The organism is Pelomonas sp. CA6, from assembly GCF_022549225.1.
Taxonomy (GTDB): Bacteria; Pseudomonadota; Gammaproteobacteria; order Burkholderiales; family Burkholderiaceae_C; genus Roseateles.
Window position 1 is genome coordinate 54,153 of sequence record NZ_JAKZFD010000008.1, and the last position, 55,850, is coordinate 110,002.

Consider the following 55,850-nt stretch of genomic DNA (forward strand, 5'->3'; position numbering starts at 1 on the left):
GAACAGCAGGAAGGTGGTGTCCGTCAGCGTGGCCCAGCCCTCGACCTTGGTCCGGCCCGACATCCAGAACACGCCGGCGATGCTGAAGCGGCAGGCCAGCGCGATCAGATCGTGCGAGATCCATCGTTCAAGACGCGCCCGCAGCGCGGGCAGCCTAGGGGCCACGGCGCGGTGCGCGCGCGGGAGAGGCAGGTTCATGACGGAAGCTCCATGATCGCGGCGAAGGCGCCGTGTTGCACAAGGCGGGCCAGGCCGGCCCCCGGGTCGACGCCGGGGGCGCGGGCCAGGGCCGCGTGAAGGGCGGCGTCCAGCGGCTCGCCCGAGGCGCAGGCGTCCAGCAAGGCGCAGTCGGCGGCGCTGATCTCCAGCGCCGTCACGGCCCCCGCTGGCCGCGTCAGCAACGCCCCCTGACCCCGCCAGTGCGGCGGATTGGGGTCGGCGGCCTGGCTGCGGGCCGCCTGCCACAGGCTGAAGGCCGGCCAGTCGGGACTCCAGCGCCAGCAGGCGGCCGGATGCGGCCGCAGCCGGCAGGCGCCGAGCCGTTCGGCATCCAGCCGCGCGAACGCCGCCAGGCCCAGCACCGGCGCGTCGGCGGCGACATGGCTGTCGTTCCACAACCGGTCCAGGCGGGCCACCTCGCCCAGCCAACGCAGTTCGCCGCCGGCCAGCGCCTCGTCCAGGAACGCCGCGAAGCCGGCGCCGTAGTGCTGCAGCGCCCCGCTGGTCGGCGGATGGCCACGCGCGAAGTCGAGGGCCGCCGCCTGCATCCAGGCGTCGCCGGTGAGCCGATGCACGGCGGGGTACAAGGACAGCAGCGCATCGACGCAGCCCTTCAGCACGGTGTTCCGGTAGACCGAGAACCCGGCCTGTGTCGCCACGCCAAAGCCCTGCCCCGTGTCGCCCGGCTCGGCCCAGAGGGCACGCCAGAACCCGGCCTGGAACTCGGCCAGCGTCATGGCAGGGCCTCCTGCGGCCGCCGGACCGGCGCATCGAGCAGCGCCTGCGCCCGCGCGCGCTCGCCGGCCAGCACCTGGAACGGCGGAATCTGGCCGTCGCGCTCGATCAGCGTCGGACGGGCGCCGATGCGGGCCGTGAGGGCCTGCAGCAGCGCCCACACCGGCTCCGCGACCGGCGCGTCATGGCTGTCGATCAGCAGACCGGTGACGTCGCCCGCGTCGGCGCGATGGCCGGCGACATGGATTTCCATCACGGCCGCGCCATTGATCGCGTCGATCCAGGCCGCGGCGTCGATGCCGACGTTGTGGGCCGACACGAAGACATTGTTGAGGTCGATCAGCAGCCCGCAGCCGCTGCGGCGGACCAGCTCGTGGAGAAAATCGGTCTCGCCCCAGTCATGCGCCAGATGCACGTAGTGCGAGGGGTTCTCGATCGCCACGCGGCGCCGCAGCGCGTCCTGCATCCGCGCGATGTTGGCGGCCACGCGCTGCAGCGCCTCGGTGGTGCGTGGCACCGGCAGCAGGTCCGGCCCATAGGCGCCGCCCAAGCGGCTCCAGGCCAGATGCTCCGAAACCAGGGCCGGCTGCAAGCGATCGACCAGGAGGGACAGGCGGCGCAGGTGGTCCGGGTCCGGCGGCTCGGCGCCGGCCAGCGACGCCGAGACCCCATGCAGCGACAGCGGATGGCTGGCGCGCAGGGCTTCCAGCAGCGCCAGGCGCGGCCCGCCCGCGACGAGATAGTTCTCGGGATGGACCTCGAACCACAGCCCGGTTTCACGCGCGGCCAGCGCCGCGTCCGCGAACTCCGGTTTGAAGCCCAGGCCCGCGCCCAGCCCGTCCGTCATGGCGCGCGCCGATCAGGACTTGATCGGGGTGAGCGACCCCATGCCCTTGGGCGTCTTGATCGCGGTGCAGGTGCCCGCGGGGACGTACTTCCAGGCATTGCCCTGGTAGTCCATCTTCGAGGTGCCGGCACAGGTGGTGCCCGGCCCGGCGGCGCAGTCGTTCTTGCCCGCCATGGCCACGCCATAGCAGCGCTCCTTTTCGGCGGCAGCGGGCTTGCCGTCTTGCGCCATGGCGGCCGAGGACAGGGCGGTCAGCGTGACCAGGGCCAGAGTCAGATGGGACGATTTCATGAGGTGCTCCTTGTGGATGGAAACATGGCTTGCAGGGTGGACGCGGCGCGATGGCCTGGGCGTTCCGGCAGCTAGTTCGTCCCCGTCGCGCCCCGGGTTACAGCGCCGCTGGCGAAAGTTCTGGAATTTTTTTTCGCCCCCCCTGTAACCTTGCGGCCTCATGGCGCGAATAGATCCCGTGATCGCGACGGAACAAGAGCTTCATGACCTCTTCCTGGCGGGACTGGATGGGGATGCGGTGGCCTACCACCGCTTCCTCCAGCGCCTGAGCGCGCTGCTGCGCGGCTACTTCCGGCGGCGCCTGCTGCAGCTGCCGGACGAGATCGAGGATCTGGTGCAGGAGACGCTGCTGGCGGTGCATGCCAAGCGCCAGAGCTACCGCCGCGGCGAGCCGCTGACGGCCTGGGTGCATGCGCTGGCGCGCTACAAGCTGGTCGACCTCTGGCGCCAGCGCGGACGGCGCGAGGCGCTGCACGACCCGCTGGACGAAGACCTCGCCGTGTTCGCCACGGCCGACCACGAGGCCGGCGAGGTCCGGCGCGATCTGGGTCGGCTGCTGGAGCGGCTGCCCGCGAACCAGCGCCTGCCCATCCTGCACACCAAGCTTGAAGGGCTGTCGGTGGAGGAAGCCGCGCGGCTGACAGGCATGAGCGAATCCGCGGTCAAGGTCGGCGTGCACCGCGGGCTGAAGGCGCTGGCGCGCCTGTGGAAGGAGATGACATGAAGACCGAGAACCTGATCGGACTGCTGGCCCAGGCTCCCGGCCGCGTGCCCGCGCATGCCGGCGAGCGCCGCATCGCCCTCGCGCTGGCGGCCGGCCTCGCGCTGGCCCTGCTCTGGGTGCACAGCGCCTTCGGCCTGCGCGCGGACCTGCCCGAGGTCGTGGGAAGCGCCGCGTTCTGGCAAAAGCTGGCCATGCCCCTGGCGGTGACGGCCAGCGGGTTGGTCGTGGTGTTCCGGCTCGGCCATCCGGCCGCGCGGATCGGGGGCTGGTGGCTGGGCCTGGCGCTGCCCGTGCTGCTGCTCTGGGTCTGGGCGGCCGCGGTGCTGGGCTCGGCCGAGCCGGCCGCCCGCCTGCCGCTGGTGCTGGGCACGACCTGGCGCAGCTGCGTGTTCAATGTGACCGCGACGGCGCTGCCCACGGGTCTGGGCCTGCTGTGGGCCTTGCAGGGGCTCGCGCCGACGCGGCCCCTGCTGGCGGGCGCCACCGCCGGCTGGCTGGCCGGCGCGGTGGGCGCCAGCGTCTATGCGTTGCATTGCCCCGAGATGGGCGCTCCCTTCGTCGCGCTCTGGTATGTGCTCGGGATGGGTCTGTCGGCGGCGCTGGGCGCGCTCGCGGGGCGCCACTGGCTGAAGTGGTAGGGCCGCCCGCGGGCTTGGGTGCCGGGGACCGCGCGGGGCGCGGCCCCGGGGCCGCTCAGTAGCGGACCTTGTAGCCGCGCCGCAGCAGCGCCAGCGCGAGTCCGGCGATCAGCACGAAGCTGCTGCCCACCACCGCCAGGCTGGTCCACGGCGAGACGTCGCTGACGCCGAAGAAGCCGTGGCGGAAGCCGTCGATCATGTAGAAGAAGGGGTTCAGGTGGCTGATGCCCTGCCAGAACGGTGGCAGCGAGTGCACCGAATAGAAGACGCCCGACAGAAAGGTCATGGGCATGATGATGAAGTTCTGGAAGGCCGCCATCTGGTCGAACTTCTCGGCCCACAGCCCGGCGATCACGCCCAGCGAACCGAGCATGCCCGCGCCCAGCAGCGCGAACGCCAGGATCCACAGCGGCTGCGCCAGCCCCGGCGGCGCGAACCAGCAGGTAACCGCGAACACGCCCAGCCCCACCACCAGGCCGCGCACCATGGAGGCGCCCACATAGGCCAGGAACCAGGCCCAGTGCGACAGCGGCGAGACCAGCAGGAAGACCAGGTTGCCGGTGATCTTGCTCTGGATCAGCGACGAGGAGCTGTTGGCGAAGGCGTTCTGCAGCACGCTCATCATCACCAGCCCCGGGATCAGGAAGCTGGTGTAGCCCACCGTGCCATAGACCTTCACATGGTCCTCCAGCACGTGGCCGAAGATCAGCAGGTACAGCACGGCCGTGAGCACGGGCGCTCCCACGGTCTGGAAGCTGACCTTCCAGAAACGCAGCACCTCCTTGTAGAACAGGGTGCGAGCCCCTTCGATGCGGATCGCTCCCATCACTGCCCCTCCCGTCCCGCGGACTGCATGATTTCAATGAACACGTCTTCCAGGTCGGCACGCCCGATCTCGAGGTCTTCGATGGGCACGCCGGCGCCGCGCAGGCGGCCCAGCAGGGTCTCGACCTCGGCGGCGTCGTGGGCCTTGAGCTGCACGATGCGACCGGTGATGCGCGCCTGTGCCGCCAGCTCCGGCGGCAGCACGGCGTCGGTCTTGAAACGCAGCATGGTGGACGCGGTGTCGGCCAGCAGCTCGCTGGTGCGCTTGAGCGCGACGATGCGGCCGGCCTTGAGCATCGCGATGCGATGGCACAGGGCCTCGGCCTCTTCCAGATAGTGGGTGGTGAGCAGCACCGTGTGGCCCTCGCGGTTGAGCCGGGCGATGAACTGCCACAGGGTCTGGCGCAGCTCCACGTCCACGCCCGCGGTGGGCTCGTCCAGCACGATGACCGGCGGCCGGTGCACCAGGGCCTGCGCCACCAGCACGCGGCGCTTCATGCCGCCCGAGAGCTGGCGCATGTTGGCCTTGGCCTTGTCGGCCAGGCCCAGGTTCTCCAGCAGCTCGGTGATCCAGGCGCCGTTGTTGCGGACGCCGAAATAGCCGCTCTGGATCTCCAGCGTCTCGCGCACGTTGAAGAAGGGATCGAAGACCAGCTCCTGCGGCACGATGCCCAGCAGCTTGCGCGCCTGCGCATAGTCCTTCACCACGTCGTGGCCCAGCACCGAGACCGCACCGCCGCTGGCACGCGACAGGCCGGCGAGGATGCTGATCAGGCTGGTCTTGCCGGCCCCATTGGGGCCCAGCAGGCCGAAGAATTCACCCTGATGGATGTCGAACGACACCCCGTCCAGGGCCTTGAACTGGCCGCCGCGGTAGGTCTTGCTGACCTGATCGAAACGTATCGCGGGCGGGGCTTCCGGTCTGGTGCCGGTCTGCGGTGGGGGGCTGGCGAGCATGGGCAGGGATTGTAGGGAGCGGGGATTGGATCCGCCGCCCTAGGGAAATGAGCGAGCTTGATGCCAGAATGGGTCAGTCCCACATCCGCGACCCCATGGCCACCAAGAAGCCGCGCCGGACCGCCGAGCGCATCCTCGAAGTCACGCTGGACCTGTTCAACCGCTTCGGCGAGCCCAATGTCTCGACCACGCTGATCTCGGCCGAACTGGGCATTTCCCCGGGCAATCTGTACTACCACTACCCGGCCAAGGACGAGCTGATCAATGCGCTGTTCGGCCAGTACGAGCGCCAACTGGGCGAACTGCTGGGCGCGGCCGACAACGTGCGCCACGTGGAGGACGCCTGGCTGTTCTTGCACATGCTGTTCGAGCTGGTCTGGCAGTACCGTTTCCTCTACCGCGACCTGAACGACCTGCTGTCCAAGAATCGCACGCTGGAAACGCACTTCCAGACCGTGCTGGAACGCAAGAACCTGGCCATGACCCAGGTGCTGGCCGGCCTGCAGATCGGCGGCGCGCTACGCATGCAGCCGCGCGAAGCCCCGCCGACCGCCAACGCGATGGTGGTCTTGCTGAGCTACTGGCTGAGCTATGAATACGTGCGCGATCCGCGCCACGCGCTGGAGCCCGGCGCCGCCGGCAGCGCGATGATGCGCGGCGCCTTCCATGTGCTGGGCCTGCTGCTGCCCTATCTGGAACCGGGTTCGCGCGACCACCTGTTCGCCATCGCCGACCGCTACCAGAACCCCTGAGGACGCGAACCGACAAGCCCCACCCGAGGAGACAACGCACCATGGCCAAGTGGACCGCCTTCCCCTACGACAACAGCGCCTTCCAGTACGACGCCGCCCAGCTCAAGAAGCACTGGGCGCGGCTGCACCAGGGCGACGCCGAACCCTGGCCCAAGGAGGCCGCGGTGCAGCAGGCCTGGGCGCTGTTCCATGCGGGTGAATTCCAGCAGGCCCACGAGGCCGGTCTGGCCGCGGGCTCCAGCGCCGGCATCACGGTGGCCAACAAGGCCCAGGCGATCTACGCCAACTACCTGGAGAAGAAGGAAAAGACCAAGCTGGAGATGTTCCTCGCCGTCGCCCAGCGCGCCGAGGCACTGCAGGCGGAGGAACCCAAGAACGCCGCCGCCTGGTACTGGCAGGCCTATGCGCTGGGCCGCTACAGCCAGGGCATCAGCGTGGCCAAGGCGCTGGCCCAGGGTCTGGGCGGCAAGGTGAAGAACGCGCTGGAGACCGCGATCACGCTGGCACCCAAGCACGCCGACGCCCACATTGCGCTGGGCGCCTTCCATGCCGAGGTGATCGACAAGGTCGGCAAGCTGCTGGGCCGCACTCAGGGCGCCGATGCCGCCACCGGACTCAAGCTCTACCAGCAGGCGCTCAAGCTCAACCCGGGCAGCGCGATCGCGATGATCGAGTACGCCAACGGCCTGGTCATGCTGGAGGGCGAGAAGAAGCTGAAGGACGCCGAGGCCCTCTACGCCAATGCCGCCGCCTGCGAACCCATGGATGCGATGGAGTGCCTGGACGTGGAGTTGGCGCGCGCGGAGCTGGACGACGAGTGAAGACCGCCGCCCACTTGGCGCTGCTGCTGGCCGCGCTGTCGCTCGCGGCCGCAGCGCGGGCGGCCGCGCCGGAACCAGCGCCAGCCGCCGAAACGCCGGCCTGCATGGACCTGCTCGAACGCCTGGACAGCCACCCGGCCGACACGCCGCAGACGCTGGGCGAACTGCTGCCGGGCCGCTGGCACAGCCTGTCGGTGATGGCCAGCCAGCCGCCGCTGGTGAACTGCATCGCGCCAGGCTGCGTGCCGCTGCGCCTGGAGGCCGTGGTGCTGCATCGCGATGACGGGCGGCCGGCGCGCTTCTGCGCCGCTGGCGCGCAACCGATCTGGGTCCAAGGCGGGCTGGGCGGACTGCTGCCGCAGACGCGTTATGAGTGGCGGGCCGCCAGCCGGCTGCTCGTGCTGCAGTCCGGGTCCGATGCCGCTAGCAGCACGACGGGCGACATCCCTCGGAACAAACCCTGAACACCCCTCGCCCGGACACCCGCAAATGCGGTTGGTGCGGCGACACGCCAGCCTTTAACCTAGGGACTGTCGAGCTGCGGCCTCGCCGTCGGCTCGGTTCCCCTGTCCTTTGCGGAGACCTCTTCCCCATGAAGCGAACCCTTTCCCTCGCCGCCCTGCTGGCTCTGGCCGCGCCGCTGGCCCAGGCCGCCAATGAAAACGCCACCGCCCGGGCGCTGCGTGCCGAATGCGCCAGCCAGCACCCCGTCGCGATGGAAGGGGCGCCCGCCGCCCACGAGTACCGTTTCGTCTACAACAAGGGCGAGTACCGCGGCGAACAGCAGGCCGGCCGCGCCCTGCCCTGCAGCGAGGGACAGTACGCCCAGTACCTAGCCAGCGCGGACCCCGCTCGCGTGATGGCGGCCTACCCCACCGCCGCGGGCCGCCCCAAGGCCGCGGCCAAGTAAGCCGGCGCCAGCCCCCGCCCATAACGCCGCCCTCGGGCGGCGTTGTCGTTCGTGGTCCGACGAATCCCCTGTCACAAAGTTGAAGCCAGGGAATACCCTGAGTAAGCTTGAAGGTCGGCAGCGGGCGCTGCCGATGCGGTGATCCCTCCCCATCGCCGCGATTCCGTCCTGCCGAAAGGAGGTCATCATGGCGATGACCCGCATTCTGCTTCTGTCCGCCCTGGCGCTGGGCTGCGCCCCTCTCCAGGCTCAGACCGACGAAAAGATGCCGACGGCCGCCCCGACCGCCGGCAAGGCCTATGGCAACGACAGCCGCTCGAACGGCTACAGCAGCGAGGAGGCCGCGGGCCGGGCCGACTGCGCGCTGGCGAAGCGGGAGCAACGCGGGCAGTCGGGCACCACGACGCCCGCCGACCCATCGGCCCCGCCGCCGGTGACCACCCCGTCGACCACGCCCTACCCACCCCCCGAACCCGGCCAGGACATGGGCATGCCCTGCACCGACGAGGAATACGCGCTGTACAAGACCGCGCTGGATCCTGGGCGACTGCTGGCCGACTACCCGACGGCCGCGGGCTATCGCCGCGCGTCACCCAGCCGCGTGCAGGTGCTCACCGAACTGGAGCGCGCACGCTCGGCCGGCGAGCTGGATTGGGCGTCCTATGAGCTGGGACTGCCCATGCAAAGCAAGCGCGACGCGATGCGACGCTGAAGGCGAGCGCCAAGGCCGGGCCGGCGCGCGCGTCCTCGTGGCGGCGGCCGGGCCCGCGCCCGGCGCCGATCAGACGCGCTCCTCCCAGGGCAGCATCAGCGACAGCATCAGCAGCTTGCGGAACTCCGGTTCGAATCGATCAACCACGGCCTGCGGATCCGGGCACAGGCCGGCGTCGGTGATCAGCCCGAACTCCACCTGCCCGGCATAGGTCAGGATGCTGACGCCGACGCCGATGTCGCCCGACTGCGGCACCCAGAACATCACCCGCTCCACGGTGGAGCCGCAGAACTTGAGCGGCTCGGCCGGCCCCGGCACATTGGTCATCACCGCGGTGGCCTTGCGCGCGAAGATGTTCAGCATCGCATGCTGCACCGGCTTGATGAGCAGACCCGCCGCCGACAGCAGCCCGAAGGCCAGCACCGGCTGCAGGCTGCCCTTGAGTTCTTGCATGCGCGCATGCACCGCGTACAGCCGCTTCACCGGGTTGTCGATGCCGATGGGCAGCAGCAGCGGCACCAGCCCGAAGCGGTTGCCCAGCTGGTAGACCCGTTCCATCGGGCGCAGGTTGACCGGCACCATCGCGCGGATCTCCTTGCCGTCGACCTCGTCGCCCTGTGCCCGCAGGTAGCCGCCCAGCGCGCCGGCCACGCAGCTCAGCAGCACGTCGTTGACCGAAACCCCCATGGCCTTGCCCACCGCCTTCACCGCGTCCAGCGGCAGGCGGTGCCCCCAGGCCACCCGCTTGCCCGGGCCCGGCTTGCCCTTGAGGCGGGTCGGCGAGTCGTCGCCCATCAACGCCAGCGCGGCGACGTCGCTGACCATCTGGTATCCCAGCTTGGCCGCCTGCACCGAGACGTCCAGCGGCTGCTCGGGGTGCAGCATCAAATCCACGGACTTCGCCACGCCGGAGCCCGCCATGCCGATCGCCTTCACCGTCAGCCCGGTGATGGGCTTGAGCAGCGCATCGCTGAGCCAGTCGGGCTCGGACAGCTGGGCCTCGCGCTGGCGCCGTGCCGGCGGCGGCTTGCCGCCGTCGGTGATGGAGAGCATCACCGCGATCAGCGCAATGCCGTCGGCGATGCAGTGGTGCAGGCGCGCGATCAGCGCGCTGGCGCCGTCCAGGTCCTGCACCAGATGCATCTGCCACAGCGGCCGCGCCGGATCCAGCGGGGTGCTGGCCAGCTCGGCGACGCGCTGCTGCAAGGCCTTCTCGGTCCATGCGCCGGCGCGCCCGCGCCGCGGGCGGGCGGGCTCCAGTTGCACATGGTGGGCGATGTCGAAGGCCTCGTCCTCCACCCACTGCGCGCCCAGCGTGTCCTCCACCACCTTCTGGCGGAAGCGCGGGTACTGCAGCAGGCGCTGGGCCACGCGTTCGCGCAGCGCCTCCAGCGTGATGCCGGGCCGGATGAACCAGATGCCGTGGATCATCATCAGATTGGCGTCGGTGTCCATGCGCAGCCAGGCGGTATCCACCTTGGACATGCGGTGAGCAGCAGGGGCCACGCGGGTCTCCTCGTTCTAGAGTTCTTTCACCAGACCTTGCTGGTTAACATGCCAGCCGTCCATCCCGATTGTCACCAGGGATGTCGTCCAACCCAGGAGAGATCATGAGCCTCAAAGAGCAATTCGACGCCGCCGTCGCCGCCTCCAAGCAACTGCCCGAGCGCCCCGACAACATGACGCTGTTGAAGATTTACGCGCTGTACAAGCAGGCCAGCGAAGGCGACGTGCAGGGCTCCCGTCCCGGCTTTACCGACATGGTGGGCCGCGCCAAGTACGACGCCTGGGCCGGCCTGCAGGGCACGAGCAGCGACGAGGCGATGCAGCAGTACATCGACCTCATCGAATCCTTGAAGTAAGCCCCTCGGCCAGGGCTGCCCCTGGCCGGTCCCCCGGCGGTGGCGATGCTCGCGAGAGTGCCCCCGCTCGCACATCGCCAGGTGGGCCGGCTTGTGGCGGCCTGGCGCCCGGCCCCGAATACCCCCAAGCCCGGAGGAACAGCCGGGCGGCCCCAAAAGGGGCGGCAAGGCTCGCGGCCAGAGACCGCCAGCATCGGCTGGCGCGAGCCCTCGCATGAGGCCCGATGTGGAGTCGAGCCGTACCCGGCGAGCGACTTGAAGCCTGAGCGGTGGAGGTGCACCGGTGGTGGTCGGGCCATCGCTCCGTGTTCAGCGCGGTCCTCGGTCAAATCGTATTCAGGCCCTCTTCTTTGGTGACTTTCTTCTGGGCCCCAGAAGAAAGTTACCCGGCTGCCGGGCCGGAACCCGGCGGGCTCTGCGCAGCGCGCAAGGGCAGCAAGGACAATCAGAAAGCCACCCCGCCCCCGCGGCAAGCACTACACCTTGCCCTTCCGCCCCCCGGCCCCCTTCCCACGGCCCTCCGCCGCCAGCAGCTGATCCAGCGCCCGCTCGATCTCGCCTTCGATGCTGGCCTTGAAGGCCCCCAGCAGCAGGCCCAGCCGGGCGCTGAGGTCGAAATGCGCGCCAGTCACGATGAGACGCCCCTTCACCCCCGAACGGGTGAACTCCACCGTGTCGCTGGTCTCGCCCTCCAGCACCGTGCATTCCATGTCGTAGCGCCGCTCGACCTCCTCGGCCCAGGCAAAGGCGATTTCGCGGGCACGCGCGAATCCGAGTTGGTGGTCGCGATGGATCTGGATGTCGGCCATGGACGGTCCTCAGGGTGATGGGGCTGGCGCCGCCGCAGCACTGGCAGCGCCCTGGCGCAACTCTACGCGACGGGCGGCCGCGGGCAGCGCGGCCAGCCGCCGCACCTCGGCATGGAAGCGCGGCCAGTCGCGGCCGCAGCGATCGAACAGGCGCTCGAACTCGGGCAGCAGGTCCAGATAGCTGCCCTGGATGGCCAGGCTGGCGTTGTTCAGCGCGGCGGTCGCGGCGTCGTAGCGCGCATCGCCGCCCCAGCGCGCCTTGAGCGCGGCGTAGTCCTCGTGCAGCGCGCGCAGGGCCCGCGCCTTGGCGGCCTGCTTGTCGGCGTCGCTGTCCGGCCCGGCGTAGACCTCCGCCAACCGGGCCCGCGTGCGACGCGTCAGCGCCAGCCACTCCTGGTGGCGGCGCCTCAGGGTCAGGTCTTGCGCGGCCGCGTCGGGCCGGTTCGCCAGCCACTGCGCCGCGCCCAGGGTCTCCACCGCGGTGGCGTAGTTTTCGTTGAACGCGGTGTCGTCGTCCGCGTAGACGCGCTGGTGCGCCAGCTCGTGGAAGATCATGCGCGCCAGCGCCCCTTCGGGCAGGCGGATGAAGGTGTTCAGCAGCGGGTCGCCGCCCAGCCAGTTGCTCAGCCCCAGGCTGGAATACGCCGGCACGCCGTAGACATGCACCTCCAGCCCCTGCGCCGCCAACTCCGCGGCGAAGGCCTGCGCCGCCTCGCGGCGGAAGAAGCCGCGGTAGCCGGCGCAGCCCAGCACCGGATAGCACCAGGTCTTGAGCGTCAGGCTCAGCGGCGGCGCCGCGACCACGTTCCATACCGCCGCGTCGCGGCCCAGGTCGGCATAGCGGGTGTAGCTGGCGTTGTCGGGCAGCGCGAGCCGCTCGACGGCGTAGCGGCGCAAGGCCTGCGCCAGCGCCAGCTGGCGGCGCAGGACCGGGTCCGGCGCGACGCAGTCCGGCCCGGCCTGCGGCTGCCCGCAGGCCAGCCAGTCCTCCACCGGCCGGGCCTGCCCCAGCATCGCCAGATGGCCGCGCAAGGCCTGCCCGTAATAACCCAGCGAACCGCAGCCGGACAGGAACAGCAGCGCGGCCAGGGCCAGGCCATGCCCCAGCGTCCGCATGCCGGCGTGAACCGATGCTCCGGCGGCCAGGCGGCCGGCCGGACTCAGCCCGCCTGGACGTCCACCAGGCAGTCGTAGAAGCACGGCGCCTGCCCCAGGTCGGTGAGCCGCTGGTGGGTCAGCTCGTTGACGTTGCGGCCGTCCAGGCCCAGCTTGCGCCACCACACGCCCAGGCCGTTGACGACGCCGGGGCGCGCGCGCGCGCTCACCGCGAGCCGGCAGCGGTAGCTGCCGCGGTCGTTGAACACCCGCACCACCTGCCCGTCGGCGAGGCCGCGCGCGGCGGCGTCCTGCGCGTGCATCTCCAGCAGTTGCTCGCCCTCGATGTCGCGCAGGCTCTTGACGTTGACGAAGCTGCTGTTGAGGAAGTTGCGCGCCGGCGGCGAGATCATCGCCAGCGGGTAGCGCGACGCGAGCTCGGGGCTGCTGGCGGCGCTTTCATAGTTGGGCACATAGGTCGCGCCGCGCGCATCCGCCTTTCCCGACGGGGTCAGGTATTGCCCCTGCGCGAAGGGCGCCTCCGGCAGCGGTAGCTTGAACCAGCCCTGCTCCTGCAACTGCGCGAAGTCCACCGTGTCGGCCAGGGCCTGGCGCGCCAGTTCGGCGTCGCTGTCGGCGAAGCAGGGGTCGGTGTAGCCCATGGCCGCGGCCAGCGCGCGGAAGATGTCGGTGTTGGAGCGCGCCTCGCCCAGCGGCGCCACCGCCGGCTGGTTCAGCAGCACGTCGGTATGGCCGTAGCTGGTGTGCACGTCCAGATGCTCCAGCTGGGTGGTCGCGGGCAGCACATAGTCCGCCAGGTCGGCGGTGTCGGTCATGAAGTGCTCCAGCACGACGGTGAACAGATCCTCGCGCTGGAAACCCCGCACCACCTTCGCCGACTCGGGCGCCACCGCGACCGGGTTGCTGTTGTAGACGATGAGGGCGCGCACGGCCGGGCCGAACTCGGCCGAGCCCGGGTGCAGCAGCGCGTCGCCGATCGTGCTCATGTTGATCAGGCGCGACGGCCGGTCGCCGCGCAATTCGGGTCGTTCCAGGTCCGCCTTCTTGTAGGGCGCGAACCAGCCGGAGGACGACAGCAGCAGCCCGCCGGCGCGGTCGCGCCAGGCCCCCGTCAGGCAGGGCAGCAACGCGATCAGGCGCACCGCGTTGCCGCCACCGCGCACGCGCTGCATGCCGTAGTTCAGCCGGATCGCGGCCGGTCGCGCCTGCGCGTAGTCGCGCGCCAGCTGGCGCAGCTCGTCGACACCGATCCCGCATTCCGCCGCGCTGCGTTCCGGCGTCCAGGCCAAGGCCTGCTCGCGCAGCGCCTCCCAGCCTTCGACGTGGCGGGCGATGTAGTCGTGGTCCAGCCAGTCGTTCACGATCAGCTCGTGCATCAGCCCCAGCGCCAGCGCGCCGTCGGTGCCGGGCAGCAGCGCGAGGTGCTGGTGGCATTTTTCGGCGGTCTCGGTGCGGCGCGGGTCAATGCAGATCAGCTTCGCGCCCTGACGCTTGGCCTGGTTGGCATAGGTCCAGAAATGCAGGTTGGAGGCGATGGAGTTGCTGCCCCAGATCAGGATCAGCTTGGCCTCCGCGAAGAAGGGCAGGTGCATGCCCACCTTGCCGCCATAGGTGGCGGCCAGCCCCGCGCCGCCGGCCGAGGCGCAGATGGTGCGGTCCAGCCGCGACGCGCCCAGCCGGTTGAAGAAGCGGCCCGCCATGGCCTCGCCCTGCACCAGGCCCATGGTGCCGGCATAGCTGTAGGGCAGGATGGCTTGCGGGTCCTGGGCGGCAATCGCCCGCAGCCGCAGGGCGATATCGGCCAGGGCCTCGGACCAGCTCACCGGCTCGAAGCGCGGCGCCTCGTGCTTGGCGCTGACGCGCTTGAGCGGCCGCAGCACACGCTCGGGGTGGTAGGTGCGCTCGGGGTAGCGCGACACCTTGGTGCACAGCGCCCCATGGGTGCTGGGGTGCTCGGCCCGTCCCTGCACCTTGACCACCCGTTCGCCCTGGACGGTGATGCGCAGCGCGCAGGTGTCGGGGCAGTCATGCGGGCAGGCCCCGTGGACGACGCGGGTGGGGAGATCCGTGGCGGACTCGGCAGTGGCGGCGGCGTGAACGTTCATCCGCAAACTATTGCACAAGCCCGTTGTCCTTGCTTTTGCTTACGTCCCCTGCCCACCGAGGGCGCAAGACCCTGACATGGCCGGCGGCAATAATCCACGCCTGGCGGGCCTGCTGCCGCCCGATGAAAACAGTGAACAGAGGGGAATTGAACGTGGATCGCCGTCATTGCCTCACCGGCCTGTCTGCCCTGTTGTTGAGCCGCTGGTCCCAGGCTCAGGAGCGCCGTCGCATCGTGCTGGGCCAGTCCGCGCCGCTCAGCGGCCCCGCCGCCCAGCTGGGCCTGCAGATGCAGACCGGGGCCAAGCTCTATTTCGACCATGTCAACGCCAATGGCGGGATCAACGGCATGGGCATCGAGTTGCGCAGCCTGGACGATGGCTACGAGCCCGACCGCTGCCGGGCCAACACCGAGAAATTCATCAACGACGAGGTGTTCGCGCTGTTCGGCTATGTCGGCACGCCGACCTCGCTGGCGGCGTTGCCGCTGGTGAACCAGAACCGCATCCCCTTCATCGCGCCGCTGACGGGCGCCGAGGCGCTGCGCGACCCGGTCAGCCCCTGGGTCTTCCATGTGCGCGCCTCCTACTTCGACGAGACCGCGCTGATCGTCAAGCAGCTGCAGCAGCTGGGCTTGTCCAAGATCTCGGTGTTCCATCAGAACGACAGCTATGGCAAGGCCGGGCTGGACGGCGTGCTGCGCGCGATGACCAGCCATTCGCTGAAGCCGCTGAGCGTGTCCACCGTGGAACGCAACAGCGCGGATGTCGCCAAGGCGGTGCGCGAGCTGGTGCCCGGCGCGCCGCATGCGATCGTGATGGTGAGCGCCTACAAGAGCTGTGCCGCCTTCATCCGCGAGGCGCGCAAGGCCGGCTATGGCGGGGTGTTCTACAACGTCTCCTTCGTTGGCACCCAGGCCCTGCTGGACGAGTTGGGCAAGGACGCCAGCGGCGTTGTCGTCAGCCAGGTCATGCCCTACCCCTATGGGGCCGGCACCGGCGTGGTCGCCGAATACCAGGCCGCGTTGCAGAAGGCGGGCGGCGCGCTCAAGCCCGACTACAACGCGATCGAGGGCTTCGTCGCCGCCAAGACCCTGACCGAGGGCCTGCGCCGTGTCGCGCGCCTGAGCCGCGATGGCCTGGTGGGCGCGCTGGAAGGCCTGCAGAACTACAACCTGGGCGGCTTCAACCTGCGCTACGGCCCTGGCCGGCGCACCGGGTCGGGCTTTGTCGAGCTGACGATGTTGACGGGTGACGGCAAGGTGAGGCGCTGAGCCCCCGGCCCAGCGGGCACGCTGGGCCGCCCCCCCAAAGAGCAAGACCCAACAAGGCCAAAGACCGCAAACCCCACCCGCGGGGCAGCCCACCCCCACCCCGGTACACTCACTCAGGCCGCCGTGCACCCCCACGCCGGCCTTTTTTCTTTCGAGCGCCGCCCCAAAAACGCGGCGCCGCGTTTTCCGGGAGCCCGACATGAAGCTGATCGCCGACATAGAGGCCCGCACGGCCGAGATCGCCGCGCTGCGCCGCGACATCCACGCCCACCCCGAGCTGTGCTTCAAGGAGGAGCGCACCGCCGAGCTGATCGCCCAGACCCTGAGCGGCTGGGGCATCCCGGTGCACCGCGGCCTGGGCAAGACCGGCGTGGTGGGCATCATCAAGGGCGGCAGCGGCAGCAGCACCCGCGCCGTGGGCCTGCGCGCCGACATCGACGCACTGCCGATGACGGAGCACAACCGCTTCGAACATGCCAGCCGCCACCCCGGCAAGATGCACGCCTGTGGCCACGATGGCCATACCGCGATGCTGCTCGCCGCGGCCCGCGAACTGGCGAGCCAGCGCGATTTCGACGGCACGGTCTACGTCGTGTTTCAGCCGGCCGAGGAAGGCGGCGGCGGCGCGCGCGAGATGATCAAGGACGGGCTGTTCAAGCAGTTCCCGATGGAAGCCATGTTCGGCATCCACAACTGGCCCGGCATGGCCGCGGGCCAGTTCGCGCTGAAGAGCGGGCCGGTGTTCGCGTCCAGCAACGAGTTCAAGATCACCATCCGCGGCAAGGGCTCGCACGGCGCGATGCCCCACCTGGGGCTGGATCCTGTGCCGGTGGCCTGCCAGATGGTGCAGGCCTTCCAGACCATCATCAGCCGCAACCTGCGCCCGATCGACACCGGCGTGATCTCGGTGACCATGATCCACGCGGGCGAAGCCACCAACGTGGTGCCCGACACCTGCGTGCTGGAAGGCACGGTGCGCAGCTTCACCGTCGAGGTGCTGGACATGCTGGAGCGGCGCATGCGCGAAGTGGCCCAGGGCACGGCGGCGGCCTTCGGCGTGCAGTGCGAGTTCGAGTTCCACCGCAACTACCCGCCCACCATCAACCATGCTGCCGAGACCGAGTTCGTCCGCGAGGTGCTGACCGGCATGGTCGGCGCGGCCAACGTGCACGAGTTCGAGCCGACGATGGGCGCCGAGGACTTCAGCTACTACCTGCAGGAGGTGCCCGGCTGCTATTTCCTGATCGGCAATGGCGACGGCAGCCACCGCGAGGGCGGTCACGGCCTGGGCCCCTGCATGCTGCACAACCCCAGCTATGACTTCAACGACGCGCTGATCCCGGTCGGCGGCTCGATGTGGGTCACGCTCGCCAAGGCCTGGCTGGCCCAAGCGCGGAGCCGGGCATGAACGCGCCCGGCAGCCCTCGCCCCGACGACGCACAGGTCCTGGCCGACACCCGCGACTGGGTGGAGAAGGCCGTGATCGGCCTCAACCTCTGCCCCTTCGCGAAAAGCGTCGAGGTGCATGGCCGGTTACGCTATGTGGTCAGCGCGGCCACGACCCCCGAAGCGCTGCTGCAGGAGCTGGCGCGCGAACTGCTGCTGCTGCGCCGCAGCGACCCCGAGGAGACCGAGACCACGCTGCTGATCCATCCTGGCGTGCTGACCGACTTCCTGGACTTCAACGACTTCCTCGATGCCGCCGACGCGCTGGTGGAAGACCTGGAGCTGGACGGCGAGATGCAGGTGGCCAGCTTCCACCCCGACTACCAGTTCGACGGCAGCGGCGCGGACGACATCGAGAACTACAGCAACCGCTCGCCCTACCCCACGCTGCACCTGCTGCGCGAGGACAGCATCGCGCGCGCGGTGGAGACCATGCCCGACACCGACGCCATCTACGAGACCAACATGGAGACCCTGCGCCGCATCGGCCTGCAGGGCTGGCGCGCGCTGGGTCTGAAGTAAAGCCAGGTCCGAGGCGGCGGGTCCTGGACGCGGCGGCGGCATGGTGCCGCACGCGGTGTCCGGCCTAGCATAGATGGGCTTGGGCGGGGTCAAGCAGGTTTAGCCCAACTCTGTTAACTTGCGCGCCCACAGAACAACGAGGAGCCGGACTTGAGTGCATGGATGGAGCGACTGAGCGCATTGGACGCGGCGCGCCTGACCGGCATGCGTCGCGGCGTGGAGAAGGAAAGCCTGCGCGCCACGGCGCAGGCCAGCCTGGCCCTGACGCCGCATCCGGCCTGCCTGGGCTCGGCCCTGACCCATCCCGCGGTGACCACGGACTTCAGCGAATCGCAGCTGGAGCTGATCACCGGCGTGCATGCGTCGGCCGACGACTGCGTGCGCGAGCTGACCGAGCTGCACCAGGGGGTCTACCGATGTCTGGGGCCGGAGTTGATGTGGGTGTCCAGCATGCCCTGCGCGCTGCCCACCGACGAGACCATCCCGCTGGGCCGCTATGGCAGCTCCAACATCGGCCGCGCCAAGAGCGTCTACCGCATGGGCCTGGGCCATCGCTACGGCCGGCGCATGCAGACCATCTCGGGCATTCACTACAACTGGTCGCTGCCCGGCCTGGGCAATGACGACTACTTCGCGCTGATCCGCAACTTCCGTCGCCACTCCTTCCTGCTGCTGACCCTGTTCGGCGCCTCGCCGGCCCTGTGCAGCAGCTTCGTCCAGGGCCGCGAGCACGAGCTGCAGCCGCTGGGCAGCAGCCTGCACATGCCCTACGGCACCTCGCTGCGCATGGGCCGGCTGGGCTACCAGAGCGACGCGCAGTCCAGCCTGGCGGTCAGCTACAACGGCCTGGAGGGCTATGCCGCGTCGCTGCAGGAGGCGCTCACCCGCCCCTATCCGGCCTACGAGGCCATCGGCGTGCGCAACCCCGGCGGCGAATACAACCAGCTCTCCACCACGCTGCTGCAGATCGAGAACGAGTTCTACGGCACCATCCGGCCCAAGCGCACCATCCGCTCGGGCGAGCGCCCGCTGCACGCGCTGCGCGAGCGCGGCGTCGAGTACGTCGAGGTCCGCTGCATGGACCTGGATCCCTTCGAGCCAGTGGGCATCAGCGCGTCGACGATGCGCTTCCTGGACCTCTTCCTGCTGCACTGCTGGCTGAGCGACAGCCCGCCCGACAGCCCGCAGGAGATCGCCGCGCTGGCGCGCAACCAGCAGCGCACCGCCGCCGCCGGCCGCGAGCCGGGGTTGATGCTGGAGCGCCAGGGCGGCGAGCAAAGCCTGCGCGACTGGGGCCTGGAACTGCTGGCGCAGATCCAGCCCATCGCCGCACGGGTGGACGCGCTGCTGGGCGGCAGTGCCTACACGCAAGCCCTGACCCTGGCCCGGCAGCGCTGGGACGATCCGGCGCAGCTGCCGTCGGCCCGCGTGCTGCAGGCCATGCGCGAGAAGCACGACAACTCTCACCTGGCCTTCGTGCTGGCGCAATCGCAGCAGGCCCGCGACACCGTGCTGGCGCAGCCCCTGCCCGAGGGATTGATGGCGCGCTTTGCGCAGGCCGCCGCAGACTCCGTCGACGCGCAAAAGCGCATCGAAGCCGCGGACCGCCTGGACTTCGAGGCCTTCCGCCAGGACTACGTCTCCCCCGCCCAGCTGCGGGTTTGAGCGGCGCGAGACGGGTGCTGGGATAATTGCGGGTTCGCGCGCGAGCGCCTTCCCGCCTCACCCATGTCCGACCTCACCCCGGCGCCCCTGCCCGCCGACGTCGATCTCGCCATCCTTGGCGCCGGCCCGGCCGGCTGCAGCGCCGCGTCCTGGCTGGCCCAGCTGGGCCACCGCGTCGCGTTGATCGAGCGCGGCGACCAGCCCTGTGCCGCGCTGCAGTCGCTGCGCTTCCCGCAGCACTGGGTGCTGGGCGAGCCGGGCGAGAGCCTGGCCGCGCTGGGGCAACGCTATGCGGCGCAGGTGCGCGGCCAGACCGGCGTGCATCTCGTCGTGGGCCAGCAGGCCGTGCAGCTGGACTGGCTTTCGGGCGAGGGCTGGCAGCTGCGGCTGGACGACGGACGCCTGCTGCGCTGCCGCGCGCTGATGCTGGCCACCGGGCTGCGCCCGCTGCTGCCAGGCAGCCTCTACCCACGCCCGGCGCAGGCGCGCGTGCTGGACTCCATCGCACTGGCCACCCAGCGCAGCCAGCTGCCGCGCGGCCGCACGCTGCTGCTGGGCGCCGGCGACAACGCGGCCGAGAACGCGCTCTTCCTGCACGAGCAGGGCCACCAGGTGACGCTGTGGTCGCGCGGCGACTGGCGCGCACAGCAGGCGCTGGTGGAGCGCATCCACGCGCTCGCGCCGGCGATCGCGCTGCGCCTGCACACGCCGGTGCCGACCCAGGTGGTGGCCGACGCGCAGGGGGTCAGCGTGCATTCGTCCAGCCATGGCCACGAGCGCTTCGACCATGTGGCCGTGCTGCTGGGCTTCGAACCCGAGCCGTCCGCCTGGCTGCTGGTCGGCGACGCGCTGCAGCGCGCCGGCATCAGCGCGCCGTCGCAGCCGCTGCGCGACGAAGCCCGCTTCGCGCAGCTGGGGCTGTTCGTCGCCGGTGATGCCAGCGCGCGCCAGCACCCTTGCGTGCAGACCGCGCTGGGCGATGGCGTCGTGGCTGCCAAGCGGGTGCAGGAATGGCTGCAGCCGCCGCGCGAGAACCAGGCACCGCCGGCCCTGCGCCGCAACAACCGCCAGGTCATTCACATCAGCGGGCTGCGCTTCGGCGCCAACCTGGGCCTGCTGGATTTCGAGCGCGAAGGCCCGCAGCCCATCCAGGTCGACGCCGAGATCAACCTGGGCGCGCAGATGATCGTCTCGCGCGACGCCGACATCGGCCACGTGCTGGATTACCGCCGCATCCGCAGCATCATCATCGAGGAATGCACGGCCGAGCACACCGACCTGCTGGAGGCCATGCTGGGCAAGCTCTGCACGCGGCTGATGAAGCTGGCCGGCGTGGTGGGCGTGCGCATCAAGGTCACCAAGCTGGAGATCTTCCCCGACTGCCAGGTCGCCATCAGCGCCGAATGCGGGCAGTGGTAGCCGTGCCCTGCCCCGCCCCGTCCGAACACCGAAACCCATCGACCACCATGACCGAGACCGCCACCCGCCCCGAGCTCGACGCCGAACGCCTCGCCGCCGAGAAGAAGCACGCGCACGAGATGAACAAGCTCTCCAAGCGCCTGCACCGCCTGGTGGGCCAGGCCATCGCCGACTTCAACATGATCGAGGACGGCGACAAGGTCATGGTCTGCCTGTCCGGCGGCAAGGACAGCTATTCGCTGCTGGACATCCTGATCAACCTGCGCCAGCGCGCGCCGATACGCTTTGACATCGTCGCGGTGAACCTGGATCAGAAGCAGCCCGGCTTCCCCGAGGAGGTGCTGCCCACCTATCTGCGCAGCATCGGCGTGGACTTCCACATCGAGAACCAGGACACCTACTCCATCGTCAAGAAGCTGGTGCCCGAGGGCAAGACCACCTGCAGCCTGTGCTCGCGCCTGCGCCGGGGCATCCTCTACCGCGTCGCCAAGGAACTGGGCGCGACCAAGATCGCGCTGGGCCACCACCGCGACGACATCGTCACCACGCTGATGCTGAACATGTTCTTCGGCAGCCGCATGAAGGGCATGCCGCCCAAGCTGGTCAGCGACGACGGCCAGAACGTGGTGATACGTCCGCTGGCCTATGTGCGCGAGTCCGACCTGGTGCGCTGGTCCGAGCACCGCCAGTTCCCCATCATCCCCTGCAACCTCTGCGGCAGCCAGGAGAACCTGCAGCGCGCCTCGGTCAAGGCCATGCTGCAGGACTGGGACAAGAAGTTCCCCGGCCGCGTGGACAACATGTTCACCGCGATGGGCAACATCGTGACCTCGCACATGATGGACCGCAAGCTCTTCCCCTTCGAGACCATCAAGGCCACCGGCAGCCCGGTCGCCGGCGGCGACATCGCCTTCGACGAGGAAGAACACTGCGGCGAACCGCCGAGCGCGGTGATCCGGCTGATGCCCGACGAGGCTTGACCGCGCCTTTACAGACGCGATACGCACGGATCACAGACGGCCGCCTGGTTTGGTCGCAAAATCGACGGCAATCGTCGTTCTACTTGCGACTAGGAGGCAATCATGATCAACCGACGTCTGGTCCTGGGCGGCCTGACCGCCGGCGTCGCTGTGCTGACGCTGTCGGCCTGCAGCGGCATCAACACCGTCAGCGCCGACGCGCAGAGCTTTGGCAGCTGGCCCGCCGGCCGCGAACCGGGCAGCTACGCCTTCGAGCGCCTGCCCTCGCAGCAGCAGAATGACCGGCTGCAGACCGAGCTGGAAGCGCAGGCGCGCATCGCGCTGGAGAAGGCCGGCTTCAAGCCCGCGGCCGACACCAAGAGCGCCGACGTGCTGGTCTCCATCGGCGTGCGCGTCAGCCGTGCCGACCGCGCGCCCTGGGACGACCCGCTGTGGTGGCGCTGGAACGGCAGCTACTACCACTGGCGCTATGGCCCCTGGCGCCCGTACTACAGCCGCCTGGGCTATGCCTACCCGATGGACCCGATGATGGAGCGCCGCTACGACCGCGAGGTGGCGCTGCTGCTGCGCGACCGCAAGAGCAGCGAGCCGCTGTACGAGGCCCGCGCCAGCAATGACGGCATGACCCAGGGCGACCTGAGCCTGGCCGGCGCGCTGTTCGAAGCCGCGCTGGCGGACTTCCCGCAGACCCGCCCCGAGCCGCACCGCGTCTCGGTCATGCTGGGCCAGCCCGCCCCCGGCAAGTAAGCGCCCCCGGCCCGGATTCCGGGCCCAGGCCCGCGATAATCGCGATTCCCTCCGGAAGTCCGGAGTCCAGGGAGTCGCGATTTTTCTATGGCACTGAACATCGTCATCATGGCTGCGGGCAAGGGCACCCGCATGAAGTCGGCCCTGCCCAAGGTGCTGCACAAGCTCGCCGGGCGCTCGCTGCTGCAGCATGTGCTGGACTGCACCGCGCCGCTGCAGGCCGCCCAGCGCATCGTCATCACCGGCCACGGTGCCGAGCAGGTCGAAGCCGCCACCGCGGCATCCGGCGCCCGCTTCGTGCGCCAGATGCCGCAGCTGGGCACCGGCCATGCGATCCAGCAGACCGTGCCGGTGCTGCCCGATGACGGCACGACGCTGATCCTCAACGGCGACGTGCCGCTGATCCGCAGCGAGACCGCGCGCCGCCTGGCCGAGGCCTGCTCCGACCGCGCGCTGGTGCTGCTGACGATTGACCTCGCCGACCCGACCGGCTACGGCCGCATCGTGCGCGAGGGCGGCCGCGCCGACGGCGCGGTGCAGGCCATCGTCGAGCACAAGGACGCCACGCCCGAGCAGCGCCTGCTGCGCGAGGGCTATACCGGCATGATGGCCGCGCCCACCGCGCTGCTCAAGCGCTGGGTGATGGCCCTGTCCAACAACAATGCCCAGGGCGAGTACTACCTGACCGATATCGTCGCGATGGCAGTGGCGGAGGGCGTGCCGGTGCTGGGCCTGAAGGCCGCCGACGAGACCGAGGTGCTGGGCGTCAACAGCCCGCTGCAGCTGGCCGACCTGGAGCGCCGCTACCAGCGCCGCCAGGCCGAGACCCTGATGGAAGCCGGCGTGCGCCTGGCCGACCCGGCGCGCTTCGACCTGCGCGGCGAGCTGGTCTGCGGCCAGGACGTCGAGATCGACATCAACAGCCTCTTCGAAGGCCGTGTGGAGCTGGGCGATGGCGTGCGCATCGGCGCCAACTGCGTGATCCGCAACGCCCGTATCGCGGCCGGCGCGCGCATCCACGAATTCACCCACATCGACGGCGAATCGGCCGGCGTGAGCATTGGCGAAGGCGCGCTGATCGGCCCGTTCGCGCGGCTGCGACCCGGGGCGCAGCTGGGCGCCGAGGTTCACATCGGCAACTTCGTCGAGGTGAAGAACTCGCAGCTCGGGCGCGGCGCCAAGGCCAACCACCTGGCCTACCTGGGCGACGCCACGGTGGGCGAGCGCGTCAACTACGGCGCCGGCTCCATCACCGCGAACTATGACGGCGCCAACAAGCACCGCACCACGATAGGCGACGACGTGCACGTGGGTTCCAACTGCGTGCTGGTGGCCCCGGTCACGCTGGGCAATGGTGCCACCGTGGGAGGCGGCTCCACCATCACCCGCGACGTGGGTGCCGGCGAGCTGGCCGTGGCGCGCGGCCGACAAACCGCGGTCGCCGGCTGGAAGCGGCCGCAGAAAAAGCGCTGAAATCCGGACAGATCGCCGATACTGGATTTCGTGTGACGTATGCACGCGCGCCGCGCGGCCTGCCGGCCTTCCCCCTGATTCACGGGAAGCCAAAGGCCGGGCGGCCGTCTAGCATTCGCACGAACAAGCCATGAACGCCGCCCACCTCGACTCCGACATCCCCGCCCAGCCGGCCGACGACGCCAGCCAGGCGGCGTCGCGACCTGAGCTGCAGTCCCTGTTCGAACACGAACAACAGCAGGACCAGGCCGACCAGGCACGCACGCTGGAGCAGATGGCCTTGTTCCATGCCCGCTGCGACCAGGCGGCCGAGGCCTGCTGGTATCTGTGTCGCAGCCTGGGCCTGGCGCGCCAGCAGGAACCGGGAGAACCGGGGCTGGAACTGCTGTTCCAACTGCTGGGCGCGCTGTCCGACCTGCCCGCCGAGGTCTGCGCCGCGCCGCTGCCCGAAGGCCCCGGCGACGGGCTGGGCATCGCCGAGCTGTGCCATCAGCTCGAAGCCGCGCGCGCGCTGACCCAGGACGCCTGGGACGAAGCGCCCGCCGCTCACGCACCGCCCACGGCACCGGCGCTGGCGCTGCACTGAGCCCTTCATTTCCGTCGTCGCTGGACGCCCGCCGAGGCGCTTCAGGTTTGTGCGCATTGCCCAAGCCCCGGGCCTGGGCGCATGCTGCAGCCTCTGCCTACGGGAGTCCGCGATGAGGCTGCTGAAACGTGTGCTTCTGGTGTTCGTGCTGCTGCTGGGCCTGCTGCTGCTCGGCGGGCTGGCGATGCCATCCAAGTTCCGCGTGGTCCGCGAGGTGCAGATCGGCGCCAGTGCCGACAAGGTCTATGCGCTGATCGCCAGCCCGCGCCAATGGGCGGGCTGGTCGGTCTGGCACCAACGCGACCCGGCCATGATGATCGACTACAGCGGCCCGGAATCCGGCGTCGGTGCCAGCTGGGCCTGGCGCAGCCAGAGCGAAGGCGACGGCCGCATGCGCTTCACCGCCGCCGAGCCCGGTCGACGGCTGGGCTACGAGTTGTTCTTCCCCGATTTCGGCACCAGCTCGCAGGGCGAATTCGTGCTGGAGCCCACGGCCGGCGGCACGCGGGTGGTCTGGCGCATGGATGGCGACATGGGCCGCAACCCGCTCTACCACTGGATGGCCTTGTTCGCCGACCGCATGGTGGGCCAGGACTTCGAGGCGGGACTAAATGGGCTCAAGCGCCTGGCCGAAAAGCCCTGAGTCCTGGCGGGCTGGGCAGCGGCACGGAACGCCACACGCTCAGGCCGCCGCCGTTCCCCGGTTGCGCTCGTAACCGGCGATCAGGCGGCTGACGCGAGAGACCGACAGGCCCAGCTCCTGCGCCAACGCGCTCATCGTGAGCCCGCCCTCGGTATGGGCGCGGTACAGCGCCAGTTCGCGCTGCCCCTGGCACTCGCGCAGCCAATCGCGCCAGGGCCGGGGCCGCATCGGCGCGGCGGCACGCCGGCGCGACGGCGTGCCGCCGCGCACACGGGCCACAAAGGCCTCATCACCCAGATAGACCTGCTGGCGCAGGTGTTGCCAGATGTCCAGGCCCGGCTCGGCCTGCACCAGGCGGCGGTAGCGCTGCGCAGCGCGGCGACGCTCGGCGGCGCTGCGCGGCGGGCCCTCGTTGATGAAGCTCCACAGCCCCTCCACGTCCAGCCACTCCGGGGCGGGGCTCAGTCCCGCATGGGCGGCATAGCTGCTCCAGGGCCAGTCCTCGGGTGAACGCGCCAGGCCGGCGCGCACGCCGCCCAGGTCCACATAGCGGCAGACGTCCAGCAGCAGCTGCAGGCGATCCACCATCACGGCGCGAAATCGCCCATGGAAGAGGTGTCCGCCACGGCCGCGGCGGCGGTTGCAGGCCTGGGTGTAGACGCCGTTGAGATGGCGCATCAGCCGCGAGAGATTGGCCTGGCGCGTGAAGACCAGCAGCTCGTAATGGTCGCGCGCGAGCGCATAGGCCAGCACCTGGGCGTCGAAGCGCTGCATGGCCTGCGCCAGCAGTTCCAGGAAGGTGGCGCGATCGGTGTCGTCGGCGAAGACCGGCGGCCCGCCATGCGAGCTCACGTGGTAGACGGCGCCCGGAATTTCGATGCGGAGGGGTCTGGCCATGCAAGCAAGTTAGGCCACCCCTGTCCAAAAAACAAGCGCCCAGGCAAGAACTGACCCCCGGAGCGGCGACCCTGTCCCCGCACTCGGGGGACAGGTCTTGCCCGACGGCGCGTCAGCGCCGCCACGGCAGGGTCAGTGTGCGGCCAGCTTGGCCAGGACCTGCAGCACGGCGTCTTCGCCCATGCCGCGGGCGTTCGCGAGCTCGCCGCCCTGCGTGCTGCCCAGCACGCGGCCGTCACCGGCGAGCAGGGCCACGGTGGGGATGCCCTTCTTCAGCGGCACGCCCATCTGCTGAGCCAGATCGACGTTGCGGTCGAAGCGGCCGACGTTGACCTTCAGCACCACATAGCGCTGCTCGATCTCGGTGGCTAGGCGCCCCTGATGGAAGCTGCGGTCCAGCGCCAGGCAGTCCTTGCACCAGTTGGCGCCGTACACGACCAGCAGCGGCTTGCGCTGCGCGCCGGCACGGGCCAGGGCCTCGTTCAGCTGGGCACGGGCGTCGGCGTGCTCGCCATAGGGTGCGTGGACGGCGGCCTGCGAGGCGGCCGGGGCAGCCTGGGTCGGCGCGGCGGCCGGGGCGGTCTGGGCGGCGGCCGGCAGCGCCACGAGGGCGGCCGCGGCCAGCAATGCGAAGCGGCGTGGATTCATGGGCGCAGTGTGCCATCGACATGCAAGCCCAGTCGCCCGTCATGCCCGAGCCCCTGGCGCCGCTGGGGTACAAACGAGGTTTTGCCTTGCAAGAAAGCTCAGCCGCCATGGCCTCCAGCCTGCTCGCCCTCCTCGACGACATCACCAGTGTGCTCGACGACGTCGCCGTGCTCTCCAAGCTCGCCGCCAAGAAGACCTCGGGCGTGCTGGGCGACGACCTGGCGCTCAACGCGCAGCAGGTCACCGGCGTGGCCGCCGACCGCGAGCTGCCGGTGGTTTGGGCCGTGGCCAAGGGCTCGCTGGTCAACAAGGCCATCCTGGTGCCGGCGGCGCTGGCGATCAGCGCCTGGGCGCCGCAGGCGGTCACGCCGCTGCTGATGCTGGGCGGCGCCTTCCTGTGCTTCGAGGGCGCCGAGAAGCTCGCCCACCGCTGGCTGCACACGGCAGAGGATGAAGCCCATGACGAGGCGCTCGCGCGCGGCGTGCAGGACCCCACGGTGGACCTGGTGGCACTGGAGCGCGACAAGATCAAGGGCGCAATACGCACCGACTTCATCCTGTCCGCCGAGATCATCGCGATCACCCTGGGCACGGTGGCGGGTGCCGATTTCACGACGCGGCTGATGGTGTTGTCCGGCATCGCCGTGGTGATGACGCTGGGCGTCTACGGCCTGGTGGCGGGCATCGTGAAGCTGGACGACGCGGGCCTCTACCTCAGCCAGCGCCGCCAGGCCTGGCAGCAGGCGCTGGGCCGCGGCCTGCTGGCGCTGGCGCCCTGGCTGATGAAGACCCTGTCTGTGGCCGGCACGGCGGCGATGTTCCTGGTCGGCGGCGGCATCCTCACGCACGGCCTGCCAGCGCTGCACCATGCGCTGGAGGCCGCGATGCAGGGCCTGTCAGGCTGGACGCAAACCCTGGCCGGCATGCTGGGCGACGGTCTCGTCGGCCTGGCCGCCGGCGCGCTGCTGGTGCTGGGGGTCAGCGCCGTGCAGAAGCTGCGCGGCCGCTGAGCGCAGGTGGCACGGCGCTCAGTCGTGCTGATAGGGCGGCAGGCGGGCGCCGCAGTCGCGGCAGAAGCGGGCCTCCGGCAGGTGGCCTTCGCTGAGACATTCGTGGCAGCTGCGCGTGGTCGCGGGCCGGCCGCGGCGCTGCGCCGCCAGCTCCGCGGTGACGATGCCGGTGGGCACGGCCAGCGTGCCCCAGCCCAGCAGCATCATCATCGAGGCGATCAGGCGGCCCAGGTCGGTCTTGGGCGTGATGTCGCCGAAGCCCACCGTGCTCACCGTGGTGATGGCCCAGTAGACGCTGGCCGGGATGCTGGTGAAGCCGTTCTCAGGGCCTTCGATCACGTACATCACCGTGCCCAGCACCACGACCAGCATCAGCACCATGGTCAGGAAGACCTGGATCTTGCGCGCGCTGGCGCGCAGTGCCTGCAGCAGCAACGCGTACTCGGCCACATGGGCGCCGAGCTTGAAGATGCGGAACACGCGCAGCAGACGCAGCACGCGCACGTCGACCAGCGCGTACAGCTCCGGCATGAAGATGGCCAGATAGGTGGGCAGCACGGCCAGCAGGTCGACGATGCCGAAGAAGCTCAGCGCGTAGCGCAGCGGATGGCGCACGCAGGCCAGGCGCAGCAGGTATTCGGCCGTGAACAGCGCGGTGAACAGGTATTCGGCCCAGCGCATCCAGTCGCCATGGGCCTCGCGGATCGCGGTGACGCTCTCGGCCATCACCAGCAGCACGCTGGCCAGGATCAGCGCGATCAGCCCCAGGTCGAAGGCCCGGCCGGCGCGAGTGTCGGCCTCGAAGATGACGGTATAGCAATGCAGGCGCCAGCCCGACAGGGGCCTGCCCAGCGGGGAGACGGCGGAGACGGGGCGATGATTCATGGCCGCAGTGTAGGCAGAGCGGCCGGCGATGCTGATACGCTTGCGCGACCGCCCGCACCGGGCCCGAGACCCCACCATGGACTATCCGCAGTACAAACCTGAATCCGCCGACTACCTGCCGCTCAGCGACGACGAGCTGCAGGACCTGGACGAGCTGCTCGCCGACCTGCCGGTCGACGAGGCGATGAACATCGAGGCGCTGGACGGCTATCTCAGCGCGCTGCTGCTCAGCCCCGTGCCGCTGGCCTCGCTGCCCGGCGCCGACTGGCTGCCCACGATCTGGGGCGGCGGCGACCCCTTCGCCAGCGGCAAGCAGCGCAAGCGCCTGGTGCTGCTGGTACTGCGCCATCTGCACAGCCTGGCGGTGCAGATCGGCGAGCGCCCGCAGGAATGGGAGCCCATCTACAGCGTCGCCGAGGACGGCGATCAGCAGCTGGTGGACGCCGAGGACTGGTGCGTGGGCTTCATGATGGCGGTGGATCTGCAGGCCGAGGCCTGGGCCCCGCTGTTCGAGAACATCAAGACGGCCGCCGCGCTGGCGCCCATCGCGCTGCTGGGCGGCGACGAGGGCCAGCTCAACCCCGAGGAGCGTGCCAAGCTCGCCGATCTGCACTGGCGCGACGCGCTGAGCCGCGAGGTGCCCGAAGGCGTGCTGACGCTGTGGGCGCGCCGCGCGGCTTGATCACACCCCCCTGAAGATTGGTGTTCACGGGGCGCGGCCGCGCCTCTACGATGGGCTGGACCTTTTGTTGACCTGAGGAGGCCGTGCCGGACCTGCGGCGCTGCCCCGCCCCCCTCGCCCCGTCCGGCTGCGCCGCGGCGGATCGAGGCGCTCAGCACCGAGGAGTTCCACCATGCCCCGCAAGAGCGTCGCCATCGGACCACGCCAGCTGACGCTGGACGCCCGCCCCGACCGGCTGGACCTGCGTGACCGGTCCTACCAGCCGCCGCTGGGCAGCCTGCCCGCGCAGTTCCCCACCGACGACGACGTCCGCCACTGGTTCGCCGCCTATGCCGACGCCGGCCTGGTGCTGAACCAGGGCGAGGACGGTGCCTGCACCGGCTTCGGCCTGGCCGCGGTGATCAATTACCTGCTCTATGTGCCCGGCCTGGTGCAGGGGAGCGCGGACAAGCCGCGCCGGGTCAGCCCGGCCATGCTGTACCGGCTGGCCCAGGTCTATGACGAATGGCCCGGCGAGGACTACGAAGGCTCCAGCTGCCGCGGCGCCCTGAAGGGCTGGCACCGCCACGGCGTCTGCAGCGAGGCGCTGTGGCCCTATGCGCTCGATGCGCAGGGGCGGCGCCAGCCGCAGGCGCCGCTGGAGGACGCCCAGGCGCCCGACGATCCCGCGCGCAACTGGGACGTGGATGCGCTGCGCTGCACGCTGGGGGTCTACTACCGCATCAATGCGCGCTCGGTCGTGGACATGCAGGCGGCCATCAGCCACACCGGCGCGATCTACGTGCAGGCCACTGTGCACGAGGGCTGGGCCGTGCCGGCGCGCGCCCCGCTGCGGGGCCACGAAGACCTGCCGGCGATCCGCCATGTGCCCAAGCCCAAGAAACCCGGCGGCCACGCTTTCGCGCTGGTGGGCTACAACGAACTGGGCTTCGTGGTGCAGAACTCCTGGGGCGAGGACTGGGGGGCGCGCGGCTTCGCGCTGCTGCCCTACGAGGACTGGACCACGCATGGCCAGGACGCCTGGACCTTCACGCTGGGCGTGCCGCGGCTGCATGCGCTGGCCGCGCGCGGTGGCGCCCGGCCCTTGCGCTCGCCGCGCTTCACGCTGCCGTCCTCGGGCGCCCAGCCGGTGCACGACTGCACCGATCAGCAGGGCAGCATCGGCCTGGTCGGCGGTGGCGACGCCTTTTCGCGCCGCTACCGCGACCTGCCCGCGGCGCAGCAGCCGCTGGACGCGGACCAGGCCTACCGCCATGCGCTGCTGCTGGACCGCGGCTTTCCGGTGCGCAACGACATCACCGCCGAAGACGCGCAGACCGCGCTGGCCCAGGCCGCGCTGCAGCGCCCGCTGGCCTGGATGCAGGCCCAGGGCAGCCGCAAGCTGCTGGTCTACGCGCACGGCGGGCTCAACAGCGAGGCCGACTCCATCGCCCGCGTCCGCGCCATCGCTCCTTATGCGCTCGGCGCGGGGCTGTACCCGCTGTTCCTGACCTGGCGCAGCGGCGCCTTGGAAACCGTCGGCGACCTGGTCGAGGAGGCCTTGGCGCGCATGGTGCCCGGCGCCGGCGAGGGCCCGTCGCGCGGCTGGATGGACCGGCTCACCGACAAGACCGACCGCCTGCTGGAGCCGCTGCTGCGCGCGCCCGGCGGCGCGATGTGGGGGCAGATGAAGCTCAATGCCGAGCGCGCCAGCAGCCATGCACAGGGCGGCGTGCGCGCGATGGTGGAGCAGCTGAAGCAATTGGCGGCGCAGCGGCCGGGGCTGGAGATCCACCTGATCGGCCATTCGGCCGGCGCCATCGTGCTGGGCGCAATGCTGCCGCTGCTCGCCCAGGCCGGGCTGAAGGCAGCGACGCTGCGCCTGTTCGCGCCCGCCTGCACGCTGCGCTTTGCGCTGGACTACTACAAGCCGGCCGTGGAGAACGGCACCCTGGACGCGCGGCGCTGGATCCTGCATGTGCTGTCGGACCGCAACGAGCTGGACGACAGCGTGGGGCCCTACCGCAAGTCGCTGCTCTATCTGGTGAGCCGCAGCTTCGAGGACCTGCACAAGACGCCGCTGATGGGCATGGCCAAGGCCTTCGACGCCGCCACCGCCACCGATGCGGCGGCGGACGATCAATGGTCCGGCGCCAGCCTGCCCGAGCTGCGCGCCTGGCAGGCCTTCTGGGCCGCGCAGGAGAAGGCGGGCGCCCAGAGGCTGGAGTTGTCGCGCCGCGACGTGCCCACCGGGGTCGGCAGCATCGCCGCGTCGCACGGCTGCTTTGACAACGCGGTGGACCTGATGGGCGACGCGCTGGGCTATGCGCGCGACCCCAAGGCGCCGCAGCGCGTCAGCATCCGTCGGCTGGACTACTGAGCGCACCCAGCCCCGGCGCTGGCGCGCCGCGTCACTGCGCCCGGCCCAGGTGCTGCAGCCAGAAGGCCTCGTACTTGCGGTGCCAGCCGGCGGTCTTCACCGCGCCGCCCATGCCGTGCTCACCGTCCGGGTCCAGGAACAGGTCGACCAGACCCTCCTTGCCGGACTCCATCAGCGCCCGGTACACGTTCACCGTGTCCTGGAACAGCACGTTGGGATCCTGCATGCCATGCACCAGCAGCAGCGGCTTCTTCAGGTTGCGCGCCAGCGGCAGCAGCGAGTACTTGCGCAGCACCGGCTTGCTGCGGTCCACCTTGCCGATGGTGCGGCCGCTGTACCAGCTGTTGTAGTTCTCCCATTCGGTGGGGCCGGCGCCGGCGATGCCGGCGGCGAACAGGTCGGGCTTGGTGTACAGCGTGTACTGAGTCTGGAAGCCACCGAAGCTCCAGCCGTTCAGGCCGATGCGCTGGCCGTCCACGCCCAGGTTGGCCTTCATATGGGTGACCAGGTCCTCCAGGTCCTCGCTCTGCGGCCGGCCCGGCTGCTCCCAGTTCGCGTCGGCGAAACGGCGGCCGTAGTTGGAGTGGCCGCGCGGGTCCACCGCCACCGTCACATAGCCGTGGCGCGCCGCCATGTACATGCCGAACAGATAGCCGGTGGGCTGGAAGCTGTCGGTCTCCACGGTGTGGCGGTCATTCAGCGGGCCGCCATAGGTGTAGACCACCGCGGGGCGACGGTCCAGCGCCGTCCAGCCCTTGGGCTTGAACACATAGGCGTAGAGTCGGTCGCCGTGGCGGTTGACGAAGCTGAAGCGCTCGGGCCGCAGCGCGTCGACCTGGGCCCAGGCCGGGTCATGGCTCTGCGTCAGCACGCGCGGCTCGGCGCCTTGCGCGCTGAGCAGCTTGAGCTCCGGGCGCTCGCCCCAGTGCCCCGCCACCGCGGCCAGCCACTGGCCGTTGCGCGAGACGGTGGCGTTGCGGTGGTAGTCGGGGCTGCGTCCCAGCGCCTGCATCGCGCCGTTGCGCAGGTCCACTTTCCACAGGTTCATCGCGCCCAGGTCGTCCTTGTTGGCGGCCACGAACATCTGCGTCGCGTCGGGCGTGAAGCCCAGCACGTTGTACGCCTCGAACTCGCCCTTCAGCAGCGGCTTGAGCGCGCGCGTGGCCAGGTCCATCGCGACGGGCTGGCGCCAGCCGTCCTGGTCCAGCACCAGCACCAGCTGCTTGCCGTCCGGCGTGAAACGCGGCGTCATCACATTGACCAGCTCATGGTGCAGCGGCGCGCGGCGCTCCAGCACCATCTCGGGCTTGGCGCTCTCATCGGCGCGGCCCAGGTAGACGCGCAGGCGCTCGATCTCGCGCTCCCAGGTCACGAAGGCGTAATGGCTGCCGTTGCGCGTCCAGGCCAGCGGCGAGATTTCGAACCAGGTGTCGCCGCCGGGATGCGTGAACACCGGCTGCGGCTGCTTGGGCAGATCCACGCCGGGCGCGGGCAGCTGGCGGATGTACAGGGCCAGCGGCTGCAGCAGGCGCTTGTCGTCGGAGACCTCGCGGTCCACCGTGCGCGCGCTCGCGAAGCGCTCCGAGTAGCCCATGATCTCGACCTGGCGGCCCGGCTTGGGGGCCGGCTTGCCCTCGGCGCCGACCAGCGGTGCGCGCGCCACCAGGGCCATCCAGCGACCGTTCTCGCTCAGCGCGGTGGACTCGATGCGGTACTTGCGGTCCTCATCGTCGGCATGGAGCAGCTCGGGGTTGACCCACTGGATGCGCGCCGAATCGAAGCGCGCACCCATCACGCGCGCCTCGTCCTGGAACCAGTAGCCCTTGTCGTCGGCCATGTAGCCGATCACGCTGAGCTTGCGGCCCAGGTTGAGCAGCGGCTGGGCGCGAGCGTCACCGGCCTTCCAGCGCAGCAGCTGGCCGCGGTACTGGAAGATCAGCTCGTCGGCGCTCTGCGCCCAGGCGAACTGGGCCACGCCGGGGTAGAGGTCCTCGGGCTTGAGCTTCTCGCGCTGCTGCTTTTTCTTCAACTCGTCGCGCAGCTCCCAGAGCTCGAGCTCGGCCTTCTTGGCCGCGGGGGCGGAGGCCGCCGCCGCCGGGGCGACGGGCGCGGACGCCGCGCTGTCGGCCAGCGCCGCCTTGTCGGCGGCCTTGCGGGCCTCGTCGCGCTGCTTCTTCTGTTCCAGCTCGAGCTTGAGCTGCGCCAGCTCGGTGCGCTCCCATTGCCCCAGATCCGCCGCCTCGCCGCGCAGATAGGCGGCCTGCGCCTCCTCGCGCGCCTGGCGCTGGTCCTGCTCGCGGTCACGCTGCTGGCGCTTGCGCTCGAAGCGCGCCAGCTGTTCCGGCGTGTCCACCGCGGCCATCAGCGCGGGCGAGGACAGCCTCAGGGTCTGGCCCGAGCGCAGGTCGTGCACATACAAATCCTGGCCCGGTTCGCCGAACGGGTTCCACAGATAGGCCAGGAAGCGGCCGTTGTGGCTGAACTGAGCCGACTTCGCCGCCTCACCACGGTAGGACTTGGCGCGGAACAGCTGTTCCAGGCTGGGCCCTGCCAGACCGGCTGCGGGCGCCTGGGCCCAGGTTTGCGGAGCCGTCGCGACCAGCACCCCCACCGCCCATGCGACCAGCGCCGGCCGCCACATTCCAAATCCGTTCGATGTCTTCTCGTTAATGGCCATTCGCCGCTCCAGCACCCCCGTTCGGGGCGGCGGGATTGTAAAAAGTTGTGGCCGTCACCCCCTTGGACATGGGGGGCGGCACATTTGTTTACCGCACAGGGGTGCACCGCGGGCATGCTGATCGCGTTGAAACACAAGACAACACTCCCGGGACCTTGTCATGACCACCTCCCTTCCCCGCCTGGGCGCCACGCTGGCATTGGCGCTCGCCGCCGCGCTGACCGTCACCCCGGCTGCACAGGCCGCCGATGTCGGCGTCTCCATCAGCGTGGGCCAGCCGGGCTTCTACGGACGCATCGACGTGGGTCCGGTCGCTCCCTCGGTGATCTACGCGCAGCCGACGGTGATCCGACCGATTGCGCGTCCGCCGGCGCCCATTTATCTGCGCGTGCCTCCCGGGCACTACCGGAACTGGTCCAAGCACTGCGCGCGCTACGACGCCTGCGGCACCCCGGTCTACTTTGTCCGCGAGGACTGGTACGAGCACCGCTATGGCGCTGACTGGCGGCGCGAGGACCGCGACGGGCCGCCGCGCGGTCATGGGCGCGGCCATGGTCATGGCCATGGCCGCGATCGCGACTGAAGTTCGCACAAACGTACCAAGCACTCGGTAACCGCCCCAGGGGCCGCGGCCAAGGGGGCTCGCGTATAGTCCGACCAGCGACTGTCGCCGCCTCCTATGCTTGCCAAGATCCTCGCTTCCGTGGGTTTGCTGTGCTGCCTTGTCCTGGCTGTGCACATGGCATTGCCTGCCGTGCAGCGGGCGCGGCTGGAGGCCTGGCTGACGGGTCTGCGCAGCACGCTGCGGCGCGGCCCGCCAGGGCGGCTGGACCGCCGGGCACGCCGCCGCGCCGCCCACCAGGAAGCGCAGGACGCGATCGCGCGGGCGCGCCGCCGCGCCCACCACTGGGACGGCAACGTCTACCGCGCCACCGAATTCGACCGCGGCAGCGACAGCAAGCACTGACCCCCGCGGAGGCGACTGCGTCGCCGCCTCTTGATGCGTCTTCGCCCTATCGCGCCCGGCGGGCTGCGGGCATCATGCCAACCCAAGATCAACGAGGGAGACACGCATGGGACGACTGCAGGTCTTGTGGAATCTGGCGCTGAGCGCCGGGCTGATGCTCAACGCCGCCAACGCAAGCGCGCAAATCCTGATCGGCCAGACGGCCGGTTTCAGCGGCCCGGTCGCGGCCGGCGTCAAGGAAACCACCGACGGTGCCAAGCTCTACCTCGACGCCGTCAATGCCGGCGGCGGCGTCAATGGGCAGAAGATCCAGCTGATCTCCATGGACGATGGCTTCGAGCCGCAGCGCGCCGGCGAAAACGCGAAAAAGCTGGTCGTCGACGACAAGGTGCTGGCGCTGTTCCTGACGCGCGGCACGCCGCACAACCAGGCCATCCTGCCACTGCTGGCCGAGCACAAGCTCGCGCTGGTGGCTCCGTCCACCGGCGCCATGCTGCTGCATCAGCCGGTCAACCCCTATGTCTTCAACGTGCGCGCCACCTACCAGCGCGAGGCCGAGCGCGCGGTGCGCCACCTGAGCCTGATCGGCATGGAGCGCATCGCCGTGCTGCAGGTGGACGACAGCTTCGGTGCCGACGCCGTGCAGGGCGCGCAGAAGGGCTTCGCCGCGGTGGGCAAGAAACCGGCGCTGCTGGAAAAATTCGACCGCGCCAAGCCCGACTTCAGCACCATCGCCCCCAAGGTGGCCAAGGCCGAGGCGCAGGCCGTGCTCTTCATCGGCTCGGGTGTCGCGGTCGCCGACGGCATCAAGGCGCTGCGCGGCGCCGGCTCGCGCGCGCAGGTGGTGACGCTGTCCAACAATGCCTCCGCCGGCTTCATCAAGCAGCTGGGCGAGCAGGCGCGCGGCACCATCGTCACCCAGGTCTTTCCGTATGAGCGCTCGCTGTCCGCGCCCATCATCCGCGAGGCCGCGGACCTGCTGCGCGCCAAGGGCAGCGGCGACATCTCGCCGGCCATGATGGAAGGCTTCGCGGCCGCCAAGGTGCTGGTCGAAGGCCTCAAGCGCGCCGGCAACAACCCGACGCGCGAAAAGCTGATCGCCGCGCTCAACGGCCTGCGCAAGCTGGACCTGGGCGGCATGGAGCTGGGCTACAGCGGCAGCGACCACAGCGGCCTGGACTACGCCGACCTGTCCATCATCGGCCCCGACGGCAAGTTCCACCGCTGAAGGCCGCGGGCGGCGCTGCAATACACTGCGTCTTTGGCCGCCGTGCCCGATGACGATGTATCAGCGATGAAAATTCACCAGATCGAGATCCAGAAGTTCAAGGCCGCGAGCAACTCCAGCCACGGCACGGTGAGCTTCAAGGTCGACGCGCTGGTGACGCCCAAGACGCCGGTCGACGGCATCGAGCCCGGCAGCCTGGTCACCATGAGCGAGGCCAATGCCCGCGTGCTGATGGCCTTGCTGAAGAAGCAGCTGGCCGAGTTCGACGGCCGCAAGGCGCGCAGCCAGCGCTGAGCGTCCCGGGCTCCGGGCCCTCGCCGCTCATCAGCCGCTCATCAACCGCCCAGTGCGGCATCCAGCTGCTGCAGCGCGTCCAGCGCCCCCATCGCCAAGCCCAGGTCGCGCGGCGACGGCACCTGCGGCTCGCGCAGGTTGATGCGCAGCAGCCTGCCGTTCAGCTCGCGCAGCACCTGCTGGCCGAAACGGCGCACCGAGGGCACGGCCGTACCCGCGCCCAGTTCGATCACCAGCGGCTTGCGCGCAGCGCGCAGACGCGGCAGCAACTCGCGCGACTGCGCCCGCTCGCGCGGATCCACCCATTGGCCATCGCCGAACATCAGCACATTGGGCCGTGCCAGCGCACCACAGCGCGGACAGCGCGGCGCCTCATTCAACAAGCGGCAGGCCGACTCGTCCACCTCGGGCTCGAAGCCCTCGGCCGACCAGACCTCGTCGCCGCAAGGCCGGCTGCATTGCAGGTGCAGCAGCGAGCCATGGCATTCCCAGACCTGGGCCTCGTCGAAGCCGGCGCACTGGAACTGGCCGTCCACATTGCTGGTGTAGACCAGCGCGCCGCGCTCGCAGCGTTCGCCCCAGCGGCGCAGGATGGCGAAGCCCGCATGCGGCCGCGTGCGCCGGTACAGGGCCAGCCTGTGGCCATAGAAGCCCCAGGCCAGCGCGGGATCGCGGCGGAAGGCCTCCGGGTTGGCGATCTCGACGAAGTCCAGCCCGGCCCGGCCCAGCGCCGGATAGGCGCGCCAGAAGCCCTCGTTGCCGCGGAAATCCGGCAGCCCCGAATCGACGCCCATGCCGGCGCCCGCCGCGATGACCAACAGGTCGGCCTGCTCGACCAGCTGCAGCGCATGGGCCAGGCGCGCGGGGTCGGACAGGTCCGCCGTCATCCCTGGCGCGCCAGCACCGGCGCCAGCGCCACGCCGGTGTGCGTGCGCAGCGCCACCAGATCCTCCGGCCGCCCCGCCGCCACCACGCGGCCGCCGCCGGCACCGCCTTCCGGCCCCAGGTCCAGCACCCAGTCGGCCTCGGCGATCACGTCCAGGTCGTGCTCGATCACCACCACGCTGTGGCCGCCACCGACCAGCCGGTGCAGCACGCGGATCAGCTTTTCCACATCGGCCATGTGCAGGCCCACGGTGGGCTCGTCCAACACGTACAGCGTGTGCGGCGCCTTCTGGCCGCGGCGCGTCACGTCGTCGCGCACCTTGACCAGCTCGCTGACCAACTTGATGCGCTGCGCCTCGCCGCCGGACAGCGTGGGGCTGGGCTGGCCCAGCGTCAGATAGCCCAGGCCCACGTCCTGCAGCAGCTTCAGCGGATGGGCGATGGCGGTCATCGCGGCGAAGAACTCCACCGCCTCGTCCACCTCCATCTGCAGCACGTCGCCGATGCTCTTGCCCCGCCAGCTCACCGCCAGCGTCTCGGGGTTGAAGCGCTGGCCATGGCATTGGTCGCACAGCACCTTCACGTCCGGCAGGAAGCTCATCGCGATGGTGCGCATGCCCTGGCCCTCGCAGGCCGGGCAGCGCCCTTCGCCGGTGTTGAAGCTGAAGCGGCCCGGCCCGTAGCCGCGCGCCTTGGACTCCAGCGTCTCGGCGAACAGCCGGCGGATCGCGTCCCAAAAGCCCACATAGGTGGCCGGGCAGCTGCGCGGCGTCTTGCCGATCGGGGTCTGGTCCACCTCCAGCACGCGGTCCACCTGCTGATGGCCGTCGATGCCGGCGCAGCCCACCCAGGCCGACGGGTCCTTGCGCAGCGGCACCGCCATCGCCATGTTGGCCAGCAACACGTCGCGCGCCAGCGTGCTCTTGCCCGAGCCGGACACCCCGGTCACCGCGACCAGGCGCTGCAGCGGCACGTCCACCGTCACGCCACGCAGGTTGTGCAGCGTGGCCTCGCGAACGGTGAGGCGCGGCGTCGCGGCATCGACCTCGCGGCGCGGGTGCAGCGGGTGGATCAGGGGATGCGCGAGGAAGCGCCCGGTCAGCGAATCCGCGTGCGCGGCCAGCTCCGCGGCCGAGCCCTGCGCGATCACGCGGCCGCCGCGCTTGCCGGCGCCGGGGCCGATGTCGATGATGTGGTCGGCGCGCCGTATGGTGTCCTCGTCGTGCTCCACCACGACCAGCGTGTTGCCCTTGTCGCCCAGCGTGGCCAGGGCCTTCAGCAGGATCTGGTTGTCGCGCGGATGCAGGCCGATGGTCGGCTCGTCCAGCACATAGCAGACGCCCTGCAGATTGCTGCCCAGCTGCGCGGCCAGGCGGATGCGCTGCGCCTCGCCGCCCGACAGCGTGGGCGCGGCGCGGTCCAGTGTCAGATAGCCCAGGCCGACCTCCTCAAGGAACTCCAGCCGGCCGCGGATCTCGGTGATCACGTCGCGCGCGATCTCGGCGTCGCGGCCGGCGAGCGCCAGCCCGGCGATCCACTCGCGCGCCTGCGTCACGCTCCAGCCCGCGACCTCGGCGATGCCGCGCTGCGCGAAGCTCACCGCGCGCGCCACCGGGTTCAGGCGCGAGCCCTGGCAGTCCGGGCAGGGCTGGTCGGACAGGTCCTCGACCTCCGCTTCCTCGGCCGGGAAGCTCTGTTCGCGGCCGCGGTTGTCCTTGTCCTGCTGGGAGTCGTCCAGCTGCTTGCGCTGCTCGCGCGTCAAGGCAAGACCTGTCCCCACGCAACTGCCGCACCAGCCATGCTTGCTGTTGTAGCTGAACAGGCGCGGGTCCAGCTCCGGGTAGCTGGTGCCGCAGCTGGGGCAGGCGCGCTTGGTCGAGAAGACCTTGACCTGGCCGATGCCACGCGTCGGCGTGCCGGCGTGCAGCGCGGCCTTCAGCCCGTCCAGCGGGCTGAGCACCTGCACCACGCCCTTGCCCTGCTCCAGTGCCTTGGCCAGCAGTTCGCGCAGCGCGGCCTCCTGGTCGGCGCCCACGACCAGGTCGCCCACCGGCAGCTCGATGCTGTGCTCCTTGAAGCGGTCCAGCCGCGGCCACGGCGAGGTGGGCAGGAACTCGCCGTCCACACGCAGATGGGTGTGGCCGCGGCCCTTGGCCCATTTGGCCAGGTCGGTGTACACGCCCTTGCGGTTGACCACCAGCGGCGCGAGCAGCCCGATGTGCTGGCCGCGGTAGTCGCGCAGCAGCTGGGCCGCGATCGCCTCCACGCTCTGCGGGCGCACCGGCGTGCCGTCGTTGGGGCAGTGCTGCACGCCCAGCTTCACGTAGAGCAGGCGCAGGAAATGCCAGACCTCGGTGGTGGTCGCCACCGTGCTCTTGCGCCCACCGCGCGAGAGCCGCTGCTCGATCGCCACCGTGGGCGGGATGCCCCAGACCGCGTCCACCTCGGGTCGGCCGGCGGGCTGCACGATGGAGCGCGCATAGGCGTTGAGCGACTCCAGGTAGCGGCGCTGGCCTTCGTTGAACAGAATGTCGAAGGCCAGCGTGCTCTTGCCCGAACCGGAGACGCCGGTGACGACGTTGAACTTGCCGCGCGGGATGGCCACGTCGACCGACTTCAGGTTGTGCTCGCGGGCGTTGACGATGCGGATCGCCTCGTCCGTCTGGCGGCGCGCGCGCACCAGGCTCTGCAGCGGGCGCCCCTCCTCCACCTGCATCGGGGGTCGGTCCATCTCGGCCGCGTACTCGCGCAGCGCCTGCGCGGTGTGCGAGCTCTTGTGTTCGCGCACCTCCTCGGGCGTGCCGCAGACCACCACCTCGCCGCCGTCTTCGCCACCCTCGGGCCCCAGGTCGATGACCCAGTCCGACGCGCGGATCACGTCCAGGTTGTGCTCAATCAGGATCAGCGAATGCCCGGCCGCCAGCAGCTTGCGCATCGCGCGCATCAGCTTGGCGATGTCGTCGAAGTGCAGCCCGGTGGTGGGCTCGTCGAACAGGAAAAGCGTGCCCTTGCGCGCCACCGTCTGGCGCGTCTTGCTGGCGCTGGCCGCGGCCTCGGCGAGGAAGCCGGCCAGCTTGAGCCGCTGCGCCTCGCCGCCCGACAATGTGGGCACCGGCTGGCCCAGGGTCAGGTAGTCCAGGCCCACGTCGGACAGCGGCTGCAGCTTGGTCAGCACCTCGCGGTCGTCCTTGAAGAGCTGCAGCGCGTCGGCCACCGTCAGGTCCAGCACGTCGGAGACGCTCAGCTCGCGCCCGCCGCGCTCCAGCTTCACCTCCAGGATCTCGGCGCGGAAGCGCTTGCCGTCGCAGTCCGGGCAGCGCAGATAGACGTCCGAGAGGAACTGCATCTCCACATGCTCGAAGCCCGAACCGCCGCAGCTGGGGCAGCGCCCGTCGCCCGCGTTGAAGCTGAACATGCCGGCGCCATAGCTGCGCTCCTTGGCCAGCGGGGCCTCGGCGAAGCGCTTGCGGATCTCGTCGAACACGCCGACATAGCTGGCCGGGTTGGAGCGCGCCGTCTTGCCGATCGGCGACTGGTCGACGAAGACCGCGTCGGCCAGCCAGTCCGCGCCCAGCAGCCGGTCGTGCGCGCCGGGCGTTTCGGTGGCCTGGCCGAACCAGCGCGCCAGCGCCGGGTAGAGCACGTCCTGCATCAGCGTGCTCTTGCCCGAGCCGGACACGCCGGTGACGGCCACCATGCGCTGCAGCGGGAACTCGACGCTGACGTTCTTCAAGTTGTGCTCGCGCGCGCCCTCCAGGACCAGGCGCGGCGTGTTCGCGTCCACTGGCCGCTTCAGCCCCATGCCCACATGCTTGCGCGCGCCCAGGTAGGCGCCGGTCAGCGTGTCGGCCGCGCGGATCTCGGAGGGCGTGCCGTCGAACACGATCTGCCCGCCCTGGCGCCCCGGCCCTGGGCCCATGTCGATCAGGCGGTCGGCGGCCAGCATCACCGCCGGATCATGTTCGACGACCACCAGGGTGTTGCCCGCGTCGCGCAGGCGCTGCATGGCCTGCACGATGCGGTTCATGTCGCGCGGATGCAGGCCGATGCTGGGCTCGTCCAGCACGAACAGCGTGTTGACCAGCGAGGTGCCCAGCGCCGTGGTCAGGTTGATGCGCTGCACCTCGCCACCGGACAGCGTGCGGCTCTGGCGATCCAGCGTCAGATAGCCGATGCCCACGTCGCAGAGGTATTTGAGCCGGTTGCGGATCTCTTCGAGCAGCAGCTTCAAGGCCTCGTCCAGCATCGTGCCGGGCAGCTGCAGCGCGTCCATGAAGCGGCGCAGCCGGTGGATGGGCAGCTGCATCAGGTCGTGCACCGACAGCCCCGGCAGCGCCTCCAGCTGCGCGCGGGACCAGCGCACGCCCTCGGGCAGGAAGCGCTGCGCCGCCGGCAGCACCTCGTCGGCCAGCGCCCTGGAGCCGATGCGCCACAGCAGCGCCTCGGTCTTCAGCCGCGCGCCGCGGCAGGCCGGGCACTCGGTGTAGCTGCGGTACTTGGACAGCAGCACCCGGATGTGCATCTTGTAGGCCTTGCTCTCCAGGTAGTCGAAGAAGCGGCGCACCCCGTACCACTGCTTGTTCCAGTTGCCGTTCCAGTTCGGGCTGCCCTCGATGACCCAGTCGCGTTGCGCCGTGGTGAGCTGGTTCCACGCGGTGTCGCGCGGGATGCCGGCTTCGCCGGCGTACTTCATCAGGTCGTCCTGGCATTCCTTCCAGGCCGGGGTCTGCAGCGGCTTGATCGCGCCGTTGCGCAGGGTCTTCTTCTCGTCCGGGATCACCAGGCCCAGGTCCACGCCGATGACGCGGCCGAAGCCGCGGCAGCTGTCGCAGGCGCCCATCGCCGAGTTGAACGAGAACAGCGCCGGCTGCGGGTCGGCGTAGCGGATGTCGCTGTCCGGGCAGTGCAGCCCGGTGGAGTAGCGCCACAGCTGCGGCGGCGCGCCTTCGTCCGCGCCCAGTGCGTAGACCGTCAGCCGCCCGCTGCCGCGTTTGAGCGCCAGCTCGATGGCCTCCAGCACCCGCGCCTGCTCGGCGCCCTGAATGCGGAAGCGGTCGGCCACGACATCCAGGATCTTCCGTTCGTCGACCACCCGCTCGGCCTGCACCCGCGTGAAGCCCGACGCCGACAGCCACTGCGTCACCTCGGCCTCGCTGACCGTGGCCGGCAGCTCCACCGGGAAGGTCACGACCAGGCGCGGATCGGCCTCGCGCGTGCGCGTCATCAGCTCGGCATAGATGGTCTGCGGCGTGTCGTGGCGCACCGGCGTCGCGGTCTCGCGGTCGAAGAGCTCGGCCCCGCGCGCGAAGAGCAGCTTCAGGTGGTCGTTGAGCTCGGTCATCGTGCCCACCGTGGAGCGGCTGGTGCGCACCGGGTTGGTCTGGTCGATCGCGATGGCCGGCGGCACGCCCTCCACCTTGTCCACCGCCGGGCGGTCCATGCGATCCAGGAACTGGCGCGCATAGGCGGAGAAGGTCTCCACATAGCGCCGCTGCCCCTCGGCATACAGGGTGTCGAACACCAGGCTGGACTTGCCCGACCCGCTCGGACCGGTGACCACGGTCAACTCCCCGGTGCGCAGATCCAGGTCGAGATTCTTCAGGTTGTGCTGGCGGGCACCGCGGATGCGGATATCGGCGTCGGACATGCTGGGCTCTTTGGCGGGTGGGCGGTCATTCTAGGCAGGGCCGGTGTCAGTTCTTGTCAGCAAAGGGCGTGCCGTTCAGCGGCCGGAACCGGCCCTTTGTCCGTTCGCGGTCCAACGGTCGGGGATGGGCTTGCCCTGTCCGACCGGCTCAGGCAACAATCAGACCGTCATCCGGCTCCGCCGCCCGCGGGGCCGGAGCGCCGCTGCGCGCCAGGTTGTTCGGGGAGAATGCCACACATGGAGTACAAGCAACTCGCGGGAATCGGGCGCGCCAGCCAGTGGATGGCCGCTGAGCCCGGGCACGCCCCCGGTGCGGCATCGACCGTGGTCGAACGACCGGTGCCCGGCGCGGCCGGCCGGCTGGTGCTGCTGGTCGAGGACAACCCGATCAACCAGGTCGTCGCGCTGGAGTTCCTGGCGCTGATGGGCCTGCAGACCTTGCTCGCCCGCGACGGCCAGGAGGCGCTGGACCACTGCTGCCAGACCGCTCCCAGCCTGGTGCTGATGGATATCCAGATGCCGGGCATGGATGGCCTGGAATGCGCCCGCCGCCTGCGCGCGCTGCAGGCCGACGGCCGGTTGCCCCATTTCCCCATCCTCGCGCTGACCGCCCACGCACTGGAAAGCGACGTCGCCGACAGCTTGAAGGCCGGCATGGATGAACACCTCACCAAGCCGCTGGACTTCATGACGCTGCGCCAGAGGCTGGCGCGCTGGCTGACCTTGCCGGGCTTGAACGACTAGGGAAGCTCTGCACAAATCGCCAGTTGCCGTGCTGGGCGTCGACGTGAAGCACTGAGGCGATACGGTCCATGAAAAGCAGCACAGCCTAGGCCTGGGACAGACGGCCAAGCGGACGCGGCGCCGGGGATTCCTAGACGAGATGGAGAAGGTCGTACCGTGGGCCGATCTTGTGGCGCTGGTGTCGCCGTATTTGCCGGAGGGCAAGCGTGGCCGCCCGCCGTTCTCTCCGGAGACGATGCTGCGCATTCATTTCATGCAGCAGTGGTTCGCGCTGAGCGACCCGGCGATGGAAGAAGCGCTGGACGACATGCCGGTTTTCCGCGAGTTCGCGGGTCTGGAAGGCTGGGACGAGCGCCTGCCTGACGAGAGCACGATCCTTCGGTTCCGGCATGTGCTGGAGAAGCACAAGCTGGCTGCGCAGATCCTGCAGACCGTCAACGACCTGTTGAGCGCCAAGGGCGTGATGCTCAAGAGCAGTACGGTGGTGGACGCCACCTTGATCGCTGCGCCGAGTTCGACCAAGAACAGCAGTGGCGAGCGCGACCCGGAGATGAAGCAAAGCCGCAAGGGCCAGCAGTAGTACTTCGGCATGAAGTGCCACATTGGCGTGGACGTCGAGTCGGGACTGGTCCACACGGTCAAGGGCACCAGCGGCGCAGTCAACGACGTGGTCGAGGCCAATGGCCTGCTGCGTGACAGCGACCGCGAGGTCTATGTCGATGCGGGATATCGCGGTGCAGCCCAGCGCCCCGATGCCAAGGCCGACGTGAAGTGGAATATCGCGATGCGTCGCGGCAAGAGGCGCACGCTGGACCTGACCAAGCCGATCGAGGCATTGACCGAGCAACTGGAGCGGGTCAAGGCCGGCATCCGGGCACGCGTGGAGCACCCCTTCCGAGTGGTCAAACGCCAGTTTGGCCACGTCAAGGTGCGCTACCGCGGCTTGGCCAAGAACACGGCGCAGTTGTACACGCTGTTCGCGCTGGCCAATTTGTGGATGGTTCGCCGCAAACTGCTGGGAGTGCGGGCATGAGTGCGTCCGCAGGTCTCCAGAGCAGCACTGCCTGCGGCCGAATCGAGGCTGCGCGCTGGAAAACCGAGGCAGATCTGCGGATGGCACCATCACATTCCGATTGGTTCAGCGCATCAGCACGCCGGAGCGTGAGTTGTGCAGAGCATCCTAAGGAAAGTCTAGACGCCGCATGTCGCGCCTTGCGCAAGCGTGAAGCGCTATGACGGCACCGACCTCGAAACAGCAGAGGCCCGGTGAACGCGCCGACCAGAGCGCCTGAGGGCGACGTAAGAGGTCGTGCTATGGGCCGGCTTGTTGGCCCTGGTGTGGACATACTTCTCACAGGGCAAACACGCGCGCCCGCCGCCTCCCAGCAGAGGCCATGCTGCGTTTGCACTTAATGCAGCAATTGTTCGAAAAGAGCGACTCGGCGATCTTCGCAATAGCGCACCTATGTGCCTGACAGGATTTCGTCACTTTTGCTCATGCTTTCGTTCTGGCGCGAACGAAGCTGAGATGGCTTCGCTACTCAAAACACCTGACTTAGCCAGCAGTCGCGGCATTCATCCCGGGAACTCCAAGAATTTGGCTTATTAACCAGGATGAACGCCCAGAGCAAGAAAACGCTTAATCCAACATCAATAGTCAGGCACACATCCTAATGGCGGCTTTCGGCACACCCAAGCAAAACTAAACAACCTACTGTCCTTAAGCGACAACTCAAATTTGTTATTTTGATCAGAAAAATCAAACTTAAACGCATAAGCTTCCTTGACCACATCATCAATGGTATTGCTGCGGAACGCTTTCGGTTCTTCGCCTAAATGGACACGAAATGTGCGCCCCGTAAAGAGCCATTGGGCATTAGACTGCAAATATGAGTGCAGCAATGGTGCCGCTCCGTCATCACCCCAAAGGCGTGCATTTGGAGAGAAGGCCCGCTGAGCGACATTAGCCGTACCGTTTATCTCACCAATGATGAAAGATGTAATCTGCCCTGGCAACTGATTAACATATTCACCAAGCAACTTTTGGGCGTAATGCTCCGCAGTCAGATCAACGATTCGCCCCAACAACGGAATCCAGGACAGAGATGAGTCACAATGATTCACCCCATAAATGGGATTGAATTCAGCCTTTGTTTTAACGGGGTCAACGCGCGCCGTTTGGGCATCGTACTCAGTCTCAATTTTCACCCCCTCCAAAACAACAGAAGCATTACACGTAACAGAAATACCCCATCGTTTTTGCGTCACAGAAACATAGCCACCGTAACTAAATCCCCCGATGACGATTGAATTCAGATATCCACCAACCCCTACAACAGTAGCTTCAATAGGACCACTTAACTTCCCCAACGTAAATTCACCACCCTCCTGCGCAACCCTCTCCGAAACACCCTTATCAAAGGCTTCCTTAAGCCTCTTCCTAACACCATAGACCTCTTCCGCCAGATATCGCAAGGTTCGAGGTCCATTGTAATAATCCTGACTCTCCTGATACGCGGGCCGAGAGCCATATTGAACACTTGCGGTAAATGTACCGCCTTTTATATAGGCAACCGTATCAGCTTGAACTGAGACCCCACTAAATAAAAGAACGCCCAATAAGAGCAATCGCTTCATAATTCCCCCTGCATATGATTGAGTTTCATCAATCGCCGGAACTGCAGACGATCCCAGCCCCTAGCTTTATTCGCATAGAAGCTGGCTTTATCCTGGTTGAGGAAAAAGCGAACGGCAATCCCTCCATCGGGGGCAACAGACTCCGATTCGCACAAAGCGCAAAGACTCACCCGCCGCTAAGAAACCGCTCCACCAACGCATAGTGCTCCGGCACATTCAGCGCCGGCGCGTGGCCGCAGCCGGCGATGGTGACGACGACCGCGCGCGGGCCGCGCACACGCATGGCCTCGGCGGTTTCGGCCAGCAGCAGGTCGGAGGCCTCGCCGCGCAGGCACAGCACCGGCAGGTCCAGACTGTCCCATTCGCTCCAGCGCAGGTAGTCGTTGTCGTGGGCGGTGAACTGGCGCACCATGGCCGGGTCGTAGTGCGGCGTCACGCGGCCGTCGGGCAGGCGGCGCGTGGAGGTCTCGGTCAGGCGGCGCCATTGCGCGTCGCTCAGCCAGCCATAGGGGGCGTAGATCTGGCGGAAGTACTGCTCGAGCTCGCTCACCGTGGTGAAGGCGGCGGGGTGGCCCGCGTACGCGCGTATGCGCTGCAGCGCGGGCTCGGCGAGTTCCGGCCCGTTGTCGTTCAGCACCAGGCGGCGGATGCGCCCGCGCAGGGTCGTGGCCGCGGCCACGGTGCCGATCGCGCCGCCCATGGAGGTGCCCACCCAGTGAAACTGGGTCAGCCCGAGCTGGTCCACCAGCGCGGTGGCCAGGCGCACATAGAAGTCCAGGCAGTACTCGCGGTCCGGGTCGGGGCTCCATTGCGAGAGGCCGCGCCCCAGCGTGTCGGGGCAGATCACGCGGTAGCGCTGGCTCAGGTGCCCGGCCAGGTCGTCCATGTCGCGCCCGGTGCGCGCGAGGCCGTGCCAGGCGATCACCGTCTCGGCATGGCCGGCGCCCCACTCGGTGTAGTGGATCTCGCGGCCCTCGCAGCGCAGGTAGTGGGAAGTGAAGCTCATGGGTGGCTCCGCGTCAGGAAGAACCTTGGCCCCGGGCCCACGCGGCCAGACGCAGCCGGCCGACGATGCCCGTGGGGAAGTGGTAGACCGAAAGCACGAACAGCACCCCCAGCCAGAGCAGCCAGCGGTCCGGCGAGACCAGCTGCGACAGCACCGGGACGCCGGCCACCGCGCCCTCGCCCAGTTTCATCAGGTCCTGCAGATAGTTCTGCGCCAGCACGAAGAGCACGCTGCCGATCACCGCGCCATAGATGGTGCCCATGCCGCCGATCACGACGATGAGCAGGATGTCCAGCATGATCTCGAAGGACATCGAGGTGTCCGGGCCGCAGTAGCGCAGCCACAGGGCCAGCAGCGCGCCGGCGCAGGTGGCGAACAGCGCCGCCAGCACGTTGGACAGCGTGCGGTAGACCACCGTGCGGTAGCCGATGGCCTCGGCGCGGAACTCGTTCTCGCGGATGGCCTGCAGCACGCGGCCGAAGGGCGAGTTGACGATGCGCAGCATCAGCAGCACCAGCGCCACCACCGCCACGAAGAGCAGGTAGTAGCTGAGGAAGCGGCCGTCGATGCTCGCCCCGAGAAACGGCTCGTCCAGATACTCGGTGCCCGGCGACAGCGCCTCGGGCACGCGGAAGTTCAGCCCGTCCTCGCCGCCGGTGAAGTCCGACAGCTGCGAGGCCAGCGTGAGGAATGCCGAGGCCACGGCCAGCGTGATCATCGCGAAGAAGATCGCCTTCACGCGCAGGCTGAAGAGCCCGATCACGAGCGACAGCAGCAGCGAGGCCGCCAGCGCGCCGCCCAGGCCCGCGGCCACGGCGCCCCAGCCCGGCTCCATGCGGCTGGACGCGATCGCGATGCCATAGGCCCCGATGCCGAAGAACATGGTGTGCGCGAAGCTGACGATGCCGGTGTAGCCCAGCAGCAGGTCGTAGCTGGCGACCAGCACGATGAAGACCATCACCTTGGCCGCCACGTTCAGCGCCTTGGTGCCGGGAAAGATGAAGGGCGTGAGCGCCAGGCCCAGCACCGCGACGACCAGCATCAGCGCCAGCCAGCGGCTGCGCGGGAGATCATGAGACAGGAGGTTGTTCAGCATCGCGGCCTCAGCGGTTGGTGACCGGGTACAGCCCCTGCGGGCGCCACATCAGGATCGCCACCATCAGCCCGATGTTGGAGAACAGCGCGACCTTGGGCGCGAGAAAGCCGGTGTAGTTGGCCATCAGCCCGACCAGCAGCGCGCCGACCAGGCAGCCCAGCGTGGATCCCAGCCCGCCGATGATGATGACGATGAAGATCAGCACGTTCACCTGGGCGCCGATCTGCGGCGTGACGCCCTGCTGGTACAGCCCCCACATCACCCCGCCCAGGCCGGCCAGCGCCGAGCCGCCGACGAAGACACCGACGAAGAGCCGCCGGATGCGGTAGCCCAGGCTCTCGACCATTTCGCGATCCTGCACGCCGGCGCGGATCAGCAGGCCCAGCTTGGTGCGGTTCAGGAGCCACAGCAGCAGCGCCAGCACCGCCAGCCCCACGACCACCGCCACCAGGCGGAACTTCTCGATCGCCACATCGCCCATCAGCAGCGAGCCGCGCAGCCCTTCGGGCAGCGGCAGCGGCAGCATCTGCGCGCCCCAGATCGTCTTGATCAGCTCCTCGCCGACGATCATGCCGCCCATGGTGATGAGGATCTGCTTCAGGTGCATGCCGTAGACCGGCCGCACCAGCAGGCGCTCGAAGGCCATGCCCACGGCGCCGGCCACCGCCATGCCCACCAGCGCGGCCAGGGCGATCGCGGCGAGATTGGCCCAGAGATTGGGCGTCTCGGTGAAGCCGCTCATGGCGCCCAGCACCGTGGTCGCCATGAAGGCGCCCAGCGCGATGAACACGCCATGTCCGAAGTTCAGCACATCCATCAGCCCGAAGACCAGGGTCAGGCCCGACGCGATGACGAAGACGATCAGCCCCATCGCCAGCCCGGCCAGCGTCAGCGTGGCCCAGGTGCTGAACGAGCCCACCAGCGGCAGCGCCGCCAGCGCCAGCAGCGCCACCAGGGCGAGCGGGACGAGGTCGAAACGGGCCTTGGGGATGGCCGCCGCGTCGGACACGGCGGCGGCGACTGAAACCGCGGTATTCATTGATGTGCTCCCAGGCTGAGGCCCAGCAGACGCTGCTGCAGCGCCTCGTCCTCGGCCAGTTCGGCCATGGCGCCGGCGTGCACGACGCGGCCGTCATCCATCACCGCGACCTGGTCGCCCAGGGCCTTGGCGACCATGAAGTTCTGCTCCACCAGCAGCACGGTGGTGTCGGTGCGCTTGAGTTCGCGCAGCGCGTCGACCAGGTTGCGCACCATGGCCGGCGCCAGCCCCTTGCTGGGCTCGTCGATCAGCAGCAGCCGGCGCGGCTCGATCATCGCGCGGGCGATGGCCAGCATCTGCTTCTGCCCGCCCGAGAGCTTGCCGGCCGGGTAGAGCCAGAACTTCTTCAGCGCCGGAAAGAGGCCGAACAGCCATTCCAGCCGGCGCGTGTCGATGTCGTCCACCGAGCGCGCGCGCCGCGCCGCGAGCAGCAGGTTCTCCGCCACCGTCAGGTCGGCGAAGATGCCCATGTTCTCGGGCACGTAGGCGATGTCCCGCTGCGCGATCTCGGGCGTGTGCGCCCGCGTGCCAGGGCCGCCGATGGCCTCGCCGGCGAACTGCACCTGGCCCCGGCTGGCCGGCCACAGGCCCATGATGGTGCGCAGCGTGGTCGTCTTGCCCGCGCCATTGCGCCCCAGCAGCATGGTCAGCCGGCCCTGCGGCACGGCGAGGTCGACGCCATGCAGGATGTGGTACGCCCCGATGTGGGTGTGCACGCCCTGCAGGCTCAGCAGCGGCGCGCTCATGCGACGGCCTCCTCGGCCACGTCCAGCCCCAGGTAGGCGTTCTGCACCACCGGCGACGCGATCACCGCGGCGGGCTCGCCATCGGCCACCAGCTGGCCCTGGTGCAGCACGATGATGCGGTCCGCCAGCTCGCGCACCACATCCATCTTGTGCTCGACAAGCAGGATGGTGTGCTCGCCGCGCGCCTTCAGCGCGCGGATGAGGTCCAGGATCACCGGCACCTCGTCCACGCTCATGCCGGCGGTCGGCTCGTCGAACATATAGACCTTGGGGTCCAGCGCGATCAGCATCGCCACCTCCAGCTTGCGCTGGTCGCCATGCGGCAGGCTGGCGGCGACGGACTGCGCCTTGCCCTCCAGCCGCACCTGGCCGAGCACGGCCATCGCCTCGTCCAGCAGCTCGCGGTGCTGCAGCCACACCGACAGCATGCGCAGCCCCAGGCCGCGCCGCGCCTGGATGGCCAGGCGCACGTTCTCCAGCACGGTGAGATGCGGAAACAGCTGCGTCAGCTGGAAAGCGCGACCCAGGCCCTTGCGCGTGCGCAGCGGCGCGCTCAGCCGGGTCAGGTCCTCGCCGTCGAGCAAGACCTGACCCTCGCTGGCCGGCAGCTGCCCGGAGATGAGGTTGAAGTAGGTGGTCTTGCCGGCGCCGTTGGGGCCGACGATGGCGGTCAGCGTGCCGGGGCGAAAGGCGCAGGACACCTGGTCCACCGCCACATGGCCGCCGAAGCGGATGGTGAGCTTGCGGGTTTCGAGCATGAGGATCCTGAACGATGAGCGGGGTCCGGGGCGCGGCCGGCGGACGCAGGCCCCGCAACGACGGCCTGCGTTCGCCCGGCGGCCGGCGCGGTCAGCGCTTGTTGCGGATGGGGACGTTCATCTCCTCGGGCCTGATCTCGCGCACCAGCTCGGGCACGCCCCAGGGGAAGGCCGGGTCCACCTTGATCTTGAAGTGGTACATGCTCTGCATGGCCTGGTGGTCCTCGGCGCGGAAGGTCATCCTGCCCTTGGGCGTCTCGAAGCTCATGCCTTCCATGGCCTTGATCAGCTTGTTCGTCGTGGTGTCGCCGCCGGTCTTCTTCAGCGCCTCGACCACCGCGATCGCCGCGCTCATGCCGCCCGCGGTGAAGAAGTCGGGCGGCTGCTTGAACTGCTTGTAGTGGTTGGACACCAGCCATTCGTTGGCCGGGTTCTTCGGGATGCCGAAGTAGTAGTAGGCCGCGCCCTCCATGCCGGGGAACTGCTTGTACGCGGTCATCGCCGGCAGGATGTTGCCGCCGGTGGCGATCTCGATGCCGTAGCGCTTCAGGTCCAGGTCCGCGATCTTGAAGGGATTGCCCGCACCGGCCCAGATGATGAAGATCACCTTGCGGCCGGGCTGGTCCTTGAGCTTGTCGATCAGGCGCTGCGCGCCGGCGGTGAAGTCGGTGGTGCTGGTCGGCAGGTATTCCTCATGGACCACCTTGGCCTTCTTGATCGCGTCCTTGAAGGCCTTGACCCCGTCGCGGCCGAAGGCGTAGTCCTGCGCCAGCGTGGCGATCACGGTACCGGGCTTGTCCAGCGCGACGGCGTTGGCGATCGCGTCCTGCGAGCTGTTGCGGCCGGTGCGGAAGATGTATTTGTTCCACTTGTCGCCGGTGATGGAATCGGCCACCGCGGGCTCCACCAGCAGGATCTTCTTGTACTCCTCGGCCACCGGCAGCAGGGCCAGCGCGACGCCGGAGGACGAGGGTCCCACCGCCAGGTCGGCCTTGTCGTCGCCATAGGCGGCGGCCAGCAGGCTCTTGCCCACGTCGGGCTTGCCCTGGTCGTCCTTCTCGATCACGACCAGCTTGCGTCCGGCCACGCTCATGCTGCCGCCGGTGGCGTAGTCCAGGCCCATCATGAAGCCGACCTGGGTCTGCTTGCCATAGGCCTCCAGCGGGCCGGTCTTGCTGTAGACGTGGGCGATGCGGATGTCCTTGCCCTGGGCCAGCGCAGGCGCCGCCGACCAGGGTGAGCAGGACAGGATGGCGGCCACGGCGGTGGCGCGCAGCAGCAGTTGCCGGCGAGCGTTCATGCGTTTGTCTCCTTGGTGAGGGCTGGCCGTCTCCTCGGAGGGACGGCTCTGTGGCATTGCACCGTTTTGCAAGGCCCGTGCCCAGCGCCGCCGGCCCGGGGAAAACACCAAGACCCGCCCTGCTGAGCAGGCCCGCAGGCCAGCGCCGTCCGCAGGTCGCCCGCCGCGCTGCCTTGAAGATGGACGGCCGCCTCGGACCTATGTCCGAAATTCAGACAGCGTCCGGATTCCAGTCAGACAAGACCTGACCCCGCGATGCGCGTCAGGGCAGCTCGGTCGGCGCGCAGGCCGCGCCCAGCTCCGGCCAGCGCGCCAGCCGCTCGTACAGCGAGGCACGCGAGATCTGCAGCAGGCGCGCCGTGGCCATGCGGTTGCCGCCGGTCAGACGCAGCGCGCGGGCGATGGCCTCGCGCTCCAGGTGGGCGATCATCTCGGGCAGCGGGCGCAGCCCGGCCTCGGCATGGGCTTCGGCATGGCCCTCGGGCAGGGGCATGGGCTCGGGAGCCGGTGGCTGCGCGGCGGCCTCGGCGACGACCGGCCCCGGGGGTAACGCGATGGGATCGGGTCGCGGCATCGGCGCCGTACCCGCGCCGCTCCTCAGCGCCGCCTCGAAATCGGCCACGCCCAGCTGGGGTTCGTCGCTCATCAGGCTGGCCTGCTCCAGCGCATTGCGCAGCTCGCGGATGTTGCCCGGCCAGGGCTGGCGCGCCAGCCAGTCCAGCGCCTGCGGCGCGATCAGCTTCTGCGGCATGCCGCTGCGCCGCGCGATGTCCTCGCCCAGCGCATCCGCCAGCGACTCGATGTCCTCGCGCCGCTCGCGCAACGGCGGCACGCGGATGGGCAGCACGTTGAGGCGGTAGAACAGGTCGGCGCGGAAGCTGCCCTGCGCCACCATCGCGGTCAGGTCGCGGCTGGTCGCGGCGATCACGCGCACGTCCACCGGCACCACGGTGTTGCTGCCCAGCGGCTCCAGCTCGCGCTCCTGCAGCACGCGCAGCAGCTTGCTCTGCAGCGCCAGCGGCATGTCGCCGATCTCGTCCAGAAACAGGGTGCCGCCGTCGGCCAGCTTGAACTTGCCGTCGCGGCCCTTGCGCTCGGCGCCGGTGTAGGCGCCCGGCGCGACGCCGAAGAACTCGGCCTCCAGCAGGGTCTCCGGCACCGCGGCGATGTTGATGCTGACCAGCGGACGCTGCGCGCGCGGCGACGCCGCATGGATGGCGTGCGCCAGCAGCTCCTTGCCGGTGCCGGTCTCGCCCAGCAGCAGCACGGTGGAGTCGGTCTGCGCGACGCGGCGCGCCTGACGCTTCACCTCCAGCGCCGCCGGGCTGGAGCCGATGAAGCTGGTGATGGTGTACTTGGGTCGGCGGTTGCGCACCTGCTCGGCGGCCAGCTCGCGGCGCGCCTCGTCCAGTTCGCGCTGCAGGCGGCCGAACTTGGAGATCAGCGGCTGCATGTGCGTCTCGGGCTGGTCGAGCAGCACCAGGCCCACCGCGCCCACCACCTCGCCCGCGCCGTTGCGCAGCGGCAGCCGGCTGACCAGGAAGGTGCCGGCCTTGTTGGTCAGCAGGTCCACGAGGATGGGCCGCCCGGTGTCGATGACATGGGCCATCAGCGAATTGGGCACCACCTCCTCGACGCGCCGGCCGACAAACTCGGTCTCGTGGCCGAATCCCAGCGCGGGCAGGAAGCGCTTGTAGCCCTCGCTGATCCAGACAATGCGGTGGTGGCGGTCCACCACCATCATGCCCTGGCTCGCCTGGTCCAGCACCTCGAACAGCGACTGCGCCGACATGCGCAGCACGGCTTCGGCATCCTGGGGCAGATCGGAGGGAGACAAAGGCAGGGCGGCCATGCGGCAGACGTCGGACAAACGGGGCGGTCAAACGGGTGGAGCGAGGCCTCAATGTAGCAGCGCCCTCCCCGCCGACGACAGAGTAAGACCCCGGGGCGCCGCGGGTGGACGGCCCCGGGGCCGAGCCCGGATCGCCAGCGATCAGAAACGGTAGCTGGCGCTGGCCGTGACCTGGCGCGGCGGCCCGTAGTAGCCCGACAGCACGCCCAGCACCGGGATGTTGTAGCCATCCGTGCGGTAGGCCTTGTCGGTCAGGTTGCTGCCCTGCAGCGCGAAACTCCAGTGCGCATCGCGATCCCAGATCACGCCGGCCGACAGCAGCGCATAGCCCGGCTGGGCCAGGATCTCGTTCAGGTCCGTGGTCGGATAGACCTTGCTGCGGTAGCTCAGCCCCAGCCGCGTGCGCAGCGTGCCGCCGAAGGGCATGGCGCTGCGGTTCTCCAGGTTCAGCGCGCCCTGCAGCTTGGGCGTGTTGCTGAACTTTTTCTGGTCGGCCACGTTGACGCCGCGGTCCAGGTACTCCTTGTACTTGGCCCGCACGGCGGCGATGTTGCCGCTGAGCGTCCAGGCGGCATGCGGGCGCCAGACGAACTCCAGCTCGCCGCCGTCCACCGTGGCGCGCCCGGCGTTGGTGAAGTCGCCAAAGAAGCCCGGCTGGCCGTTGGGCTGGGTGTAGGAGCTGAACACCGACAGCTGCACGTTCTTGTAGTTGTTGTGGAACAGCGCGGTGTTGATCTCCAGCCGCCCCTGGTCCAGCACCATCTTCGCGCCCAGCTCGTAGGAATCCAGCACCTCGTCCTTGAAGGGCTTGGCCGAGTCCGGCACCGAGGCGACGTTGGCGCGGATGTTGTAGCCGCCGGACTTGAAGCCGCGCGACGCGGTGGCGTACAGATTGGTGCTGCCGCTGAGCTTGTAGTCCAGCGCCAGCTTGGGCGCGGTGTTGCTGACCTCCAGGCGCTTGTCGAAGTCGCTCAGCGTCGCGATGGGCTTGCTGAAGCTGGCGTCCGAGAACGCCTGGTTGAGCACCACCGCGCGCTTGGTCTCCTGCGTGTAGCGCAGCCCGGCGCTCAGGCCCAGGCGGGGCGTCAGGCGCCAGCTCCAGTCGGCATAGGCGGCCTTGCCGCGCGTGAACACCGTGCCATTGGTGTTGCCGAAGCTGAGGTTGAGGAAGTTGTTCAGCACCGTGCCGCCGGCCTGGCCGTCGAAATGGTAGAGCCCCAGCACGCCGCTGTGGCTGCCGCCGCCGTCGTAGCTGAACTGCAGTTCGTTGCTGCGCGAATGGTCCTTGTAGCTGGCCTTCACGTCGGCGATCTTGCTGGGCAGGCCGTCGAAGTCGATCGCGGTCGCGGTGTCGCTGCGGCGGTAGGCGTGGATGTACTTGGCGTTCCAGGCTTCGGACAGGCGCAGCGTGGCGGTCA

General features: G+C 69.3%; 50 protein-coding genes and 3 pseudogenes (2 of these 53 cut by a window edge). 28 read left to right on the top strand and 25 right to left on the bottom strand.

Translation table 11 applies throughout. The features are described from left to right. The 4 genes in view from LZ017_RS14195 to LZ017_RS14210 are tightly spaced (at most 12 nt apart) and all read right to left on the bottom strand, a layout consistent with a single transcriptional unit that may run on beyond the window. Positions 1–198, bottom strand: partial view of a DoxX family protein gene (locus tag LZ017_RS14195; protein WP_241397514.1) — the beginning only. The gene continues 294 nt to the left of window position 1, outside the view; only the first 198 of its 492 coding nucleotides appear in the window; its start codon is at positions 196–198; its stop codon lies off the left edge, out of view. Beyond that, the gene (locus LZ017_RS14200; protein WP_241397516.1) at positions 195–956 is read right to left on the bottom strand and encodes a DNA-binding domain-containing protein; all 762 of its coding nucleotides are present in this window, start codon (positions 954–956) and stop codon (positions 195–197) included. The genes LZ017_RS14195 and LZ017_RS14200 overlap by 4 nt, the downstream gene beginning before the upstream one ends. Then, positions 953–1,801: a DUF692 domain-containing protein gene (locus LZ017_RS14205; RefSeq protein WP_241397518.1), complete on the bottom strand. Its 849-nt coding sequence runs from the start codon at positions 1,799–1,801 to the stop codon at positions 953–955. The genes LZ017_RS14200 and LZ017_RS14205 overlap by 4 nt, the downstream gene beginning before the upstream one ends. 12 nt (positions 1,802–1,813) lie before the next feature. Next, complete coding sequence (locus LZ017_RS14210) at positions 1,814–2,092, bottom strand: DUF2282 domain-containing protein (protein WP_241397519.1); 279 nt, start codon at positions 2,090–2,092, stop codon at positions 1,814–1,816. 160 nt (positions 2,093–2,252) lie between these two features. Here LZ017_RS14210 and LZ017_RS14215 point away from each other — a divergent pair, with 160 nt between their 5' ends. Both LZ017_RS14215 and LZ017_RS14220 read left to right on the top strand, forming a co-directional pair. Then, the gene (locus LZ017_RS14215) at positions 2,253–2,816 is read left to right on the top strand and encodes a sigma-70 family RNA polymerase sigma factor (RefSeq protein WP_241397521.1); all 564 of its coding nucleotides are present in this window, start codon (positions 2,253–2,255) and stop codon (positions 2,814–2,816) included. Continuing rightward, on the top strand, positions 2,813–3,454 hold the full coding sequence (locus tag LZ017_RS14220; protein ID WP_241397523.1) for an NrsF family protein: 642 nt from the start codon (positions 2,813–2,815) through the stop codon (positions 3,452–3,454). The genes LZ017_RS14215 and LZ017_RS14220 overlap by 4 nt, the downstream gene beginning before the upstream one ends. Before the next feature lie 55 nt (positions 3,455–3,509). Here the strand turns inward: LZ017_RS14220 and LZ017_RS14225 are convergent, their stop codons facing one another. Then, entirely contained in the window at positions 3,510–4,280 is a 771-nt protein-coding gene (locus tag LZ017_RS14225; protein ID WP_241397525.1) for an ABC transporter permease, read from the bottom strand. Next, positions 4,280–5,236, bottom strand: coding sequence for an ABC transporter ATP-binding protein (locus LZ017_RS14230; RefSeq protein ID WP_241397530.1), 957 nt, complete (start codon positions 5,234–5,236; stop codon positions 4,280–4,282). Before LZ017_RS14230 ends, LZ017_RS14225 begins: the two co-directional genes overlap by 1 nt. A 95-nt stretch (positions 5,237–5,331) precedes the next feature. Between LZ017_RS14230 and LZ017_RS14235 the strand changes: the two genes are divergently transcribed. From LZ017_RS14235 to LZ017_RS14255, 5 genes are all read left to right on the top strand, one after another. Beyond that, on the top strand, positions 5,332–5,988 hold the full coding sequence (locus LZ017_RS14235) for a TetR/AcrR family transcriptional regulator (protein ID WP_241397725.1): 657 nt from the start codon (positions 5,332–5,334) through the stop codon (positions 5,986–5,988). A gap of 41 nt (positions 5,989–6,029) precedes the next feature. Continuing rightward, the gene (locus LZ017_RS14240) at positions 6,030–6,809 is read left to right on the top strand and encodes a hypothetical protein (protein ID WP_241397532.1); all 780 of its coding nucleotides are present in this window, start codon (positions 6,030–6,032) and stop codon (positions 6,807–6,809) included. Continuing rightward, a complete protein-coding gene (locus tag LZ017_RS14245; RefSeq protein WP_241397533.1) occupies positions 6,806–7,273 on the top strand; it encodes a hypothetical protein in 468 nt (155 codons plus the stop codon). The genes LZ017_RS14240 and LZ017_RS14245 overlap by 4 nt, the downstream gene beginning before the upstream one ends. A gap of 128 nt (positions 7,274–7,401) precedes the next feature. Then, complete coding sequence (locus LZ017_RS14250; RefSeq protein ID WP_241397534.1) at positions 7,402–7,719, top strand: hypothetical protein; 318 nt, start codon at positions 7,402–7,404, stop codon at positions 7,717–7,719. Positions 7,720–7,906: 187 nt separating this feature from the next. Further along, positions 7,907–8,431, top strand: coding sequence for a hypothetical protein (locus LZ017_RS14255; protein WP_241397535.1), 525 nt, complete (start codon positions 7,907–7,909; stop codon positions 8,429–8,431). A 69-nt stretch (positions 8,432–8,500) separates the two neighbouring features. Here LZ017_RS14255 and LZ017_RS14260 read toward each other — a convergent pair whose 3' ends face one another. Continuing rightward, positions 8,501–9,916 carry a wax ester/triacylglycerol synthase family O-acyltransferase gene (locus LZ017_RS14260; protein ID WP_241397726.1) on the bottom strand — a complete coding sequence of 472 codons (1,416 nt, stop codon included), beginning with the start codon at positions 9,914–9,916 and terminating at the stop codon, positions 8,501–8,503. Between the two features lie 125 nt (positions 9,917–10,041). Here LZ017_RS14260 and LZ017_RS14265 point away from each other — a divergent pair, with 125 nt between their 5' ends. Next, positions 10,042–10,293 carry an acyl-CoA-binding protein gene (locus tag LZ017_RS14265; RefSeq protein ID WP_241397536.1) on the top strand — a complete coding sequence of 84 codons (252 nt, stop codon included), beginning with the start codon at positions 10,042–10,044 and terminating at the stop codon, positions 10,291–10,293. Positions 10,294–10,769: 476 nt separating this feature from the next. Here the strand turns inward: LZ017_RS14265 and LZ017_RS14270 are convergent, their stop codons facing one another. Genes LZ017_RS14270 through LZ017_RS14280 form a run of 3 tightly spaced genes read right to left on the bottom strand, consistent with a single transcriptional unit; the run spans position 10,770 to position 14,323 of the window. Further along, a complete protein-coding gene (locus LZ017_RS14270; RefSeq protein WP_241397537.1) occupies positions 10,770–11,102 on the bottom strand; it encodes a polyhydroxyalkanoic acid system family protein in 333 nt (110 codons plus the stop codon). A 9-nt stretch (positions 11,103–11,111) separates the two neighbouring features. After that, positions 11,112–12,218, bottom strand: a complete 1,107-nt coding sequence (locus LZ017_RS14275; protein ID WP_241397538.1) for an aminopeptidase — start codon at positions 12,216–12,218, stop codon at positions 11,112–11,114. 44 nt (positions 12,219–12,262) lie between these two features. Beyond that, a complete protein-coding gene (locus LZ017_RS14280) occupies positions 12,263–14,323 on the bottom strand; it encodes a molybdopterin-dependent oxidoreductase (protein WP_241397539.1) in 2,061 nt (686 codons plus the stop codon). A 122-nt stretch (positions 14,324–14,445) separates the two neighbouring features. Between LZ017_RS14280 and LZ017_RS14285 the strand changes: the two genes are divergently transcribed. The 11 genes and pseudogenes from LZ017_RS14285 (at position 14,446) to LZ017_RS14335 (ending at position 25,075) form a co-directional block, all read left to right on the top strand. After that, positions 14,446–15,594, top strand: coding sequence for an ABC transporter substrate-binding protein (locus LZ017_RS14285; RefSeq protein WP_374109926.1), 1,149 nt, complete (start codon positions 14,446–14,448; stop codon positions 15,592–15,594). 199 nt (positions 15,595–15,793) lie between these two features. After that, complete coding sequence (locus LZ017_RS14290; RefSeq protein ID WP_241397543.1) at positions 15,794–17,002, top strand: M20 aminoacylase family protein; 1,209 nt, start codon at positions 15,794–15,796, stop codon at positions 17,000–17,002. Further along, positions 16,999–17,562: a DUF1415 domain-containing protein gene (locus LZ017_RS14295; protein ID WP_241397545.1), complete on the top strand. Its 564-nt coding sequence runs from the start codon at positions 16,999–17,001 to the stop codon at positions 17,560–17,562. The genes LZ017_RS14290 and LZ017_RS14295 overlap by 4 nt, the downstream gene beginning before the upstream one ends. A 162-nt stretch (positions 17,563–17,724) precedes the next feature. Then, positions 17,725–19,227 carry a glutamate--cysteine ligase gene (gshA, locus tag LZ017_RS14300; RefSeq protein WP_241397546.1) on the top strand — a complete coding sequence of 501 codons (1,503 nt, stop codon included), beginning with the start codon at positions 17,725–17,727 and terminating at the stop codon, positions 19,225–19,227. 63 nt (positions 19,228–19,290) lie between these two features. Continuing rightward, positions 19,291–20,196 (top strand): annotated as a pseudogene (locus LZ017_RS14305) (NAD(P)/FAD-dependent oxidoreductase); the annotation flags it as partial. An 81-nt stretch (positions 20,197–20,277) separates the two neighbouring features. Then, positions 20,278–20,646: a dihydroneopterin aldolase gene (locus LZ017_RS14310; protein ID WP_241397727.1), complete on the top strand. Its 369-nt coding sequence runs from the start codon at positions 20,278–20,280 to the stop codon at positions 20,644–20,646. A gap of 47 nt (positions 20,647–20,693) precedes the next feature. Then, a pseudogene (gene ttcA / locus LZ017_RS14315) lies at positions 20,694–21,569 on the top strand (tRNA 2-thiocytidine(32) synthetase TtcA); the annotation flags it as partial. 159 nt (positions 21,570–21,728) lie between these two features. Then, on the top strand, positions 21,729–22,373 hold the full coding sequence (locus tag LZ017_RS14320; protein WP_241397548.1) for a DUF4136 domain-containing protein: 645 nt from the start codon (positions 21,729–21,731) through the stop codon (positions 22,371–22,373). 87 nt (positions 22,374–22,460) lie between these two features. Further along, positions 22,461–23,846 (top strand): bifunctional UDP-N-acetylglucosamine diphosphorylase/glucosamine-1-phosphate N-acetyltransferase GlmU, encoded by a 1,386-nt coding sequence (gene glmU / locus LZ017_RS14325; protein ID WP_241397549.1) that lies wholly within the window; start codon positions 22,461–22,463, stop codon positions 23,844–23,846. A 130-nt stretch (positions 23,847–23,976) separates the two neighbouring features. Beyond that, a complete protein-coding gene (locus LZ017_RS14330) occupies positions 23,977–24,432 on the top strand; it encodes a hypothetical protein (RefSeq protein ID WP_241397550.1) in 456 nt (151 codons plus the stop codon). A 112-nt stretch (positions 24,433–24,544) separates the two neighbouring features. Continuing rightward, positions 24,545–25,075, top strand: coding sequence for an SRPBCC family protein (locus LZ017_RS14335; RefSeq protein ID WP_241397551.1), 531 nt, complete (start codon positions 24,545–24,547; stop codon positions 25,073–25,075). A gap of 39 nt (positions 25,076–25,114) precedes the next feature. Here the strand turns inward: LZ017_RS14335 and LZ017_RS14340 are convergent, their stop codons facing one another. Both LZ017_RS14340 and LZ017_RS14345 read right to left on the bottom strand, forming a co-directional pair. Then, complete coding sequence (locus LZ017_RS14340; protein ID WP_241397552.1) at positions 25,115–25,972, bottom strand: transposase; 858 nt, start codon at positions 25,970–25,972, stop codon at positions 25,115–25,117. A 132-nt stretch (positions 25,973–26,104) separates the two neighbouring features. Then, a complete protein-coding gene (locus tag LZ017_RS14345) occupies positions 26,105–26,620 on the bottom strand; it encodes a thioredoxin family protein (RefSeq protein WP_241397553.1) in 516 nt (171 codons plus the stop codon). A 107-nt stretch (positions 26,621–26,727) separates the two neighbouring features. Between LZ017_RS14345 and LZ017_RS14350 the strand changes: the two genes are divergently transcribed. Beyond that, positions 26,728–27,630 carry a DUF808 domain-containing protein gene (locus LZ017_RS14350; RefSeq protein WP_241397555.1) on the top strand — a complete coding sequence of 301 codons (903 nt, stop codon included), beginning with the start codon at positions 26,728–26,730 and terminating at the stop codon, positions 27,628–27,630. 18 nt (positions 27,631–27,648) lie between these two features. Here LZ017_RS14350 and LZ017_RS14355 read toward each other — a convergent pair whose 3' ends face one another. Beyond that, the gene (locus LZ017_RS14355; protein ID WP_241397556.1) at positions 27,649–28,515 is read right to left on the bottom strand and encodes an ion transporter; all 867 of its coding nucleotides are present in this window, start codon (positions 28,513–28,515) and stop codon (positions 27,649–27,651) included. A 76-nt stretch (positions 28,516–28,591) separates the two neighbouring features. On the opposite strand from LZ017_RS14355, the gene LZ017_RS14360 reads away from it, so the two are divergent. Both LZ017_RS14360 and LZ017_RS14365 read left to right on the top strand, forming a co-directional pair. Further along, positions 28,592–29,197, top strand: coding sequence for a UPF0149 family protein (locus LZ017_RS14360; RefSeq protein ID WP_241397558.1), 606 nt, complete (start codon positions 28,592–28,594; stop codon positions 29,195–29,197). A 172-nt stretch (positions 29,198–29,369) separates the two neighbouring features. After that, positions 29,370–31,556 (top strand): C1 family peptidase, encoded by a 2,187-nt coding sequence (locus tag LZ017_RS14365; RefSeq protein WP_241397560.1) that lies wholly within the window; start codon positions 29,370–29,372, stop codon positions 31,554–31,556. A gap of 31 nt (positions 31,557–31,587) precedes the next feature. Here LZ017_RS14365 and LZ017_RS14370 read toward each other — a convergent pair whose 3' ends face one another. Continuing rightward, a complete protein-coding gene (locus LZ017_RS14370) occupies positions 31,588–34,197 on the bottom strand; it encodes a prolyl oligopeptidase family serine peptidase (RefSeq protein WP_241397561.1) in 2,610 nt (869 codons plus the stop codon). Positions 34,198–34,393: 196 nt separating this feature from the next. Between LZ017_RS14370 and LZ017_RS14375 the strand changes: the two genes are divergently transcribed. From LZ017_RS14375 to LZ017_RS14390, 4 genes are all read left to right on the top strand, one after another. Further along, entirely contained in the window at positions 34,394–34,816 is a 423-nt protein-coding gene (locus LZ017_RS14375; protein WP_241397562.1) for a hypothetical protein, read from the top strand. A gap of 156 nt (positions 34,817–34,972) precedes the next feature. Further along, positions 34,973–35,200, top strand: coding sequence for a hypothetical protein (locus tag LZ017_RS14380; RefSeq protein ID WP_241397564.1), 228 nt, complete (start codon positions 34,973–34,975; stop codon positions 35,198–35,200). Positions 35,201–35,306: 106 nt separating this feature from the next. Continuing rightward, positions 35,307–36,428, top strand: coding sequence for an ABC transporter substrate-binding protein (locus tag LZ017_RS14385; protein ID WP_374109927.1), 1,122 nt, complete (start codon positions 35,307–35,309; stop codon positions 36,426–36,428). A gap of 66 nt (positions 36,429–36,494) precedes the next feature. Next, the gene (locus tag LZ017_RS14390; protein ID WP_241397565.1) at positions 36,495–36,722 is read left to right on the top strand and encodes a hypothetical protein; all 228 of its coding nucleotides are present in this window, start codon (positions 36,495–36,497) and stop codon (positions 36,720–36,722) included. Positions 36,723–36,763: 41 nt separating this feature from the next. Here the strand turns inward: LZ017_RS14390 and LZ017_RS14395 are convergent, their stop codons facing one another. Together LZ017_RS14395 and uvrA are read right to left on the bottom strand one after the other, a co-directional pair. Next, positions 36,764–37,609: a Sir2 family NAD-dependent protein deacetylase gene (locus LZ017_RS14395; protein ID WP_241397566.1), complete on the bottom strand. Its 846-nt coding sequence runs from the start codon at positions 37,607–37,609 to the stop codon at positions 36,764–36,766. Then, the gene (gene uvrA, locus LZ017_RS14400; protein ID WP_241397567.1) at positions 37,606–43,254 is read right to left on the bottom strand and encodes an excinuclease ABC subunit UvrA; all 5,649 of its coding nucleotides are present in this window, start codon (positions 43,252–43,254) and stop codon (positions 37,606–37,608) included. Before uvrA ends, LZ017_RS14395 begins: the two co-directional genes overlap by 4 nt. A gap of 237 nt (positions 43,255–43,491) precedes the next feature. On the opposite strand from uvrA, the gene LZ017_RS14405 reads away from it, so the two are divergent. Further along, positions 43,492–43,998, top strand: coding sequence for a response regulator (locus LZ017_RS14405; RefSeq protein ID WP_241397568.1), 507 nt, complete (start codon positions 43,492–43,494; stop codon positions 43,996–43,998). Positions 43,999–44,089: 91 nt separating this feature from the next. Then, positions 44,090–45,031 (top strand): annotated as a pseudogene (locus LZ017_RS14410) (IS5 family transposase). A gap of 617 nt (positions 45,032–45,648) precedes the next feature. Here the strand turns inward: LZ017_RS14410 and LZ017_RS14415 are convergent. The 9 genes from LZ017_RS14415 to LZ017_RS14455 form a co-directional block, all read right to left on the bottom strand. Then, on the bottom strand, positions 45,649–46,635 hold the full coding sequence (locus LZ017_RS14415; protein WP_241397569.1) for a hypothetical protein: 987 nt from the start codon (positions 46,633–46,635) through the stop codon (positions 45,649–45,651). Between the two features lie 166 nt (positions 46,636–46,801). After that, a complete protein-coding gene (locus LZ017_RS14420; protein ID WP_241397570.1) occupies positions 46,802–47,641 on the bottom strand; it encodes an alpha/beta fold hydrolase in 840 nt (279 codons plus the stop codon). Positions 47,642–47,654: 13 nt separating this feature from the next. Further along, entirely contained in the window at positions 47,655–48,737 is a 1,083-nt protein-coding gene (locus tag LZ017_RS14425; RefSeq protein ID WP_241397571.1) for a branched-chain amino acid ABC transporter permease, read from the bottom strand. A 7-nt stretch (positions 48,738–48,744) separates the two neighbouring features. Next, on the bottom strand, positions 48,745–49,776 hold the full coding sequence (locus LZ017_RS14430; RefSeq protein WP_241397572.1) for a branched-chain amino acid ABC transporter permease: 1,032 nt from the start codon (positions 49,774–49,776) through the stop codon (positions 48,745–48,747). Further along, entirely contained in the window at positions 49,773–50,522 is a 750-nt protein-coding gene (locus LZ017_RS14435; protein WP_241397573.1) for an ABC transporter ATP-binding protein, read from the bottom strand. The genes LZ017_RS14430 and LZ017_RS14435 overlap by 4 nt, the downstream gene beginning before the upstream one ends. Continuing rightward, on the bottom strand, positions 50,519–51,280 hold the full coding sequence (locus LZ017_RS14440) for an ABC transporter ATP-binding protein (protein ID WP_241397574.1): 762 nt from the start codon (positions 51,278–51,280) through the stop codon (positions 50,519–50,521). The genes LZ017_RS14435 and LZ017_RS14440 overlap by 4 nt, the downstream gene beginning before the upstream one ends. Positions 51,281–51,371: 91 nt before the next feature. Beyond that, the gene (locus tag LZ017_RS14445; protein WP_241397575.1) at positions 51,372–52,580 is read right to left on the bottom strand and encodes a substrate-binding domain-containing protein; all 1,209 of its coding nucleotides are present in this window, start codon (positions 52,578–52,580) and stop codon (positions 51,372–51,374) included. A 262-nt stretch (positions 52,581–52,842) separates the two neighbouring features. Beyond that, entirely contained in the window at positions 52,843–54,432 is a 1,590-nt protein-coding gene (locus LZ017_RS14450; protein ID WP_241397576.1) for a sigma-54-dependent Fis family transcriptional regulator, read from the bottom strand. Between the two features lie 141 nt (positions 54,433–54,573). Next, positions 54,574–55,850, bottom strand: partial view of a TonB-dependent receptor gene (locus LZ017_RS14455; protein WP_241397578.1) — the 3' portion only. 952 nt of this gene lie beyond the right edge of the window; only the last 1,277 of its 2,229 coding nucleotides appear in the window; the start codon falls outside the window, past its right edge; the stop codon is at positions 54,574–54,576.

Coding starts and splice junctions, on each gene's coding strand:
- LZ017_RS14200 (WP_241397516.1), bottom strand. CDS start 956: ATGACGCTGGCCGAGTTCCAGGCCGGGTTCTGGCGTGCCCTCTGGGCC.
- LZ017_RS14205 (WP_241397518.1), bottom strand. CDS start 1,801: ATGACGGACGGGCTGGGCGCGGGCCTGGGCTTCAAACCGGAGTTCGCG.
- LZ017_RS14210 (WP_241397519.1), bottom strand. CDS start 2,092: ATGAAATCGTCCCATCTGACTCTGGCCCTGGTCACGCTGACCGCCCTG.
- LZ017_RS14215 (WP_241397521.1), top strand. CDS start 2,253: ATGGCGCGAATAGATCCCGTGATCGCGACGGAACAAGAGCTTCATGAC.
- LZ017_RS14220 (WP_241397523.1), top strand. CDS start 2,813: ATGAAGACCGAGAACCTGATCGGACTGCTGGCCCAGGCTCCCGGCCGC.
- LZ017_RS14225 (WP_241397525.1), bottom strand. CDS start 4,280: ATGGGAGCGATCCGCATCGAAGGGGCTCGCACCCTGTTCTACAAGGAG.
- LZ017_RS14230 (WP_241397530.1), bottom strand. CDS start 5,236: ATGCTCGCCAGCCCCCCACCGCAGACCGGCACCAGACCGGAAGCCCCG.
- LZ017_RS14235 (WP_241397725.1), top strand. CDS start 5,332: ATGGCCACCAAGAAGCCGCGCCGGACCGCCGAGCGCATCCTCGAAGTC.
- LZ017_RS14240 (WP_241397532.1), top strand. CDS start 6,030: ATGGCCAAGTGGACCGCCTTCCCCTACGACAACAGCGCCTTCCAGTAC.
- LZ017_RS14250 (WP_241397534.1), top strand. CDS start 7,402: ATGAAGCGAACCCTTTCCCTCGCCGCCCTGCTGGCTCTGGCCGCGCCG.
- LZ017_RS14255 (WP_241397535.1), top strand. CDS start 7,907: ATGGCGATGACCCGCATTCTGCTTCTGTCCGCCCTGGCGCTGGGCTGC.
- LZ017_RS14260 (WP_241397726.1), bottom strand. CDS start 9,916: ATGTCCAAGGTGGATACCGCCTGGCTGCGCATGGACACCGACGCCAAT.
- LZ017_RS14265 (WP_241397536.1), top strand. CDS start 10,042: ATGAGCCTCAAAGAGCAATTCGACGCCGCCGTCGCCGCCTCCAAGCAA.
- LZ017_RS14270 (WP_241397537.1), bottom strand. CDS start 11,102: ATGGCCGACATCCAGATCCATCGCGACCACCAACTCGGATTCGCGCGT.
- LZ017_RS14275 (WP_241397538.1), bottom strand. CDS start 12,218: ATGCGGACGCTGGGGCATGGCCTGGCCCTGGCCGCGCTGCTGTTCCTG.
- LZ017_RS14280 (WP_241397539.1), bottom strand. CDS start 14,323: ATGAACGTTCACGCCGCCGCCACTGCCGAGTCCGCCACGGATCTCCCC.
- LZ017_RS14285 (WP_374109926.1), top strand. CDS start 14,446: ATGAAAACAGTGAACAGAGGGGAATTGAACGTGGATCGCCGTCATTGC.
- LZ017_RS14290 (WP_241397543.1), top strand. CDS start 15,794: ATGAAGCTGATCGCCGACATAGAGGCCCGCACGGCCGAGATCGCCGCG.
- LZ017_RS14295 (WP_241397545.1), top strand. CDS start 16,999: ATGAACGCGCCCGGCAGCCCTCGCCCCGACGACGCACAGGTCCTGGCC.
- gshA (WP_241397546.1), top strand. CDS start 17,725: ATGGAGCGACTGAGCGCATTGGACGCGGCGCGCCTGACCGGCATGCGT.
- LZ017_RS14320 (WP_241397548.1), top strand. CDS start 21,729: ATGATCAACCGACGTCTGGTCCTGGGCGGCCTGACCGCCGGCGTCGCT.
- glmU (WP_241397549.1), top strand. CDS start 22,461: ATGGCACTGAACATCGTCATCATGGCTGCGGGCAAGGGCACCCGCATG.
- LZ017_RS14330 (WP_241397550.1), top strand. CDS start 23,977: ATGAACGCCGCCCACCTCGACTCCGACATCCCCGCCCAGCCGGCCGAC.
- LZ017_RS14335 (WP_241397551.1), top strand. CDS start 24,545: ATGAGGCTGCTGAAACGTGTGCTTCTGGTGTTCGTGCTGCTGCTGGGC.
- LZ017_RS14340 (WP_241397552.1), bottom strand. CDS start 25,972: ATGGCCAGACCCCTCCGCATCGAAATTCCGGGCGCCGTCTACCACGTG.
- LZ017_RS14345 (WP_241397553.1), bottom strand. CDS start 26,620: ATGAATCCACGCCGCTTCGCATTGCTGGCCGCGGCCGCCCTCGTGGCG.
- LZ017_RS14350 (WP_241397555.1), top strand. CDS start 26,728: ATGGCCTCCAGCCTGCTCGCCCTCCTCGACGACATCACCAGTGTGCTC.
- LZ017_RS14355 (WP_241397556.1), bottom strand. CDS start 28,515: ATGAATCATCGCCCCGTCTCCGCCGTCTCCCCGCTGGGCAGGCCCCTG.
- LZ017_RS14360 (WP_241397558.1), top strand. CDS start 28,592: ATGGACTATCCGCAGTACAAACCTGAATCCGCCGACTACCTGCCGCTC.
- LZ017_RS14365 (WP_241397560.1), top strand. CDS start 29,370: ATGCCCCGCAAGAGCGTCGCCATCGGACCACGCCAGCTGACGCTGGAC.
- LZ017_RS14370 (WP_241397561.1), bottom strand. CDS start 34,197: ATGTGGCGGCCGGCGCTGGTCGCATGGGCGGTGGGGGTGCTGGTCGCG.
- LZ017_RS14375 (WP_241397562.1), top strand. CDS start 34,394: ATGACCACCTCCCTTCCCCGCCTGGGCGCCACGCTGGCATTGGCGCTC.
- LZ017_RS14380 (WP_241397564.1), top strand. CDS start 34,973: ATGGCATTGCCTGCCGTGCAGCGGGCGCGGCTGGAGGCCTGGCTGACG.
- LZ017_RS14385 (WP_374109927.1), top strand. CDS start 35,307: ATGGGACGACTGCAGGTCTTGTGGAATCTGGCGCTGAGCGCCGGGCTG.
- LZ017_RS14390 (WP_241397565.1), top strand. CDS start 36,495: ATGAAAATTCACCAGATCGAGATCCAGAAGTTCAAGGCCGCGAGCAAC.
- LZ017_RS14395 (WP_241397566.1), bottom strand. CDS start 37,609: ATGACGGCGGACCTGTCCGACCCCGCGCGCCTGGCCCATGCGCTGCAG.
- uvrA (WP_241397567.1), bottom strand. CDS start 43,254: ATGTCCGACGCCGATATCCGCATCCGCGGTGCCCGCCAGCACAACCTG.
- LZ017_RS14405 (WP_241397568.1), top strand. CDS start 43,492: ATGGAGTACAAGCAACTCGCGGGAATCGGGCGCGCCAGCCAGTGGATG.
- LZ017_RS14415 (WP_241397569.1), bottom strand. CDS start 46,635: ATGAAGCGATTGCTCTTATTGGGCGTTCTTTTATTTAGTGGGGTCTCA.
- LZ017_RS14420 (WP_241397570.1), bottom strand. CDS start 47,641: ATGAGCTTCACTTCCCACTACCTGCGCTGCGAGGGCCGCGAGATCCAC.
- LZ017_RS14425 (WP_241397571.1), bottom strand. CDS start 48,737: ATGCTGAACAACCTCCTGTCTCATGATCTCCCGCGCAGCCGCTGGCTG.
- LZ017_RS14430 (WP_241397572.1), bottom strand. CDS start 49,776: ATGAATACCGCGGTTTCAGTCGCCGCCGCCGTGTCCGACGCGGCGGCC.
- LZ017_RS14435 (WP_241397573.1), bottom strand. CDS start 50,522: ATGAGCGCGCCGCTGCTGAGCCTGCAGGGCGTGCACACCCACATCGGG.
- LZ017_RS14440 (WP_241397574.1), bottom strand. CDS start 51,280: ATGCTCGAAACCCGCAAGCTCACCATCCGCTTCGGCGGCCATGTGGCG.
- LZ017_RS14445 (WP_241397575.1), bottom strand. CDS start 52,580: ATGAACGCTCGCCGGCAACTGCTGCTGCGCGCCACCGCCGTGGCCGCC.
- LZ017_RS14450 (WP_241397576.1), bottom strand. CDS start 54,432: ATGGCCGCCCTGCCTTTGTCTCCCTCCGATCTGCCCCAGGATGCCGAA.